General features: G+C 75.1%; 45 protein-coding genes (2 of these 45 only partly in view). 25 read left to right on the top strand and 20 right to left on the bottom strand.

Annotation, left to right across the window (positions count from 1 at the left end; all coding sequences use genetic code 11):
* The 6 genes from AC5K6T_RS14855 to AC5K6T_RS14880 all read left to right on the top strand — a co-directional run.
* Positions 1-1,818, top strand: partial view of a hypothetical protein gene (locus AC5K6T_RS14855; protein ID WP_493209123.1) — the 3' portion only. It extends 642 nt beyond the left edge of the window; only the last 1,818 of its 2,460 coding nucleotides appear in the window; the start codon falls outside the window, past its left edge; the stop codon is at positions 1,816-1,818.
* Position 1,819: 1 nt separating this feature from the next.
* The gene (locus AC5K6T_RS14860; RefSeq protein ID WP_493209124.1) at positions 1,820-2,677 is read left to right on the top strand and encodes a lantibiotic dehydratase C-terminal domain-containing protein; all 858 of its coding nucleotides are present in this window, start codon (positions 1,820-1,822) and stop codon (positions 2,675-2,677) included.
* Between the two features lie 254 nt (positions 2,678-2,931).
* Positions 2,932-3,096: a thiocillin family RiPP gene (locus AC5K6T_RS14865; protein ID WP_493209126.1), complete on the top strand. Its 165-nt coding sequence runs from the start codon at positions 2,932-2,934 to the stop codon at positions 3,094-3,096.
* Between the two features lie 50 nt (positions 3,097-3,146).
* Positions 3,147-3,305 (top strand): thiocillin family RiPP, encoded by a 159-nt coding sequence (locus AC5K6T_RS14870; RefSeq protein WP_388518080.1) that lies wholly within the window; start codon positions 3,147-3,149, stop codon positions 3,303-3,305.
* Between the two features lie 107 nt (positions 3,306-3,412).
* Complete coding sequence (locus AC5K6T_RS14875) at positions 3,413-3,583, top strand: thiocillin family RiPP (RefSeq protein WP_493209129.1); 171 nt, start codon at positions 3,413-3,415, stop codon at positions 3,581-3,583.
* Between the two features lie 125 nt (positions 3,584-3,708).
* Positions 3,709-3,906 carry a thiocillin family RiPP gene (locus AC5K6T_RS14880; RefSeq protein ID WP_493209130.1) on the top strand — a complete coding sequence of 66 codons (198 nt, stop codon included), beginning with the start codon at positions 3,709-3,711 and terminating at the stop codon, positions 3,904-3,906.
* 328 nt (positions 3,907-4,234) lie between these two features.
* Here AC5K6T_RS14880 and AC5K6T_RS14885 read toward each other — a convergent pair whose 3' ends face one another.
* Genes AC5K6T_RS14885 through AC5K6T_RS14900 form a run of 4 tightly spaced genes read right to left on the bottom strand, consistent with a single transcriptional unit; the run spans position 4,235 to position 8,640 of the window.
* The gene (locus tag AC5K6T_RS14885) at positions 4,235-5,254 is read right to left on the bottom strand and encodes a 3-oxoacyl-ACP synthase III family protein (RefSeq protein WP_493209132.1); all 1,020 of its coding nucleotides are present in this window, start codon (positions 5,252-5,254) and stop codon (positions 4,235-4,237) included.
* Complete coding sequence (locus tag AC5K6T_RS14890; RefSeq protein WP_493209134.1) at positions 5,251-5,904, bottom strand: SRPBCC family protein; 654 nt, start codon at positions 5,902-5,904, stop codon at positions 5,251-5,253. The genes AC5K6T_RS14885 and AC5K6T_RS14890 overlap by 4 nt, the downstream gene beginning before the upstream one ends.
* On the bottom strand, positions 5,876-7,627 hold the full coding sequence (locus tag AC5K6T_RS14895; protein WP_493209136.1) for a thiamine pyrophosphate-binding protein: 1,752 nt from the start codon (positions 7,625-7,627) through the stop codon (positions 5,876-5,878). Before AC5K6T_RS14895 ends, AC5K6T_RS14890 begins: the two co-directional genes overlap by 29 nt.
* Positions 7,624-8,640: a GlxA family transcriptional regulator gene (locus AC5K6T_RS14900; protein WP_493209138.1), complete on the bottom strand. Its 1,017-nt coding sequence runs from the start codon at positions 8,638-8,640 to the stop codon at positions 7,624-7,626. The genes AC5K6T_RS14895 and AC5K6T_RS14900 overlap by 4 nt, the downstream gene beginning before the upstream one ends.
* A gap of 922 nt (positions 8,641-9,562) precedes the next feature.
* Between AC5K6T_RS14900 and AC5K6T_RS14905 the strand changes: the two genes are divergently transcribed.
* Positions 9,563-10,483, top strand: a complete 921-nt coding sequence (locus AC5K6T_RS14905) for a universal stress protein (RefSeq protein WP_493209140.1) — start codon at positions 9,563-9,565, stop codon at positions 10,481-10,483.
* A 298-nt stretch (positions 10,484-10,781) separates the two neighbouring features.
* On the opposite strand, the gene AC5K6T_RS14910 is transcribed toward AC5K6T_RS14905, so the two are convergent.
* Positions 10,782-12,257, bottom strand: coding sequence for a bifunctional aminoglycoside phosphotransferase/ATP-binding protein (locus tag AC5K6T_RS14910; RefSeq protein WP_493209367.1), 1,476 nt, complete (start codon positions 12,255-12,257; stop codon positions 10,782-10,784).
* 655 nt (positions 12,258-12,912) lie between these two features.
* Between AC5K6T_RS14910 and AC5K6T_RS14915 the strand changes: the two genes are divergently transcribed.
* A complete protein-coding gene (locus AC5K6T_RS14915) occupies positions 12,913-13,731 on the top strand; it encodes a universal stress protein (RefSeq protein WP_493209142.1) in 819 nt (272 codons plus the stop codon).
* Positions 13,732-14,001: 270 nt separating this feature from the next.
* Entirely contained in the window at positions 14,002-14,313 is a 312-nt protein-coding gene (locus tag AC5K6T_RS14920) for a DUF1876 domain-containing protein (RefSeq protein ID WP_493209143.1), read from the top strand.
* Positions 14,314-14,340: 27 nt separating this feature from the next.
* Here the strand turns inward: AC5K6T_RS14920 and AC5K6T_RS14925 are convergent, their stop codons facing one another.
* Both AC5K6T_RS14925 and AC5K6T_RS14930 read right to left on the bottom strand, forming a co-directional pair.
* Positions 14,341-15,015 carry a CBS domain-containing protein gene (locus AC5K6T_RS14925; RefSeq protein WP_493209145.1) on the bottom strand — a complete coding sequence of 225 codons (675 nt, stop codon included), beginning with the start codon at positions 15,013-15,015 and terminating at the stop codon, positions 14,341-14,343.
* Positions 15,016-15,550: 535 nt separating this feature from the next.
* Positions 15,551-16,234: a CBS domain-containing protein gene (locus AC5K6T_RS14930; RefSeq protein ID WP_493209147.1), complete on the bottom strand. Its 684-nt coding sequence runs from the start codon at positions 16,232-16,234 to the stop codon at positions 15,551-15,553.
* Between the two features lie 681 nt (positions 16,235-16,915).
* Between AC5K6T_RS14930 and AC5K6T_RS14935 the strand changes: the two genes are divergently transcribed.
* From AC5K6T_RS14935 to AC5K6T_RS14960, 6 genes are all read left to right on the top strand, one after another.
* On the top strand, positions 16,916-17,437 hold the full coding sequence (locus AC5K6T_RS14935) for a hydrogenase maturation protease (protein WP_493209149.1): 522 nt from the start codon (positions 16,916-16,918) through the stop codon (positions 17,435-17,437).
* A gap of 203 nt (positions 17,438-17,640) precedes the next feature.
* Positions 17,641-18,810: a 4Fe-4S dicluster domain-containing protein gene (locus AC5K6T_RS14940; RefSeq protein ID WP_493209151.1), complete on the top strand. Its 1,170-nt coding sequence runs from the start codon at positions 17,641-17,643 to the stop codon at positions 18,808-18,810.
* A 71-nt stretch (positions 18,811-18,881) separates the two neighbouring features.
* On the top strand, positions 18,882-19,283 hold the full coding sequence (locus AC5K6T_RS14945) for a cyclic nucleotide-binding domain-containing protein (RefSeq protein WP_493209369.1): 402 nt from the start codon (positions 18,882-18,884) through the stop codon (positions 19,281-19,283).
* The gene (locus AC5K6T_RS14950) at positions 19,280-20,086 is read left to right on the top strand and encodes an FAD/NAD(P)-binding protein (RefSeq protein WP_493209152.1); all 807 of its coding nucleotides are present in this window, start codon (positions 19,280-19,282) and stop codon (positions 20,084-20,086) included. Before AC5K6T_RS14945 ends, AC5K6T_RS14950 begins: the two co-directional genes overlap by 4 nt.
* A 1-nt stretch (position 20,087) precedes the next feature.
* Positions 20,088-20,879: an NADH-quinone oxidoreductase subunit B family protein gene (locus AC5K6T_RS14955; protein ID WP_493209154.1), complete on the top strand. Its 792-nt coding sequence runs from the start codon at positions 20,088-20,090 to the stop codon at positions 20,877-20,879.
* Entirely contained in the window at positions 20,876-22,267 is a 1,392-nt protein-coding gene (locus AC5K6T_RS14960) for a Ni/Fe hydrogenase subunit alpha (protein ID WP_493209156.1), read from the top strand. The genes AC5K6T_RS14955 and AC5K6T_RS14960 overlap by 4 nt, the downstream gene beginning before the upstream one ends.
* A gap of 87 nt (positions 22,268-22,354) precedes the next feature.
* On the opposite strand, the gene AC5K6T_RS14965 is transcribed toward AC5K6T_RS14960, so the two are convergent.
* From AC5K6T_RS14965 to AC5K6T_RS14975, 3 genes are all read right to left on the bottom strand, one after another.
* A complete protein-coding gene (locus AC5K6T_RS14965) occupies positions 22,355-23,659 on the bottom strand; it encodes an RICIN domain-containing protein (RefSeq protein WP_493209158.1) in 1,305 nt (434 codons plus the stop codon).
* A 523-nt stretch (positions 23,660-24,182) separates the two neighbouring features.
* Positions 24,183-26,525: an ATP-binding protein gene (locus tag AC5K6T_RS14970; protein ID WP_493209159.1), complete on the bottom strand. Its 2,343-nt coding sequence runs from the start codon at positions 26,523-26,525 to the stop codon at positions 24,183-24,185.
* A gap of 173 nt (positions 26,526-26,698) precedes the next feature.
* Positions 26,699-30,403, bottom strand: coding sequence for an NACHT domain-containing protein (locus AC5K6T_RS14975; RefSeq protein WP_493209161.1), 3,705 nt, complete (start codon positions 30,401-30,403; stop codon positions 26,699-26,701).
* A gap of 378 nt (positions 30,404-30,781) precedes the next feature.
* On the opposite strand from AC5K6T_RS14975, the gene AC5K6T_RS14980 reads away from it, so the two are divergent.
* From AC5K6T_RS14980 to AC5K6T_RS14995, 4 genes are all read left to right on the top strand, one after another.
* Positions 30,782-31,231, top strand: coding sequence for a hypothetical protein (locus AC5K6T_RS14980; protein ID WP_493209163.1), 450 nt, complete (start codon positions 30,782-30,784; stop codon positions 31,229-31,231).
* Positions 31,232-31,273: 42 nt separating this feature from the next.
* Complete coding sequence (locus tag AC5K6T_RS14985; protein WP_493209165.1) at positions 31,274-32,023, top strand: SDR family oxidoreductase; 750 nt, start codon at positions 31,274-31,276, stop codon at positions 32,021-32,023.
* Positions 32,024-32,078: 55 nt separating this feature from the next.
* Positions 32,079-33,056, top strand: a complete 978-nt coding sequence (sigJ, locus tag AC5K6T_RS14990; RefSeq protein WP_493209166.1) for an RNA polymerase sigma factor SigJ — start codon at positions 32,079-32,081, stop codon at positions 33,054-33,056.
* A gap of 281 nt (positions 33,057-33,337) precedes the next feature.
* Entirely contained in the window at positions 33,338-34,267 is a 930-nt protein-coding gene (locus tag AC5K6T_RS14995; protein ID WP_493209168.1) for an endo-beta-N-acetylglucosaminidase H, read from the top strand.
* Between the two features lie 264 nt (positions 34,268-34,531).
* Here the strand turns inward: AC5K6T_RS14995 and AC5K6T_RS15000 are convergent, their stop codons facing one another.
* From AC5K6T_RS15000 to AC5K6T_RS15025, 6 genes are read right to left on the bottom strand one after another with little or no spacing between them, the layout of a single operon-like run.
* Positions 34,532-35,107 carry a GAF domain-containing protein gene (locus tag AC5K6T_RS15000; protein WP_493209170.1) on the bottom strand — a complete coding sequence of 192 codons (576 nt, stop codon included), beginning with the start codon at positions 35,105-35,107 and terminating at the stop codon, positions 34,532-34,534.
* A 26-nt stretch (positions 35,108-35,133) separates the two neighbouring features.
* Positions 35,134-35,967: a S8 family peptidase gene (locus tag AC5K6T_RS15005; RefSeq protein ID WP_493209172.1), complete on the bottom strand. Its 834-nt coding sequence runs from the start codon at positions 35,965-35,967 to the stop codon at positions 35,134-35,136.
* Entirely contained in the window at positions 35,964-39,101 is a 3,138-nt protein-coding gene (locus tag AC5K6T_RS15010; protein ID WP_493209173.1) for an adenylate/guanylate cyclase domain-containing protein, read from the bottom strand. The genes AC5K6T_RS15005 and AC5K6T_RS15010 overlap by 4 nt, the downstream gene beginning before the upstream one ends.
* Before the next feature lie 32 nt (positions 39,102-39,133).
* Positions 39,134-39,343, bottom strand: a complete 210-nt coding sequence (locus tag AC5K6T_RS15015) for an aroma-sacti cluster domain-containing protein (protein WP_493209175.1) — start codon at positions 39,341-39,343, stop codon at positions 39,134-39,136.
* A gap of 19 nt (positions 39,344-39,362) precedes the next feature.
* On the bottom strand, positions 39,363-40,010 hold the full coding sequence (locus tag AC5K6T_RS15020; protein WP_493209177.1) for a hypothetical protein: 648 nt from the start codon (positions 40,008-40,010) through the stop codon (positions 39,363-39,365).
* Positions 40,007-41,095 (bottom strand): radical SAM protein, encoded by a 1,089-nt coding sequence (locus tag AC5K6T_RS15025; RefSeq protein WP_493209179.1) that lies wholly within the window; start codon positions 41,093-41,095, stop codon positions 40,007-40,009. Before AC5K6T_RS15025 ends, AC5K6T_RS15020 begins: the two co-directional genes overlap by 4 nt.
* A 535-nt stretch (positions 41,096-41,630) precedes the next feature.
* On the opposite strand from AC5K6T_RS15025, the gene AC5K6T_RS15030 reads away from it, so the two are divergent.
* From AC5K6T_RS15030 to AC5K6T_RS15055, 6 genes are read left to right on the top strand one after another with little or no spacing between them, the layout of a single operon-like run.
* Entirely contained in the window at positions 41,631-42,929 is a 1,299-nt protein-coding gene (locus AC5K6T_RS15030; RefSeq protein WP_493209180.1) for a glycosyltransferase, read from the top strand.
* On the top strand, positions 42,901-43,863 hold the full coding sequence (locus tag AC5K6T_RS15035) for a DUF6895 family protein (protein WP_493209182.1): 963 nt from the start codon (positions 42,901-42,903) through the stop codon (positions 43,861-43,863). The genes AC5K6T_RS15030 and AC5K6T_RS15035 overlap by 29 nt, the downstream gene beginning before the upstream one ends.
* Positions 43,860-45,143, top strand: a complete 1,284-nt coding sequence (locus AC5K6T_RS15040) for a radical SAM protein (protein WP_493209184.1) — start codon at positions 43,860-43,862, stop codon at positions 45,141-45,143. Before AC5K6T_RS15035 ends, AC5K6T_RS15040 begins: the two co-directional genes overlap by 4 nt.
* Positions 45,144-45,145: 2 nt before the next feature.
* On the top strand, positions 45,146-46,072 hold the full coding sequence (locus AC5K6T_RS15045) for a DUF6895 family protein (RefSeq protein WP_493209186.1): 927 nt from the start codon (positions 45,146-45,148) through the stop codon (positions 46,070-46,072).
* A complete protein-coding gene (locus AC5K6T_RS15050) occupies positions 46,069-47,616 on the top strand; it encodes an MFS transporter (RefSeq protein ID WP_493209187.1) in 1,548 nt (515 codons plus the stop codon). Before AC5K6T_RS15045 ends, AC5K6T_RS15050 begins: the two co-directional genes overlap by 4 nt.
* Positions 47,617-47,627: 11 nt before the next feature.
* Entirely contained in the window at positions 47,628-49,772 is a 2,145-nt protein-coding gene (locus tag AC5K6T_RS15055; RefSeq protein ID WP_493209189.1) for a prolyl oligopeptidase family serine peptidase, read from the top strand.
* Between the two features lie 21 nt (positions 49,773-49,793).
* On the opposite strand, the gene AC5K6T_RS15060 is transcribed toward AC5K6T_RS15055, so the two are convergent.
* The 4 genes from AC5K6T_RS15060 to AC5K6T_RS15075 all read right to left on the bottom strand — a co-directional run.
* Entirely contained in the window at positions 49,794-51,647 is a 1,854-nt protein-coding gene (locus tag AC5K6T_RS15060) for an AfsR/SARP family transcriptional regulator (protein WP_493209191.1), read from the bottom strand.
* 338 nt (positions 51,648-51,985) lie between these two features.
* A complete protein-coding gene (locus AC5K6T_RS15065) occupies positions 51,986-54,949 on the bottom strand; it encodes an ATP-binding protein (protein WP_493209193.1) in 2,964 nt (987 codons plus the stop codon).
* A 118-nt stretch (positions 54,950-55,067) separates the two neighbouring features.
* Positions 55,068-55,268 (bottom strand): hypothetical protein, encoded by a 201-nt coding sequence (locus tag AC5K6T_RS15070; RefSeq protein ID WP_493209194.1) that lies wholly within the window; start codon positions 55,266-55,268, stop codon positions 55,068-55,070.
* 159 nt (positions 55,269-55,427) lie between these two features.
* A protein-coding gene (locus AC5K6T_RS15075) for a type 2 lanthipeptide synthetase LanM family protein (protein ID WP_493209371.1) crosses the window boundary here: on the bottom strand, positions 55,428-57,214 show its 3' portion. Its footprint extends 1,204 nt past the window's final position; the window shows 1,787 of its 2,991 coding nt (coding positions 1,205-2,991); its start codon lies off the right edge, out of view; it ends in the stop codon at positions 55,428-55,430.

Consider the following 57,214-nt stretch of genomic DNA (forward strand, 5'->3'; position numbering starts at 1 on the left):
GGCCGTGCGCACGGGGACCGGGTCCGGGTCGGTCTGCACCCCCTGGTCCGCCGGGTCCTGCTGCACGCGGCGGCCACCCGCCCGGAGGTGCGCGGCCGGCTGGTGTGGCGGCTCAACGACTCCCTCAGGGGGACGCGGAGCGCCGCCCTGCTGAGCGTGCCGACGCTGTCGGCCGGCGACGGCTGGGCCTGGTGCCACCAGGAGCGGGTGGACGCCCGCCGGCGCCCCGACCTCTGGTCCGTTCTCGGTGATCCCGCGCGCTCCCCGGCACTCGGCCGGCTGCCCGAGGCCCGGCTGGAGCGCCGTCTGGCGAGCGGAATGGTCGATGTCGACGAACCCTGCCCGCCGGACCGTCTGCTGGGCTGGCTCGCCGGCCTGCTGGCGTCCGCGCCGGACGGCCCCGGCCGGACGGCCGCCGAGCGGCTGGCCGAGGCGGCCGGGCACCTCGCACGCATCGCGGACGGCACCCCGTCCGGGCGTCACGAGGCCCTGCGGGGCCTGCGCACCGCCCTTGCCGCCGCCCTGCGGGAGCTGGGCGCCCCCGACGAATGGCCGCTGAACGCCGTCACGCCGGTCTACGAGGACCGTGCCGGAGCGATCACGGCCGCCCCGCCGGACGGCGAGACACGCGAGGCGGTGCTGCGGCACGCCGCGGACGCCTGCGCGTCCCTGAGGATCTCGGACGAGTACCAGGCCGTCACGGACGCCTTCGTCGCCCGCTTCGGTGCCGGGGGCGTGTGCCAGGACGTCTTCGCCTTCTGCGCGGAGCTCGCCGACGCCGGACCGCTGCAGCCCGGACCGCTCCAGCCCGGACCCCCGCAGCCCGGACCGCCGCCGCCCGGGCCGCGGGCCGGTTCGCGGCCGGCCCGGCCGGGCCGGTCGAGCTGCCTGCCCTCCGTGTCGGTCCTCCACCAGTACGCCCGCGGCTCCGACGGCGGCACCCTGGTGGTGGTCAACCAGATCTCCTCGGGCTGCGGAGCCCTGGCCGCCCGGTTCCACCGTCTGATCGACGGGCCGGACGGCACCGGGTTCGCGGACCGGCTGCGGGACTGGACCGCCACGCTGTACCCGCGGGCCGAGTGCCTTGAGTTCGTGCCCGCCAGGGAGGCCAACCCGCTCCAGGCCGACAGCGGCGGACTGCTGCCCGCCCTGTTCTGGCCGGGCACCGCGCGGCCGTACGGGCCCGGAACCCCGGTGACGGAGCTGGAACTCGCGCACGACCCGGACCGGCACGCGCTGGAACTGCGCCGCCGGGGCGCGGGACCGGTCGCCCCCGTCTACCTGGGAACCGTGCCCCGGCACCTGGTGGCCGGCGCGGCACGGGTGCTGCTGACCCTGGCGGATCCCTGGTGGCTGCCCCCGGGGCAGGCCGACGGGTCCCGTAGCGACGACACGGCCGGCCGCGGGGAGGGGGCCTTCCCCCGGCGGAGCGTCGGGCGCGCGGTGGTGCGCCGGGCCCACTGGCGGTACGGGAGCGCCGAGGTCCCCCGCCGTGGTCCGGGCGAGGACTGGCCCGACTTCCTCGAACGCGTGGACGGCTGGCGACGGGCCCGGGGCATGCCCGCGGAGGTCTACGTCCGCTGCGAGAACGGCTCCCCCCGGCGCGACGTGCTGCGCAAGCCGCTGTGGGTCGCCTTCGCGTCCCCGGTCGGGCTGGAGGCGCTGCAGCGGCTGGCCGAACGGCCCGGGGTGCCGGTGGTCTTCACCGAGTGCCTGCCGGACCGCACGGACCCGACCGGACGGACAGGCGGGCGGCACCGTGTGGTGGAGCACTGCCTGCACGTCGCCCGCACCACCCCGACGACGGGCGGGTCCTGAGATGGACACACCGGAATGGCTGTACGCACGCCTGCACCACACCGGACACCAGGACGGGGAACTCCTGCTGGAGACCGTCGTCCCGGAGTGGGTGGCCGCGGCGCGGCGCCTCGGCGCCACCCGCTGGTTCTTCATCCGCTACGCCGACGCCGGCGGACCGCACCTGCGGCTGCGCTTCCAGGGGCCGCCCGCCGCCATGGACGCGTGCTGGACCGCCGGCCGGGAACTGTGGCGCCGGTCCGGCCCGCTTCGGGCCGCCCCGGGCGAGGTGCACCGGCTCCATCCGGCGGCGGAGGACTTCACCGTCCGGCGCGGCCACCGGCGCCTGTCCCTCGGCGTGTACGGCAGGGAGCACCACTACTACGGCTCACCCGCCGCCACAGAGATCGCCGAGGAGGTGTTCCAGGAGAGCAGCCGGGTGTGCCTGGCCACCGTGGCGGCCACCGGCGCCGACCGCACGGCGCGCGCCCTGCTCGCGGTGGAGTTCCTCCGGGCCTGCACCGGTGGCCTCGGCCCGCAGCAGCGTGACCGTGTCTGGCGGCTGCACTGGCAGCACTGGACGGGCGTTCTGGGCGGCGATGCGGCAGCGCTGGAGCGGGCGGGGGAGTCCGCGGCCCGGCTGGGCCGCACCGCTCGCGCCCGGGCCGCCGATCCGGCGGCACCTCTCGTCCGGTCGGCGGGCCGGGTCCTGGACGGGGTCCAGCGCGCCCTGGCCGTGGACCCGGAGGCGGTCGCCTCCCGGCTGCTGCTGATGCACATGCACATGACCCTCAACCGGCTCGGCTTCCTGCCGCTGGAGGAAGCGGTGCTAGGCCGCGCCGCCCGGGACGCCGGCCATGACCTCCCCCTGCGCACCTGACACCGCACCGGACCCCGCACGTGCCCGTGGCCGTGACCGGCGCCCAGCGCCCGGGGCAGCGCCGCCGCACGCCGGCGCGGGACCCGGGCCCCAGACCCGGCGCACACCGTGCGCCGTTCCGGTCGCTGCCGACCGGATCCCGGTGACCGCCGCGGTCCCCGCCGTCACGGCGGCCACGGCGATCACCACCACCCCAACCATCACCACCATCACCACCATCACGACGATCGGAACGATCGGAAAGGACGTGGCACATGAACGACCTGGACCTGCGCCTCGAACAGGAGGCGCCCGAGATCGAGGTGCTGCCGGAGACCCACTCCGCCGGTTCCTCCGCCGGCTGCGTCAGCACCGCCGGATCCTTCTCCTGCCCCGCGGGGTCCGTCGGCAGCGTGGGATCGGCCAGCAGCTCCGGCTGACCGCACACGCAGCCGCCCCCGCTCATCCACCGACGATAAGGAGAACCGTCATGAACGATCTCGATCTGCGCCTGGAGCAGGAACTGCCGGAACTGGAGGTGCTTCCCGAGGAGTACTCCGCCGGCAACGTCTCCTGCGCCGCCACCGTGGGCTCCGGCTCCTGCCCCGCCATGACCTGGGGCACCGCGAGCACGCTGAGCTCGAAGTAGCGGGCCGGCACCGGCCCGGCCCCGGAACCAGCCGCAGAACCAGCCGCGGAACAAGCCGCGGAACAAGCCGCGGACAACAGAACCGGTCACAGAAGAAGGAGAGCCAAGTGCCGCAGACGCACGACCTCGAACTCGTCCTGGAGCAGGAGCTGCCCGAGCTGGAGCCGCTCCCCGCCGCCCAGGCGCCCGGCAGCACTCTGGGCAGCGCCAGCAGCATCAGCTGCGCGTCCTGCCCGGCGGCCTCGCTGAGCAGCGCCGGCACGGCCGGCAGCCACTGACCCCCTGAGGCGGCCCGGGTCCTCCCGGCCCGCCGCACGGGACCGGCCGAGCCGGCCGAGCCGGCTCAGTACGACATCACCCGCCGGTGGGCGACCGCCCACCGGCACCCGTCCAGGAGGCAACCATGCCCGAGATCACCCACGTCGACCGCCCGGCCCCGCCGGCGGGCCTCGACCTGAACCTCGCCCAGGAACGGCCGGAGCTGGAGGTCCTGCCGTCCGAGCACGCACCCGGCAGCACCGCCGGGACCGCGGGCACCGGGAGTTCCATCTCCACCCCGTCGGGCACGTTCAGCAGCGCCGGCACGGCGAGCAGCGCGTGAGTGCGGCCCGGCCGGCGCCGGCCGGGTGACCGCTCCACGGCGTGACCGGACCCGCGACCGGCCTTCGGGCCGTCGCGGGTCCGGACAGCGGCGTACGCGCGTGACGGCCCGGCTTCGCGAAGCCGGGCCGTCAGGAGCCTCGCCGCGTCCGGCTCGCGGTCCGCGCGGGAAGCGGAGACGGGGACCGGGCCGCTGACGCGCGGGGAGGGACGGCGCCGGGACCCGGACCGACGCGGCGGCCGCCGAGGGCGGGCTCCGCGGCCGGCCGGTGTTCCCGGTGCCGTCGCCGGTGTCCGGGCGGACCGCTGCGGCGGGGGACGCCCGCGGGTCAGTCCCGTCCGCCGTGCCAGCGCACGGCGGCGGCACCCGCGAAGTCGCCCGCGTGGGCGAACCCCCCGAGCACCACCAGGTCGCCGTCCGCCACCTGCCGGGAGCCGACCGCGCGGTCCAGGGTGACCGGGATCGCCGCTCCGAACAGGTTCCCGCAGGTGTCGAAGGTGTTGAGGTGCCGTTCGGCCGGCAGCTGCAGCGCCTCGCGCCAGTTCCGCAGGAACGTACGGTTGGGCTGGTTGGTGATGAGGACGTCGAGGTCGGTGCCGGCCACCCCGAGCCGCCGGCACAGGTCCATGACCACCTCGGGGACGAGGCGGTTCCCGCGTGCCAGGACCTTGGCGACGCTTGCGTCGGTGAAGCCGATCCGCAGCTGGGACTCACCCGGCTCCCAGTACTTGCGGCCGTCGTCGACCGCCACGGTCATGTCGCCGGCGTACTCGCCGATGTGCCGGGTCTCCACGCCGAGGACCGGGGACCGGGCCGACGTCGTCACGAACGCCACGCCGCACCCGTCGCCCGGGATCGCGGCCTGGGCGAGTCTGCGCACCTCGGACTGGGTGAACCACTGTCCGGCGGCGCTCTGCGCGTTGCAGATGAGCGCGGTTCTCGCGTCGGTGGAGGTGAGGATCTGCCGGGCCATCTTCAACATGTACACGAAGGACGCGCAGCCCGCGTTGGCCACGTCCACGAGCCACTCCGGGTTCAGCCCCAGTCGGCGCGCCACCTCGGTCCCGGCGCCCACGAAGGGCAGGTCCGGCAACTGGCTGTGCACCAGCAGCACGTCGACGGCCCGGATCTCCGCCGCGCCGTGCCGTTCGATCAGGGGCTGCACGGCGCGTTCGATCATGTCCGCGTTCGTCTCGTCCGGGGCGACGTGGTGCCGGAGCGGCGGGACCTTGAACATGGGGTGGTTGCGGAGCCTGTCCTCGGCTCCGGGGTACTCGGTGTAGAACTCCGCGGGAACCGGCTCGCCGGGAAGATAGCTCGCCACGTCGGTGAGGCTGACCGTGGTCACCGGGCCACCGCCCTGGCCGGGGCCGTGCTGACCGGCAGGCCGTTGCGGTGGCGGTGTTCCAGGATCGCCTTGAGGTTGTTCATCTCCAGGGTGTGCCCCGCGTAGAAGAGGTCCCAGTAGTCGCCGACCCAGGGCCGGTCCGGGCGCGGTGCCTTCTCGGGGTGCGGATTGCTGTCGTAGTAGGGGTGCCGGCAGTTGGTCCAGGTGATCACGGAACCCGGCCTGTCGAGCACGAGCCGGGCGGGGAGGACACGCATCAGGTAGATCATCCACAGCTTCTCGCCCTGGTCCCAGGAACAGTGGTAGTCCACGGTCATGGCCCCGGGGTCGGCGACCACCCTGCAGTAGATCCTGGTGTCGTCCTCCAGCCGGTCGTGACCGGCCCACAGCCCCGGTGTGCCGGTGGGCGCGAAGTCCCGCAGGCTGCAGGTCCACTCCTCCAGGTGGTGGCCCTGGCGCAGGTAGTCGTAGGCCTGTTCCGGCGGACAGTCGACGTACTCGTGGATGGTGCAGTACCGCCCGTAGACCTGGTGGTGGGGGTACACCGCGTGGGTGAGCTCCATGCAGTGGGCGGTGAGTTCCTCCTTGCCGGTGGTCTCGATCCGGACCAGGCCGGGGATGTCAGCCAACGTGGACGACTCCTCGCTCATCTGAACCCTCCTTGTTCGTGGCGGCTTCGGTGAAGGACTGGAAGGGAAGGAACGGGGGGATCTCCCGGGGGTCACAGGCCACCGAGACGAACGCCGGCCCACCGCCCGCGTTGCTGCGCAGCAGCGCCGTGCGCAGGTGCGCCGCGTCCACGGCTCCGGTGGCCGCCAGCGACGGGAAGGCGGCGCCCACTCCGGCGGCGAGGTCGGCCGGGGCGAACAGGTCGTCGCCGCGCACGCCGCCCTGGAGGAACTCCTCGCGCAGCGCGCACATGCCGTGAGCGTTGTTGTTGAAGACCACGAAGGTCACGGGTGCGTCGTACTCCACGGCGGTGTGCACCTCCATCCCGTGCATGAAGAAGGCCCCGTCGCCGGCGAGGACGTAGGTGCGCCGGCCGGTGGCGAGCGCGGCACCGATGCCCGCACCGAAGGTGTAGCCCATGCCTCCCATGCCGACCGCCACCACGAAGCGGCCGTGGCGCGGTGCCGGGAGGAGGTGGACCGCGCCGGCCCCCGCGTTGCCGGCGTCCACGAAGACGTGTGCGTCCTGGGGGAGTGCCGCCTGCACCGCGGCGACCGCCTCGGCCTGCGGGACGATGCGCTCGCGGCCCCTGAGGACGGGACCGGGCAGGGCGGTGGGCAGGGGGCCGGCGTGCGGCGGGCAGGGGCGCGGCCGCGAGGGCAGCCGGAGGGTCACCGCGCGCAGCGTGTCGCGCAGAGGCCCGCCCAGTGCGATGCCTGCCACGAACGGTGGTTCGGGGCCGAGGCTGACGACGTCGGTGGCGGCCAGGGCCTGTTCGAGGCCGCCGCGGGCCAGGAGCGGCAGCCGGGTGCCGGCCAGCAGGCACAGGTCGGCCCGCCGCAGGCAGTCCTCGACGTTGGCGTGGCCCATCACTCCGGCCACGCCGGCGAATCGGGGGTCGTGGTTGTCGAAGACGTCCTTGGCGTCCGGGGTGACCGCCACCCATGCCCCGAGGCACCGGGCCAGTTCGGCCAGATCCTCCCGCGCGTCGTCGGCGGCCACGCCCTCCCCGGCGATGACGAGGACGCGAGAGGCCCCGCCAAGGGCGTCCGACACGGCGCTGACGGCAGCTGCGTCGAGCCGCGCCGGGGGCTCCGCCGTCCGGCCGTCCGGTGCCGGGGCCGTGTCGCGGGCGGGCACCGGGATCCGCGCCTGCTGCACGTCCTTGGGCAGCAGCAGTACGGCCGGTCCGCGTGGACCGGACTGTGCCGCCGCGACTGCCCGGGGCAGCAGCTCCGTGAGCGAGCCCGCGTCATCGACCCGGGCGCAGAACCTGGAGACGGGTGCGAAGACCTCCCGCGCGTCGAAGGAGCCCGCCCTGCCGCTGGAGTCCTGGAACGCCCCGTGGCCCTCCTGCCCGGTCGGCGGCTGACCCACCAGGGCCAGCACGGGTACCCGGGAGGCGTACGCCTCCGCGAGACCCGGTACGAGATTCATCGCCCCGCCGCCCGAGGTGGCGGCGACCACGCCGAGGCGTCCGGTGACTCGCGCGTATCCGTCGGCCATGGTGGCGGCGGAGAACTCGTGCTTGGCGACGACGCCGCGGACGGAGCCGACGCGGTGCACCGCGTCGTACAGGTCCTCGATGTTCGCGCCGCCGACGCCGAACACATGGGTGACGCCGGCCCGGGCGAGTTCCCCGGCGAGATGGTCGGCCACGCGTACCGTTCCTGCCGCGCGTGACTCCCCGGTGGCGCTGGTCATGCGGGGCTCCCCTCCCTCTCGTGGTGCCGGTCGATGAGGCCGGACGGCGCGATGACCTGAAAGCGGTGCCGGTACTCCCTGGGGGTGAGTCCCAGGGTTCGTCCGAAGGAGCGGAAGAACGTCTCGGTGGCGGCGTATCCGCAGCGGCCCGCTATCTGGCTGATCGTCAGGTCCGTGGTCTCCAGCAGTTCCCGCGCGCGGGCGATGCGCGTGCGCTCGACGTACTGGGCCGGTGTCGTGCCCACCTCGCGCCGGAAGACCCGGGCGAAGTTGCGCTGACTCATGTTGGCCTGCCGGGCGATCTCGGCCACGGGCAGCGGGTGGTCCAGGTTGTCCAGGATCCACTCCTGTGCCGCCCGGATGGGCGGATGGTCGGCCAACTGGGCGTCGAGCACGGCGCTGTACTGGGACTGCCCGCCGTGCCGCTTGAGGAACAGCACCAGGAAGCGTGCCGTCTCCAGTGCGAGCGCCGATCCGTGATCCGCCTCCACCAGAGCCAGTGCCATGTCGATGCCCGTCGACACGCCCGCGGAGGTCACGAAGGGGCCGTCCCAGACGAAGATCGACTCGGCGTCCACCGTCACGCCCGGATAGCGGCACGCCATCGCCTCGCCGTACGCCCAGTGGGTGGTGGCCCGTCTGCCGTCGAGGAGGCCCGCCTCGGCCAGCAGGAAGGACCCGCCGCACACCGAGGCGACCCTGCGCGACCGTGCCGCCGCCCGGCCGATCCAGGAGACGAGCCCCTGGTCCCGGAGCGCGTCGCCGATACTCCAGCCGCCGGGTACGAGAAGCGTGTCGATCGGCCCCTGCCCCGCTTCCAGCGGCGAGGCCCCGACCACCACCCCCGAACTCATGCGCACCAGTGGTGCGTCGGCGGAGACGAACTCGGTCCGGTAGGGGGTGCCCGCGGGGCCCAGGAGCCGGTTCGCGGTATCGAACACTTCAATCGGTCCGGTGATGTCCAGGGCCATCGCGCCCGCGTACACCACCACAACAACACGTCGCTCCAGCACGGTCACAGTCTGTGTCGCAAGTCGTACTGGCTGCAATGACAGTTTACTGACGTATCCGGCCAACGAGCGGCGTGGACAGGTGTGAACGCCGTCGCCACGGCGGTTCGCGGGGTTCGGGCGGACGGTGCGGGGTGAGGCGGTTCACAGGACGCCGGTGCGGCCGCCGCCCTCCACCAGAAGGGATCCGCGGCCCGGCGGACCACGCCGGGCGGACCCGGGGGCGCCGACCGTGATGCGGACCCGCACGGCCGTGCAACTCCCCGGCCGCAGGCGGGCGTTGCGCCGCGCGGCGTCGCGTGCACCGCGCGGGACCCCGTGGGGAGGCCGGGCCGCGGACTCCTCCTGTGCCGCCCGGCCCTGACGGGCAGGTCCGGGCGCCGGAGAACGCGGTGGCACCGTCCCGCGCCCGGCTCTCGTCCACGGCGTCCGCCCGCCGGCCGCCGGGCGCGCACCCGGTCCGCGGGAAGAACCGGCGGACCGTCCTGCGGGAGCGGGGCCGTGTCTACCGCCGCGGCACCGTGGCGGTGCGGAAGACACGGTGGACGCTTGGATGTCCGGCGCGGCGGATGACCCGTCGGGCCGCGAGGTTCGACGGCTCCGTGGAGCACCGCGGCGTCAGGCCCCGGGCCCTGGTCGAGACGGTGAGCGTGTGCTGAGCTGAGCCGGGTGCCGATGCGCCGCCCCCGCAGTCCGGTGCCCACGACGAGGCCGAGGTGTGCGCGGCCTGCGGCACGGGGGTCGGTGCGGTGCATCCGTTCCGCGGTGTCACCGACGAAGACGGCCGGCCGGTGGACGGCCCGGTGCCGCGTTGCGGCGTGGCGCACCGGGCCCGCGATCGAGTGACGTGGCGGGGCGGGACGGCAGGGGTCAGGCTGGAAGGACGACGAGCGGACGGGCGGCGCGGAGACCTCCTGGAGGCGTCATGACGGGTGCGGACGGGCGCAGGCCGGTCGTGGTGGGCGTCGACCCCGATCCTGCGAAGCGGCTGGCGCTGGCCTGGGCCGCCGACGAGGCGGACCGGCGTGGCCTGCCGCTCCGGCTCGTCCTCGCCCAGGGCGTACCCACCCGCGGGTACCGGTCGGGTGAGGTGCGGCCGTCCTGGGAGCAGTGGAACCAGGCGCTGCACGCTTCGGGTGACGAGGCGCTCAAGGAGGCGGCCGGCCTGGTCGAGTCCCGGTGGCCCGATGTGGAGGTGTCGACGCTGCTGGCCGAAGGGGAGCCTGCCTGGGTCCTGCGGGAGGAGGCGCGGAGGGCCGTGCTGGTCGTGGTGGGATCCTGGCGCCTCAGCAGACGGCGCGAGTTGTTCTCCTTGGACTCGGTGGCGCTGCCGCTCACCGCTCATGCTTCCTGCCCGGTCGTCGTCGTACCGGAGCCGGAGCCGGAGCCGGAGCGGGAGCGGGAGCGGGAGCCGGAGCCGGAGCGGGAGCCCGCCACCCGGGAGCCCGCGTACCTCGTGGTCGGCGTCGACGGCAGTCCGCACTCGGCTGCCGCGGTGGATGTGGCCTTCGAGGAGGCGGCCCTGCGGGGAGCGGTCCTGAGGGCCCTGTACGTGAGACATCCGCCGCTCCTCGGTGTGCTGGACGAGGACGCCGCGGTGCAGGAGTGCCGCCGTGTGCTGTCGGAGGCGGTCGCGGGTCGAACCGCGACGCACCCGGAGGTGGACCTGCACGAGGAGGTCGTCAGCGGCCACCCGGTGCAGGTGCTCGCGGAGGCTTCGGAACACGCCCTGGGCCTGGTCGTGGGAACCCGGGGGCGTGGAGGGTTCACCGGCATGCTGCTGGGCTCGGTGAGCCAGGGCGTGCTGCATCACGCCGACTGCCCCGTCATCGTTGTTCCGGCGTGAGACGGGGCAGCGGCGCGGGATCCCGTCCCGGACGGCCGCCTCGGCCGGCGGTGGGCTCGGCCCGCGAAGGGACCGGTGTCGCGTCGGGCTCCGTTCCGCGCCCTTCCGGTACGGGGACCCGTCTCCGGCGTCCGGCCCGTCCGGCCCGTCCGGCCCGTCCGGCGCCCGTCGGGCGGCGGCTCACCACGGTGCCACGCGCGGCGCGGCGACCGGTGCTCGCGGCAGCCCGCGGCCGTGCGCCTTCCAGTCCGAGTCCAGCCCGAGTCCAGCCCAGGTCTGGTCCGGGTCCAGTCCGGTTCTAGTCCGGTTCCCGGCGGGAGCGGCGGAAGACCGGGGCCTGGCCGCCGCCCCACGGGCGCACGGCTGCCAGGGCCTGGGTGACCGCGGACTCCAGCGGGCCGCCGGTGTCCACCGCGACGGCCTCGGGCCACGGCGGTTCACGGGCGGCCATGGCGGTGGCGGTGTCCGGCCCGGCGTCGGACGGTCCGGCGCCACGCGTGGACAGGCGGGCCGCTGACACGTCGCCCGGCACATGGCAGTGCAGGGCCACCAGGTCGGCGCTGGTGCGCCGGGCCAGCCGCAGGGCCGCGTCACGCTGTGCCGCGTCGGACCAGGTGGCGTCCAGGACGACGGACTCGCCGCAGGACAGCAGGGCGGCGGCGCGGTCGAGCAGGGTGGCGTAGGTCCTGGCGGTCCACTCGGGTGTGTACAGCCCCTCGCCGTAGCCGGCCGCCGCGGGCTGCTCCGCGGGGATGCCCGCCAGTTCCTTGCGGAGGCGGTCGCTGCTGAGCAGCGTCACTCCCAGCCGGTCGGCCAGGGCTCCGGAGAGAGTGGACTTCCCGCTGCCCGGCAGCCCGCCGACGAGGGTCAGCCCGATGGCGGACGTGCGCAGGTGGCTCAGCGTCGCCGCCAGCAGCCGCCGCGAGGCCGTCTCCGCGCCCGGCGCGCCCTGGCGTGCCTGGATCAGGGAGACCTTGGCGCGGACGAAGGCACGGTAGGCCACATAGTGGTGCCACAGGGAGGAGGGCGCGGGGTCGCCGGAGTACTCGCTGTACCGGGCGAGGAAGTACGCCGCCGCCTGCGGGGCGCCGAGCTGTTCCAGGTCCATGGCGAGGAAGGCGGCGTCGTCGAGACCGTCGACGTAGCGGAGCCGGTCGTCGAACTCCAGGCAGTCCAGCACGCGGGGCCCGTCGTCGAGGCAGAAGACGTCCTCGGCGAGCAGGTCGCCGTGGCCGTCGACCACCCGCCCCTGCTCGATGCGGGCGTCGAACAGCTTCTTGCGGCCGGCGAGGTAGCGGCGCACGAGCCGCTCGGCCTCCGTGACCCCGTCGGGCACGAAGCCGTCCTCGGCCAGCGCGTGGACCTGCGCGAAGCCGGCTTCCCAGCGTGCGGACAGGGCGTCCCGCGTGCCCTGCTCGGCCACGTCCCGGCCGTGGGGCGCGTCCGCGTGCCATGCGGCGAGGTGCCGGGCGACGGTCCGCAGTACCTCGTCGACGGCCGCCCCTTCCCGCACCAGCCGGGAGAGGCGGCGGTCCGCGGGCATGCGGCGCATCACCACCATCGGTTCGGCCTCCGCGGCACCGGGGCTGCGGATCTCTCCCAGGCCCAGGTAGACATCGGGGGCGAAGCGCCGGTTGAGAGCGACTTCGCGCTCGCACGCGGCCCGGCGGGCCGACACGGTGGCGTAGTCCAGGAAGCCCAGATCGACCGGCTTCTTGATCTTGTAGGCGCGGTCACCGGCGAAGAACACGATCGCGGTGTGCGTCTCGCACACCTGCGCACGGGCCGGCGGCGGGTCGTCCCGCCGGGTGCCGGACGGCGGTGCGTACGCCTCGTCCGGCGGCGCCGACCGGGCCGGTGCCCCGCGGAAGTCCTTGTCGGTCATGTCGGACGAGGGCGACGGGCCGGCACGGGTGAGGAGCGCCGGTCTGGGCCACCGGACCCAGGAGCGGCGCCGGACCTGGACGATGCTCGCGTCCGCCGGCGACCGGCGGCCCGCTGTCCTCGGCGGCCCGCATCCGGCGCGGGGGGAGCCTGCGCCGTCCGGCCCGGCCTGCGGGCCCGGCCGGCCGCGGCAACGCTCTCGGGCGAGCCCCCGGGGCCCGGGGTGACGACTGGCTCCATGGCGGCGGGCTCCGTCTCGTAGGAAGCTGGAAGCGACGGTGGACGACTGTGGACGACGGTGGACGACGGCGTACGCGTCCGGTGGCGTGGAGGTCCGGACGGCGTCGGCCTGCCGGGAGGTGCGTTCTCTCATTCGAGGAGTACCCCAGTCCCTCCCTCGGCGCATGTGGACCTGATGCGGAGGGACCACAGGCGCGGAGCGCGGTGCGAGCGGATCCGGTGCGCGCTGAACCCGGCACGAGCGGAACCCGGCACGAGCGGAACCCGGCACGCGCGGAACCCGGCACGGAGAGGAGACGGGAGCGGTGACGATTCCCCTGGTGGTCGGTGTCGACGGGTCTCAGCCGAGCCTGGAGGCGGTGGACTGGGCCGCCGGTGAGGCGGTCCGGCACGGGGTGCCGCTCCGTCTCCTGCACGCGGCGGTCGGGGACCGCGAGGCGTCCGACGTGATCGACGCGGCTTCGGAACGGGCCGGCCGGGGGGCTCCCACCGTTCGGCTGTCGAGCGAGGTGCTCCACGAGGACGCGGCGACCGCCCTGGCCGGCCAGGGGCGTGACGCCTTCGCGCTGGTGCTCGGGTCCCGGGGACTCGGAGACCTCGCCGGGATGCTCCTGGGCTCGGTCAGCCTGGCCGTCGCGGCCCACGCCGCCTGCCCGGTCGTCGTGGTGCGCGGCGGGGTGGAGCACCGCGGCAGCCGGTTCGGGAGCATCGTCGTCGGCGTCGAGGAGGGGGAGGGCAGCGCCTCGGCCGTGGAGTTCGCCTTCCGCGAGGCGCACGTGCGACGCTGCCGGCTGGTGGCGGTGCACGCCTGGAGTGTCCCGGTCGGGAACCCAGGGCCTCCGGGCCTGTCCGGATACGCTCTCCAGGCTCTGCGACGCCCGCCGGCCGAGGTGCTTGCCGAGGCGCTGCGGGACTCCGCGGAGCGGTATCGGGACGTGCCGGTGCGCAGCGAGGCGGTGGAGGGCTCGGCGCGACGGGCGCTCCTGGAAGCGGCGGCCGACGCTGATCTGCTCGTCGTCGGAGCCCGCAGGCGGCATGGCTTCGTCGGTCTGCAGCTGGGTCTGGTCAATCACGCGGTGCTGCATCACGCGCCGTGCCCGGTCGCGCTCGTGCCCCGGACGTGAGCGGGCACTCGTTCCGTGTGAGTGAACATGAGCGGACATGAGCGAGCGTGAGCGGACATGAGCGGATGTGGATGAGCGGACAGGAGAGTGAGGGGCGGATGAGGCGGGGTGGGGGCCGGCGGTGACCGGCGGAGGCCCACCCTTCCTCCGCCCCCGGTCCGGCGACACGGGGGCGGAGCAGCGGGGCCCCGGACACCGGCCGGCGAACCCCCGAGCCGAGCACATCCGGTCCGGACCACCCCGCTCCGCACCGGGACGAGGAGGAACGCCATGTCGCGCACCGTCGAATGGAAGGTCCGCCTCCATCTCTTCGGGGAGGAGAACACGACCAGGGCGCGTGTGGTGCTGGACACCGGCACCACGAAGCTCACCGGGCACGGCGCCGCACACCGCAACCCCGCCGACACGGACGTGCCGGAGATCGGTGACGAACTGGCGGCGGGCAGGGCGATGCACGACCTCGGCCGGCAGCTGGTGGACGTCGCGGAGCGCGACATCCGGGGCGGGGCCGCGCCCCCGGCCGGGCGGGGCACCCGATGGGAGACCGGCTGGCCGCTGCCGGATCAGACACCAGGAGGATAAGCGGAGGACGTGCCCGAGAGGCGGGGCTCAGGCGCCGTCGCGGGACACGCCGGAGCCGTCGGCCGGGGACGCGACGCGCCCGGAGACCGAGACCACGCCGTCCACACTCCGGCACAGCCGCTCGATCACCGGGATCAGGGCCCCGCTGTCGACCGATCCGCCCAGGACCACCCGCCCCTCGCGCACCTCGGCCGTCACCGCCGAGGCGGCAGGCCCGAGCGTTCCGCGCAGTACGTCGCCGGTGATCTCGTCGCGGATGGCGTCGTCCCGGCGCAGGAAGATCCTCAACAGGTCCCCGCGGCTCACGATGCCGCGCAGCCGGTCCGCCTCGTCCACCACGGGCAGTCGCTTGACGTGGTGGTCCGCCATGAGGCGAGCCACCTCGATCACGGTCCATTCGGGGCGCGCGCACACGGCGGGAGCCGACATCAGCTCCTCCGCCCTCGCGCCCTCGGCCTTGGCACGTTCCCATTCCTCCAGGTGGGGGACCGGTGTCAGGCCGGACGGGTCGGCCTGGGCGGAGGACTTGCGCAGCAGGTCCGCCTCGGACACCACGCCCAGGGGACGGTCGAGTTCGTCGACCACGGGCACGGCGGTGACGCCGTTCTCCGCGAGCAGCCTGACGATCTCCTTGAACGGCATGTCGCGCCGCGCCCGCACGACGTCCCGGGTCATGAGGTCTGCGACCGTACGGTGCTGCATGTCGCCTCTCCGTTCCTGGTGGACACCCGGTCGTGCAGGTGCTGGACCCGCCTTCGAGCCGCGGTCCGGCGGTCCGGCCGGCCGGGTGCTGTCGGGCCGGCCCGGATCACCGGATGCCTCATCTCGCGCGTGGCCACCTCGTGCGTGGCACGCCGGGCTACAGCAGCATTCTCGGGAAACGCCGGCGATCATGCGAGCCCGACTCGGCGACCGACGCGTCGGTCGAAGGCCCTTCCCCGGGTGCCACCAGGCGCGACGGCGAGATCGTGGGACTCCGCCATGCGGACGGCACGCCGCCCTGAGACGTGTGCCGGCCGGACCGGGACGACGTGGCGCCCGTCCGCCGGGGCCCGCACACAGCCGCCCCCCTCGCCGGAGCACGGCTCCGGCGCGCACCCGGTCTCCCCGGCCGCCCGGGGGCCGACCGGGTGGGCCGGGGCCGCGTACCCCCGCGGCCCGGGAGCGCGCAGCCGCCGTGTGCCCCGCGTCCACCGCCGCGGGGCGGACCCTCCCCGTCCGGGCCCGGCCCTTCGGCCTACCGGCGTGAGGGCTTCCCCGGTCCGGCTGCGGCGGCGGTCTCGCCGGTGAGGCGGGGCTCGACGGCCACGACCCCCTCCACGGCACGCACGAGGCGCACGGCGACGGGGACGAGCGAGGTGTCGCGGATGTGCCCGCGCAGGGTGACGACTCCCTCGTGCACGCGGACGTGGAGGGCGTGGCTGGACTCCGGGAAGAGGTAGGACACCACGGTGCGCCGGACCTCCTCCTCGATGTCCTCGTCCGGCCGCAGGAAGACCTTGAGCAGATCGGCGCGGCTGACGATGCCCTGGAGCATGCCCTCGCCGTCGACCACCGGCAGCCGCTTGACGTGCCGGACGGCCATGGTCCTGGCCGCCCGGGCCAGGGTGACGTCGGGGGGGACGGTGACGGCGGGGGTGCTCATCAGTTCCGCCGCCGTCACGGCGGCGGCCTTGGCGACGTCGGAGAGCCGTCGCCGCTCCGCGTGGAGGTCCGGGCCGCTGTCGCGGAACTCCTCCTTGGGCAGCAGGTCGGCTTCGGAGACGACGCCGATGACGCGCCCCTCGCCCTCCAGGACCGGCACGGCACCGACTCCCCGTCGCTCCATGGTCCGGACGATCTCCTTGAAGGGCGTGTCGCGTGCCACGGCCACGACCGTCCGGGTCATCACATCGCTGACGATGTGCGGGGTGATGGGCATGTCCTGCCACCTCGTCCTGTCTCGTCGGGGCGCCTCGCCCGCGCCGCGGGGCGGGTACGGGCCGGGCGGGCGCACCCGGGCCGACGGGCGGTCACGCCGGTGGCACCGGTGCACGGCTCGCCGTCCGGCGCCGGTCCCCGGCCCACCTGTTCCGGTCCGCCGCCGCATCGCACCCGCGGGCGCGCGGCCGGCGGCCTCGGCCGGCGAGAGAGCTCCTCGGCGCCGTGTTCCCCGGGCCGTGTTCCCCGGGCCGTGTTCCCCGGGCCGTGGTTCCACGATCGCCGCAAACGGGTGCGGTGCAACCGGGACGCAGGCCCGCTCCCGGAGCCGGTCCGCTCCCGCCGCCTTCCCGTGCGGCCGCCGCGAGACGCCCTTCGCGGTGCCGCCGGCCCGCGCGGGACCGCGGGTCGGCGCTCCTCCTCCCACGGGCGGAACCCCGCAGACCGGCGCGCGCCCGTACACCGCCCGCCACGGCCGCGGCCGCGACCCCGGGCGTGGTGCTCCGGCGTCGTGCCGGACGGGAACCCGGGCGCCCCACGGCGCGGTCCTTCCCGCCTCCCGGCGGGCCCGCGCGTCGTCGCCCGCCGGCCTTCGGGGCGGCGGGCACCCTGGTCCCTGACAGCGCACCCGAACGCGACCCGCGCGCCGGTGCGCCGGTGCGCCGGAGTGAGGAGCAGGCGGATGAGGCCGTTCGGCGGTGCGGTGGTCATCGGGATGGGAAACGAGTTCCGGCGGGACGACGGGGTCGGGTGGGCCGTGGTCGCGCTGCTGAGGGAGCGGGCCGCCCGGCGTCCGCAGACTCCGGATACCGTGTTCGCGCAGTGCGACGGGGACCCCGGCCGGCTGATCGCACTCTGGGAGAACGCCGGCCTCGCAGTCGTCGTCGACGCCTGCTTCCCTCCCGCGGCACACCCGGGGCGAACGCACCGGTGGTGTGCGGCCCCGGACGGCGTCCTGCGGGCCACCGCGCCGGCGAGACACAGTACGCACGGGTTCGGTCTCGGTGAGGCGCTGCGCCTCGCCGACAGCCTGGGGCGCCGCCCAGAGCGGCTCGTCGTCCACGCGGTCGAAGGGGCGGACCGCTCGCCGGGGACGGGGCTCACCGCGGCGGTGGCATGCGCGGTGCCGCGCCTGGCCCGGCGGGTGGAGGCGGACGTCGAGCGGCACCGCGGGGCATCGGGACGCGGCCCGCGCTCCGGGTGAGAGCCGGCGGGCGGCCGCCGCGGCAGCCGCGTCCGGACCGGTGCACCTGACGGGACACGCCGACCCGGCTTCGTCCCTGGTGGCCGTGCACCTGACACCCTGTCCGGGACCGAGTGCACACTGGACGGCCCCGTACGAGGACTGTGGCTCAAGCCCCTGCCCGTCGTCCCGGGGCCGGGCGGCGGGAAGGCCGAGGGCAGCGGATGACCGATACTTCAGACGCCGAGGCGGTCTCCCACGACGGAGTCGAGGCGGTGCTGGACCGGGACGGTCTGGACGCGCTGGTGAGTGTCCTGAAGCGCCGGGGCCGTACGGTGATCGGCCCCACCGTGCGCGACGGCGCGATCGTGCTCGACGAGCTCGAATCCGCGCAGGCGCTGCCGTACGGCTGGGGGGTCGAGCTGGAGGCGGGGCGCTACCGGGTCCGCCGGCGTGCGGACGGGGCCGCGTTCGCGCACAGTGCGGGGCCGCAGTCGTGGAAGTCGTTCCTCCACCCCGAACGCGTCCGTCAGTGGACCGCGGACCGTCATCCCGGCGGCGCACTGACCGTGCGCGAGGAGAACCCCCGGCGCGTCTCGTACGCGTTCCTCGGCGTGCGGCCCTGCGACCTGCGGGCCATCCAGATCCTGGACCGCGTGATGAGCGGCGGCCGGTACCGGGATCCGGCCTACCTCTCCCGGCGGACGGGTGCCTTCCTGATCGCGGTGGAGTGCACCGAGCCGGGTGCCACCTGCTTCTGCGTGTCGATGGGGACGGGGCCGGCCGCCGACGCCGGGTACGACCTCGCCCTCACCGAGGTGACCGACACCGCCGGCCACCGCTTCTGGTGCCGCAGCGGGAGCGAGGAGGGCGTCGCGGTGCTCGCGGAACTTCCGCACCGCCGCGCCGACGAGCCCACCCGGACGGCGGCGGTCACCGCCGTCGGCGGGGCCGCGGAACGCATGGGCCGGTCCATGCCGCCGGTGGACCTGCGCGGGCTCATGCGGGACACCCTGGAGGCGGAACGCTGGGACGATGTCACCTCCCGGTGCCTGAGCTGCGGCAACTGCACCATGGTGTGCCCCACGTGCTTCTGCACGACCACCGAGGACGTGACCGACCTGACCGGTGACCACGCCGAACGCTGGCGCCGCTGGGACTCCTGCTACGACCTGGACTTCTCGCTCCTGCACGGCGGTCCGGTCCGGGCCACCCCGCGCAGCCGCTACCGCCAGTGGCTCACCCACAAGATCGGCACCTGGCACGACCAGTTCGACAGCTCCGGCTGCGTCGGCTGCGGCCGGTGCATCGTCTGGTGCCCCACCGGCATCGACCTCACCGAGGAGGCCCACGCCCTGCACCGGGAGGCGCGGCAGGACCGGGCCGCCCCGTGAGCCGGGGGACGGACGGGCCCGAGCGGGGGGACCTGCTCGCCGCACTCCCCGCGGAACACCGCGCACGGCTGATGTCCCTCGCCCGGGACGCGGCCTTCCCCGGTGCCGCACGCATCTTCGAGGAGGGCGGGAACGCCGACCGCTTCTGGATCATCCGCACCGGAACGGTCGCGCTCGACGTGCAGGTGCCCGGCCGCGGGCCCGCCGTCGTGGAGACGGTCGGCCCGGGCGGCCTGCTCGGCTGGTCGTGGCTGTGCCCGCCCAGGCAGTGGCATCTCGGCGCCGGGACCCGCGACCCCGTGCGCGCCTGGGAGTTCGACGCGGCCGCGGTACGCGACCTGTGCGCCGAACACCCCGCACTGGGCCTGGCTCTGGTCACCGCCGTCGCCGGGACCATCGGAGAGCGGTTGAGAGCGACCCGGACCCGGCTGCTCGACCTGTACGGGCCGAAGGAGAGCGGACCGACGCCATGACCCTCACTCCGCTTCCCCACCGCGTCGTGCACCGCCGGCAGGAGACCCGCGACACGGTCACCCTCACACTGGAGCCGGTCGGGGAGCCGCCGGCCCCCTTCGCGCCCGGGCAGTTCGCGATGGTGTACGCCTTCGGCGTCGGCGAGATCCCCGTGTCCGTCTCCCGGCTCCCCGGCGGCCGGCGCCTGGAGCACACGGTGCGCGCCGTCGGGGCCGTCTCGCGCGCCCTGTGCGAGGTCGAGACGGGTGCCTCGGTGGGGGTGCGCGGCCCCTTCGGCAACGGCTGGGACACGGCCGCCGCCCACGGCCACGACCTGCTCGTCCTCGCCGGAGGCATCGGACTCGCCCCGCTGCGTCCGCTCATCGAGGCCGTCCTCGCCGAGCCGCAGGCGTACGGGCGGCTGAACGTCCTCGCCGGTGCCCGGACCCCCGGGGATCTCCTCTACCAGGACGAGTTCCCCGCCTGGCGGCGCCCGTTCGGCGCCGCCACGGTCGACCGGCCCTCCGCCGGGTGGACCGGCCGGGTCGGAGTCGTCACCACGCTGCTCGGCGAAGCCGCGTTCATCCCGGCGGACACCACCGCCTTCGTCTGCGGCCCCGAGGTGATGATCCGCGCGGCCGCCCGTGCCCTGATCCACCGAGGGGTGCGCCCCGACCGCATCCAGCTCTCCCTCGAACGCAACATGCGCTGCGCCACCGGCCACTGCGGGCACTGCCAGCTGGGGCCCCTGCTGCTCTGCCGCGACGGCCCGGTCGTCGGCCACGACCTGGCCGAGCCCCTGCTCACCGTACGGGAACTGTGAGATGACCACCCCCGCCACACCTCGAACGCCCTCCCGCCCCCGGCTCGGCGTGTTCAAGTTCGCCTCGTGCGACGGCTGCCAGCTCACCCTTCTCGACTGCGAGGACGAACTGCTCGGCATCGCCCACGAACTGGAGATCGCCCACTTCCCGGAGGCGTCCAGTACGATCGCGCCCGGCCCGTACGACCTCGCGCTCGTCGAGGGGTCGGTGAGCACCCCCGAGCACCTGGAACGCATCCGGCGCGTCCGCGCCGACTCCCGCCACCTCGTCACCATCGGCGCCTGCGCGACGGCCGGGGGCGTCCAGGCGCTGCGCAACTACGCCGACGTCGAGGGGTACCTGGCCACGGTCTACGCCCGCCCCGACTACATCGAGACCCTCGCGACCTCCACCCCGATCTCCGCCCACGTACCCGTCGACTTCGAGCTGCGCGGCTGCCCCGTCGACCGCGGCCAGCTCATCGAGGTCATCACCGCCTTCCTCGCCGGACGGAAACCCGGCATCCCGAACCACGCCGTCTGCTTCGCCTGCAAGCAGCGCGGCAACGTCTGCGTCACCGTCGCCCACGGCACACCGTGCCTGGGCCCGGTGACCCACGCGGGCTGCGGAGCCCTGTGCCCGACCTACGGGCGCGGGTGCTACGGCTGCTTCGGACCGGCCGGTACGACGAACCTCCCCGCGCTGGTGCCGCTGCTGCACCGCGACGGGATGAGCGACGAGGACGTCGGCAGGTTCCTGCACACCTTCAACGTGACCGCCTTCACCGCCGTCGAGGAGGAAGGACCCGGATGAGCGAGCCCGCGACCCGGTCCCGGGTCCTGCGCATCCCCGCCCTCACCCGCGTGGAGGGCGAGACCGCGCTGCACCTGCGGATCCACGACGGCACCGTCACCGAGGCCCGGCTCGGCATCTACGAACCCCCGCGGTTCTTCGAGGCGTTCCTCAGGGGCCGCGCCCACACCGAGCCCCCCGACCTCACCTCCCGCATCTGCGGGATCTGCCCGGTCGCCTACCAGCTGAGCGCCTGCCGGGCCGTCGAGGACGCGTGCGGCGTCACCGTCGACGGCCAGCTCGCCGCCCTGCGCCGCCTGCTGTACTGCGGCGAGTGGATCGAGAGCCAGACGCTGCACATCCACCTGCTGCACGCCCCGGACTTCCTCGGCCACGACGACGTGGTGGGCCTCTCCCGCTCCCACCGTGCGCACGTCGAGCGCGGACTGCGGCTGAAACAGACCGGCAACGCCGTGATCGAACTGCTCGGCGGACGCGCGATCCACCCCGTCAACGTGCGCCTCGGCGGCTTCCACCGCACCCCGACCCGCGCCGGACTCCGCCCGCTGGCGGAGCGTCTGCGCACCGCCCTGGACGACGCCTGGGACACCGTGCGGTGGGTCGCGGGCTTCGACTTCCCCGACGCCGAGTGCGCCGTCGACCTGCTGGCCCTCGCCGAGCCCGGCACCTACGCCATCGAGTCCGGCGTACCGGCCGTGCTCCCGTACGACCCGGCACTCGCGCCGGGCGGCTTCCCCCTCCGGGACTTCTCCCGCCGCGTCACCGAGGAGCAGGTGCCGCACTCCACCGCCCTGCACTCCCGCCTCGACGGCCGACGGCATCTCACCGGGTCCCTCGCCCGCTACGCCCTCAGCGGGCACCTGCTCTCCCCGACGGCCCGGGAAGCGGCCCGGGAGGCCGGACTGGGCGATCCCCCGCTGAGCCCGCGGGAAGCGGGCGCCGGACGGGGCGAGGTCTGCAGAAACCCCTACCGCAGCATCCTCGTCCGCGCCGTGGAGGTCCTGTACGCCGTGGAGGAGGCACTGAGGATCATCGCCGCCTACGAGCGTCCGCCCCGTCCTCACGTGGACGTGCCCGCCCGGGCCGGCGTCGGGCACGGTGCCACGGAGGCGCCTCGCGGCCTGCTCTACCATCGCTACGCACTCGACGCGGAGGGCCGCGTCACCGACGCCCGCCTCGTCCCCCCGACGGCACAGAACCAGGGCGCCATCGAGGACGACCTGCGCCGTCTGGTCCAGGCCGGGCTCGACCGCGGAGAGGACTCCGAGGCCGAGCTCACCCTGCTGTGCGAGCGGGCGATCCGCAACCACGACCCGTGCATCTCGTGCTCGGCCCACTTCCTGGAGCTCGACGTCGAGCGGACCGCGTCACCCTCCCGGGATCCGTGACGGAAGGCCCCGGCAGGGCCGGCCGGCGTCCACGGGGCGCCGGACCGGCGAGGAGGCACGCCCCGTGATCGGCCTGCGGACGGCGATTCAGGTCATGCCGAGGGTCGGTCCGTCGCTGGTGCAGGCCGGCCGGGGGTGCCAGCGTCCGGTGCCGGGGTCGAACCGGTCCGGTGTGACGCCGGAGTCGTACATCATGGTGCCGCCGGATCCCGCGGGGTAGGTGACCGTGATCTCCGCGTCGGTGTCGTAGGTCCACTCGTCCCAGCTGCCCTTGGCGAAGACGAACCTGCCCGTGTACGTCTTGGTGACGGGGTACGCCTTCACCCAGGTCGTGGAGTGGGCGGGCGCTGCCGGCACCACCGCGCGGTAGGTCTTCTCCTCGGTGTGCGTCGTGCCCGTCTGGACCGAGTGGGTGATGAGCTGTGACACCTCGGCGGTCAGGTCGATGTGGAAGAAGTCGGTGGAGGAACCGAGCTTGACCGCCACGGTCTCCTTGGTCCCGTTGGCGATGGAGTCGGTCGTGATGGTCGAGGTGCTGGTGGTCACCTTGTAGTCGACCGTGGTGGAGGGGATGTCCGCACCGGTGTGCTGGGCCACCAGGCACAGGGCGACCTCGGCGTCGTTCCCGGTCACCGCGGCCTGGGTCTGGCGGTAGCTGCAGTAGGGGTTCGCCGCGTGTGCGGCCACGTCGGCGTCGCACCTCGTCAGCGCGTACTCGGCCGCCCAGTCGGTGGTGAAGCCGGCGCCGCCGCCGGAGAAGCGGCTGCCCCACAGCTGGTTGTCGCCGCCGTGGCAGGGCCACATGTTCAGCCATCGGGCGGTGAGTGCGCGCCAGGCCACGTCCACGCACTGGCCGTCGGCCGCGTTACGGATCATGAACGAGGGGCTCGCGTCCTTGGCCGGGCCCGGCTCGAAGTACCAGTACTGCCACTTCTCGGAGCCGTCGCAGCGCTGCTGCTCCACGGGGCGCAGCCGCCACGTCGCGTCCCACCAGCCGGGCATCAGGCACAGGCCGCGGGAGGTCCTGATCTGGAAGCTTCCGTCGCCCTTGGGGCGCAGCGAGAACGTCTGGTTGGAGCCGTTGTTGAGGGGATAGGCGTTGAGCCAGGAGCCGGTCCGGTCGCTGTCCTCGAGCACGTCCATCACCAGGCCGGTGGTGTCGCGGTCGGTGGCCGCCGTGAAGACGCAGTCGTGCGCCGTGCCGGTGGCGTCGAGCTCGCACCGGTGTGAGGTCCAGCCGGCCCAGCCCGACCGCGCCTGCGCGGGTGACGTACCGGCCGTCAGGACCGAGACGATCACGGTGAGGATGATCGACAGTACAGTGAGGTGCCGGGTCCGTGCCGTGCGCCGCCTTCGGTCCGGAAGGACCCCCAGGGCTGTGATGGTGTGCATGTGTGTCTTCCTTTGCGGCCTGCCGTGGGTGCCGTACCGGGCACTGCCGTGGCCGGGCTGCCCGCGTCCTGCGACGCCGGGCGCGCGGACCACCGCTTGCGGGGACGGCGATCGCTGTTCAGTCGGTTTCGCGGCCGCCCCTCGGGCTCCCGGTCGGTTCCCGGGTGCCTGGAGGAGCGCGTCGGCGAAGCATCTCCGGGCGGCGGGGGAGCGGCACAGGGGAGAAGTACCTGCGGGGGTACCTGCGTTGCCCGGCGGCAACGCGGGTGCCCGGATGCGGCGGCCGGGCCCCGGCGTCCGGGGAGCGCGCCGCGGGCGGGACGGTCCGGGGCGGCGGGGCGATGTGGGCTTCGCGCGGGTTCGTCGCCGCCCGGCCGCCACAGCGGCCCCGCCGGGCGGTTGCCGTACCCGATCGCGTCGGCGGCCGGGCGCGCCGGAGGCGGACACCGGCCGTGGCCGGTACGTCGGGCGTCTGCCGGCGGCTGCCGCCCGGACCGGTGGACGTGTCCCGGCTCCGGCCGGCCTACGGGCGCGGCGGATCCGCCGCCGGGGTGCGGGCCCACGCGGCGGCCTGGGCGCGGGAGGTGAAGCCGAGCTTGCGCAGGATCCGCTGTACGTGTCCCTGCGCCGTGCGCACCGACACCACCAGACGGGCGGCGATCTGCCGGTCGGTCAGACCCTCGGCGAGCAGGACGGCGACCTGCTGCTCGCGGGGCGTGAGGGAGGTCGCCGGCGTGCCGGGCGTGCGGTCGGACGCCGCCGACCGGTCTGCGCCCTGCGGCACCGCTCCAGAGGTGTCGTGGAGGGCCCGGGCCAGGGCCTGCTCGGCGCTCAGCGCGCTTCCCGACTGCTGAAGTGCGGCGAACCGCTTCTGGCCGAGGTGCTCCGCCAGCACCTGCTCGCACGCGGTGCGGTGGTGCAGCAGACGGCCGATGCCGGGGAGGCTGGCCCCCACCCGTTCCCAGGCGCCGTGCGCGGCGCCCAGGAGTTCGGCGGCCTCGGCGTGGTGGCCCTCACGGGCTCTGGCCCAGGCGAGTACTTCCAGGCACTGCGCCAGGGCCAGCCGGTTGTGGGCCGGCACGGTGGCACGCAGCCCTTCGCGAAGCAGCCGGACCGCTTCACCGGTGTCCTTGCGCAGCCAGTGGTGGAGACCGAGGACCCACAGCGCGTAGGGCCGCGACCACCGGGCCTCGTGGGTGTCGCACATGGTCAGGCACTCCTGGGCCAGCCGCTCTGCGCACGGCTCCTGGCCCAGGCACGACACCAGGCTCACCAGGAAGAGAGTGGTCCACTGACCGGCGAGATCGCCGCAGGCGCGGTATCCGCTCAGAGCCTTGTCCAGGAGGGGCCGCGCGCGGGTGAAGTCGTCCTCGAAGAGCGCTGCCAGACCGGTGAGCTGGTCGGCGTGGGCCAGGAAGGCCTGATCGCCCAGGCGCTCGGCGAGGACCCGGCACTCGGCGACCCGGGCGTGGGCGGTGGCCGGGTCACCGCACAGCAGGGCGAGCCAGCCGTCCGCCCAGACGGCCTTGGCCCTGGCCATGGTCGGGACCTCGGCCGACTCCAGGGCCTGTGACAGCCAGCGGCGCTCCTCGGCCAGACCCCCGGCGCCCAGGCGGTGGCTCCACAGGGCCGCTGCCATCTCCAGGCCGGCAGAGGTCTGCGCCGCCTCGTCGAGGCAGAACCGCATGGCTGTGCGGAGGTTGGGGCGTTCACCGTGCAGGCGGGCCGACCACAAGGCCTGGTCGGCGCTGAACCACGCGTCATCGGCCTGCAGGGCGAGCGCGTGGTAGTGGTCGCGGTGCCGACGGCGGACGGTCTGCTCCTCCTCGGCGGCCCGTGTCCGAAGCCTCCCGTAGTGCCGCAGGGTGTCGAGCATGCGGTAGCGCACCCGGTGCGGAAGCTGTTCGCGGGACAGGACCGACTTGTCCGCCAGCCCCGCCACCAGGTCCAGAACCTCCTCGCGGGCGACGGGCGGGAACGCGCACACCGCCTCCACCGCCTCAAGGTCGAAACTTCCGGGAAACACGGACAGCCGAGCCCACAGCAACTGCTCCTCGGGCGTGCACAGGTCGAAGCTCCACTCCAGCGTGGCCCGCAGGGTCCGCTGACGCGGCAGGGCACCCCGGCAGCCGCCGGTGAGCAGGCGGAACCGGTCCTCCAGGCGTTCCAGGACCTGCTCGCAGCTGAGCACGCGCAGGCGCGCGGCGGCCATCTCCACGGCCAGGGGGATCCCGTCGAGGCGATGGCAGATCATCGCCGCGGCGGTGGCCTCGGCGGGGCTCGGGGCGAACTCGCCGAGCACGGCGGCGGCCCGTTCGGCGAACAACTGCAGCGCCCCGCCCTGCAGGACCGTGTGGGTTCCGGCGGGTCCGGGCCGGGGCGCTGCGAGCGGCGGCACGGGCAGCACGCACTCCCCGCTCACTCCGAGCGCCTGTCTGCTGGTCGCGATGATCTGCAGCCCGGGCGCGGCCCGCAGGAGCGTACGAACGAGCGCCGCGCACCCGGCCAGCAGATGCTCGCAGTTGTCCAGCACGAGCAGGGCCCGCCGCCGGCCGAGACGGCCGGCCAACGCCTCCGCCGCCGGGCCTCCGGCGTCCTCCCACCCGAAGGCCGCCAGGACGGTGTGGGCGAGACCCTCCTCGTCGTCCGCGGCCGCGAGGTCGGCCAGCCGGACCGCGTCGGGAAAGGCACGGCGCACCCGGTCCGCAAGACGCAGGGCGAGCCGCGTCTTGCCGATGCCCCCGGGGCCGGTCAGGGTCAGCAGCCGGGTCCGTGACAGCATCCCGCGGGCCTGCTCGATCTCATGGCGACGCCCGACGAAGCTCGTCGACTCCGCCGGGAGACCGACACCGTGCTCGTGGCGCATGACCGCGGCCCCTCCCCTCCCGCAACCGGACCGTGTGACAGGCAGGGTAGCCCCGGCGGCGACGCCGTGCCGCAGCGCCGCCGCACGACCTCCCGTCAGGCGGCCGATCTGGCACCCGCGGCGGCGTCCGCGCCCAACTGCTGGACGGCACCGCCTAGTCGGAGCCTGACAGGTCACATGGGGACGCGTCGGCGCGTGGAGTCCGCGCCGTCGGGTCTTGCGTCCCGTGCCCGGTCGGCCATCTGGTCCCAGAACCGGCGCATACCGGCGACCGGCACCTTCCGCTGCCACCGGGCTTCCCGCCGGAACCGCAGGTAGATCCATGCCCGGGGCTGCCATCCCCGCAGCAGGTCGCGCTGGTGCAGGCAGAAGACCTCGCTGAACTCCGCCCTCAGGTACTCCACCTTGGCCGGGTAGGGGCACAACCTGAGCCGGCACTCGTCCGTGCAGTTGGACCCGGGCTGCAAGGTGTGCTCCGCCCCCCGTACGGGGTCCAGCCGGGTGCGGTCCCTCTTCATACAGGACGGGATCTGCGTCCGCTCCCGGGAACAGTGGTCCAGGATGCGGAACAGGTCCTTCGGCCGGTATCCCCGCTCACCGAGCACCATCAGCAGGAGTACGTCCGCCAGCAACTGCTGGGCCATGGGATCCAGGGTGCTCCACCCGGTCGACGGCGGGATCCAGAGGTTGTGGGCCCGCTGCTCCCCGGGAAGGCCGACCTCGGTGCCGACCGCGGAGGCCACGCCGGCCTCGTCGATCCACAGGAACCGCTCGGGGCGCCGGGACTGCAGCGCGCGGACCGCCAGCCGGCCGGCCGCCGTCACCAGCGGATGCTCACTCTCCCCGTCGTCCAGCGCGAGCCACTCCTCGACCTGGCCCTTGGGATCCGCCCCGTGCCCGCGGATCGGCTGGTCTGCGTTGACGTCGTCGGGGAGGGCCCAGAGGGTCAGGGCATGCAGCAGCGTCAGACGGGTGTACCAGAAGGTGCTGCGCTTGAGGAGCTCCTCGGCCTGCTTGGCCAGGAACTCCCGGGCCTGCCTGTCGGACTGCGGGCCGAGCCGCCGGTTGGCCGCGTACTTGAAGCCCTGGGCCAGCGCCACGCCCAGGCCGCTGGAGGCGCCGGCCGGGTCGTCGTTCATCGGGGAGCCGGGCCCGGCCTCGTGGGTCGCGACATGGACCCACGTCTCCAGATCGTCGCGCGGGCTGCCGAGGTGACGCGACATCATGGCGGAGTCGACGAGCAGGGGGAGGAGCCAGGCGCCCATCGTGTTGCAGTGCCAGTTCTGCTTCTCCAGCAGGGCCTCCTCCTCGGCCGCCCGCTGCTCGGCTCGCTTCCTCCTCCGCAGTTCCTCCTCGGCTCCGTCCGCATCGGCCTGCTCCGGCTCACCATCGCCGCACGGACGTTCGGGGGCGACCACGGAGCGGGGTCTGCCGAGGCAGGCGCACAGCGCCCGGTACGCGGGCTCGCCGCCGGCGCCCACCTCCTTCACCATCGCGGCGCGCACCCGGTAGTCCGGTTCGCAGGGGCAGATCTCGGCCAGGTACCGGTAGGCCTGCGGGATGCGGGCACGACCGGGAAGGGCGGCCACACGACGTGCCGTCGCTCCGCACTGGCCCACGAAGGTGAGTTTCGCCTCGCGGAGCCGTGCCGGATCCTCGCCCCGTCCGAGGCGTTTCCAGTTGTCCTTGACCGTCTTGAGGAGAGCGTGCTGCTCGGGATCGGTTTCGACGCTGTCGATCTCCACGGCGGTGCCGTAGATCTCCAGCGCCCGCAGGCGGGGACTGCCCCGGTCGTCGGGGACCTCGGGGGCGGAGCCGCGTGCACCCCATCGGCTGCTCGCCTTCTCCGTGTCGTCCGCTGCGTCCAGCAGCGCCGCGGCCTCCTCCTCCAACAGCTTGCGCATGGTGAAGACCGGACACGTCCCGGGCGCCTCCACACGATCGTGACCGCCGTCGCAGAGCTCCTGCTGCCCGATCTTCGAGCGCGAGTACAGCGTGAGGGCGATGAGGAGTTCCCGTCCGCCGTTGTGCAGCGCTGTGGTGAGCCGGTGCTCCGGCTGGTCCGGCCGCCCGTCCGCGGCCCGCCCTGCACCGTGCCGGCCCGAACGGCCCGCCGACTGCTCGCTCACCTCGTCGAGCACCTCCGGCAGGAACCGGGAGCCGAGGTAGGCCTGCATGATGCTGTGCTGGAAGCGGACCTTCTCCCCGTCCTGCTCCACCAGCCCCATCCGCTTGCCCCAGGTCGCGGCGAGCCGCACGTCGATCCGGGGGCCCTCCCGGTGTCCGTTCCCGCCACCGCTGTGCCCGCCCCCCGAAGGCGGAGAGCCGCCGGGACCGTCCCGCCTGCCGCAGTCCGGCTCCGGCAGCCGGGGCGTCCACTGCAGCTCGCCCATCTGTTTGTCGAGATTCCCCGCGACCCGTCTGTTCCATTCCTCGTTCGAGGCGGGCCGTGCCTCGCTGCCGCCGTTGCCTGGCCCGTCGTTACGGCCCGCGGCCGCGGAGGGGGCGAGTTCCAGCAGCTCCACGTCGGCGCGGTCCGAGGTCAGGCCGATGCAGGCCAGCGCGGAGACGTACTCCACCACCGCCTGCCTCGTGTCACGGTCGATCGGCAGTTCGGGGTGGACGTCCCCGTCGACCAGCGCGTAGACCCAGTGCTTCAGCAGATCCGCGCGCAACGCCCAGCTGTCGTGCAGCATGGGCTCCACCCCGTCCCCCGTCCACAGCGGCTCCAGCAGATCCCTGCTGTGCAGGTCCTTGGCGATCTGCAGGTACAGAGGGGACTCCGCCATGTTGGCGACCTCCACGACCCGGTCGAGCAGCGTCGGGTCGGAGCGCCAGGTGCCGCCGCGGGCGATGTACTGCAGCGCCGCCTCGACGCTCAGCGGCTCGAGCTCCGAGATGGCGGACTGCATCCCGCGCAGCGGGTCGTGGGGCCGGGAGGCGATGACCACCGGCAGTCCGTCCTCGTCCGCCCTGCGGATCGCCTCACGGATCAGGTTGTCGCGCTGGCCCCGCACACCGGGGTGGTTGAGGGCCTCCTCCAAGCCGTCCGCGAGGACCACGATCTTGTCCGCCCGCTGCCGGAGCCACTGCCAGATCCGGTCCGCCTCGGCCCCGGACCGGACCTTCGGCCGCACGATGTCGCCGAAGCGCCGGTACGCCAGGTCGTGGAAGTCCAGCACGTCCTGGGCGTCGCGCAGCCGTACCGGGACCGGCACGGCCCCCTTGGCGGCCAGCTTCTCGGTGAGACGGACCAGGAGCGCCGTCTTGCCCGTCCCGACGTTGCCGACGACGACGTGGGGACGCCGGGCCCTTCTGTCCCGCAGGTTGTTCATGATCGCGTTGCAGAGCTGGTCGCGACCGACCACCTCGTCCATGAGACTGCCCGCGGTCTGCACGAAGCGGCTGGGCTCCGTCCTCGCCCGACGCGTGGCGAACCGGCGGATCCGCCACAGCCGCCAGGCCAGGAACCCCAACGTCGAGGTCCCCAGCAGGAGCACCGGCATCACCACACCGGTGACGGCTCCGCACGAGGTGCCGACACGGCTGCACGCTGCGTCCGGGTCGAACCCCCAGGGCGCAAGCCATCCGGGAGGGGGCGGTTCGTTGAAGAAGAACGCGATGAGCACACCCCTGACCGTCCACGCCGCGAGCGCCAGAGCGAGAGCCCAGAAGAGGAGGATCAGCATGGTGTGCCAGAAGGGGTTCCACCACCGTCTGGCGTGGGTGACGCCCCGGTGGACCAGCCACCAGGTGCGCAGACGCCACCGGAGGGCGGCGAACGGCCGCCGCACCCGTGCCCGCGCCTCCCGGAGAAAGCCGGCCTCCGGCGGACCTGTGACGATCTTGACTTTGGGCGGGTGAAGAACCTGCGGCATGACCACCACTCCGTACATTCACAGCCGGAGATGGGCGTTTGCTGGCGCGGGAAGGGGGAACCGATCAGCCTTCCAGGCCGTGCACGGCCGTACCGACTCCTCCGGGTGCGCGATGTTCAGGTGGAGGTGTCCCCTCCTTCCACAGCTACCAGCCCTCGACCGGCCCCGCCACCGGGCAGGGCACGACGTCGCACACCGTCCGGCGGGGGCGGGCGGACCGCGGGTGCGTCCCGGCACCGGCGCCCGGACGGTTCGCGGCTCCGCCGCCGCGCCGGGCGGGAGGCCCGGCCGACGGCCGGCGCGCCGCGCACCCGGCGTACCCGCCGTGATCTGCGTCACCGCACCTCACACGGATGAGCGCCGCGTCGTCAGGAAGGCATGAAGGTGAAATCGCTGAGGCAGGCCGCCCTCGTCGCACTCGTCGGGACGGGTCTGTACGTGGGCGTCTGGGCCTACTTCTTCCCCGAGCAGTGGTACGAGGCCTTCCCCGGCCTCGGCCGCAGGTGGCTGCCCCCACTGGGCCCGTACAACGAGCACCTCGCCAAGGACACGGGCGCCCTCTACCTGGCGCTGGCCGCCCTGACCGCCTCCGCTCTGCGTGCCGTGGACAGCAACCGCCTGGTGCAGACGACCGGGTTGGCGTGGCTCGTCTTCAACACCCTGCACCTCACCTACCACATGCTGCACCTGCACGTGTACGGCACCACGGACAAGATCCTCAACGTGGTCGGCCTCGGGGCCCTGATGCTGGTCTCGGCAGCTCTGCTGATCCCGGCAGCGTCCGCACCGGTACCCGCGCCGCGGAGGCCCACGCGCACCGGCGGCTGAACCACACCGCAGAACCATCGCTCGGACCAAGGAACGGACATCATGCGCATCGCAATCGCCGGCGGAACCGGACTTGTCGGACGTCACGTGGTCGACGCCGTCGCAGCCGCCGGACACGAACCGGTCACCATCGCGCGGAGCCGCGGCGTGGACCTCCTCACGGGCAGCGGGCTGGACGCGGCCCTCGCCGGCGTGGATTCGGTCATCGACGTGACCAACGTGACGAGTATGAGGGAGAAGACCGCCACCGCGTTCTTCGACACCGCCGGCCGCCGGCTGCTGGCCGCCGGGGAGAAGGCCGGCGTCCGGCACCATGTGACGCTGTCCATCGTGGGCGTCGACCGAGTCCCCGGCTACGGCTACTACCGCGCCAAACTCCACCAGGAACAGCTCGTCCGGGACAGCCGGATCCCCTGGACCGTGCTGCGCGCCACCCAGTTCCACGAGTTCGCCGGGCAGGTGCTCGGCCAGGTACCCGGCCCCCTCGCCTTCGTGCCCCGGATGCGCTGCCGGCCCGTCGCCGCCCGCGAAGTCGCCCGTCGGCTCGTCGAGGTGGCGACCGGTCCCGCGCGACAGGAGGCGCCGGAGCTCGCCGGGCCGCGGGAGGAACAGCTCGTCGACATGGCGCGCCGTCTGCGGCGCGCCCGGGCACGGCATCGGCTGCTCATCCCGGTCAGGCTCCCCGGCGCCGCCGGAGCGGCCATGACCGGCGGCGCCCTGCTCCCCGCCGGGGCCGGGCCCCGCGGCACGCAGACCTTCGACCAGTGGCTCGACGACACTGCCCCGGAGTGACACGATGCCCGATGATCAGGTCCGGACCCCTGCCCGCCCCTTCTCCAGGAACGCCATGACCTCACCCGACGCCCCGGCGCCCGGCGGCCCCGACGGGACCGTCACCCTGCGGTCCCTCTTCGCCGAACGGCACACGCTGATCAGCCTCTGCTACCGGATGCTCGGCACCGTGCAGGACGCGGAGGACGCCGTCCAGGAGACGTACTCCCGCTGGTACGCGCTGCCCGAGCACGAGCAGAAGGCCGTGAGATCGCCGCTCGCCTGGCTGACCCGGGTGGCCGGGCGGATCTGCCTGGACCAGCTCACCTCGGCCCGGGCCCGCCGCGAGCGCTACGTCGGCGAGTGGCTGCCCGAGCCGGTACGGGACAGCCCGCGGTGGAGCAGCGCCGGCGGAGGCCGCGGCGGCTCGCAGGATCCGGCGGACCGGGTGACGCTGGACGAGTCGATCAGCGTGGGCATGCTCGTCGTACTGGAGACGATGACCCCCGCCGAGCGGGTCGCGTTCGTCCTGCACGACGTGTTCGGGGTGCCCTTCGACGACATCGCCGGCACGGTCGGACGCACCCCGGCCGCGTGCCGGCAGCTCGCCTCCTCGGCCCGGCGCCGCCTGCACGCAGCACGCCCGCGCAACGACCCGCCCGCCCGGCACCGCCGTGTCGTCTCCGCCTTCCGCGAGGCGTGTGAGACCGGCGACTTCGACACACTCGTCACACTGCTCGATCCCGCGGTGCAGTCGCACTCCGACGGCGGCGGCAAGGTGCGCGCGTCCCTGCGCCCGGTCGTGGGCAGCGACAAGGTGGCCCGGCTGGTGTCGGGGCTGCTCCGCAAGGACCCCGGCGTGGAGCTGGCCGAGACGACGGTCAACGGCCTGCCGGGCCTCGCGGTCCGCACCGACGGCGGTACGACCGTCGCCGTCGTCGCGATCGACGTGACGGACGGCCTGATCACGCGTCTGTGGATGATGGTGAACCCCGACAAGCTGTACACCTGGAACGAGGACCGCGGGCCCGAGCCGTCGACGGCCCGGAACTGAGCACCGGCGACACGCTGCCGCACAGCCCGCCCGGCACCGTGGCGCACCGGCACCCGGTGCGCCACGGCGCCGGGGCGGCCGCGGCCCCGGCTCCTCGCCGCTCCTGTCGCTCCGGGCAACTCACCTGTGTGAAAAGGAGGTTGTGGTGAGTCCCGCGGGGAAGTGGTGAAGAGTCCGCTCACGGTTCACGGCGCCCGGTCGCAGCGGTCAAGGCTCGCGGAGCCCGCTCGGCACGCGCGAACGAACCGGGCGCCGGCCACACGATGGGAGATCGACCGACGATGTTCATTCTGGTACGGAACAGAGCGCGGGCGGCCGTGCTCGCGCTCTCGGCCGTCACGGCTCTCGCCTTCGGCGCGACCGGGGCGACAGCAGCCCCCACGCCCGCCGAGCCGGCCCCCACGCCCGCCGAGCCGGGGCCGACCTCGGTGGCCTACGTCGAGGTGAACAGCAACAGCATCCTCAACGTCGGCAAGTACACGCTCGCCGAGGGCGGTGGCAACGCCTTCGACATCGCCGTGATCTTCGCGGCGAACATCAACTACGACACGAGCACGAAGTCGGCGTACCTGTACTTCAACGAGAACGTGCAGCGCGTCCTCGACGACGCGGCCACGCAGATACGGCCGTTGCAGCAGCAGGGCATCAAGGTGGTGCTCTCGGTGCTCGGCAACCATCAGGGTGCAGGGTTCGCCAACTTCACGTCCCAGCAGGCGGCTTCGGCGTTCGCGCGGGAGATGTCGGACGCCGTGGCCCGGTACGGTCTCGACGGCGTCGACTTCGACGACGAGTACGCCGAGTACGGCAACAACGGCACGGCCCAGCCCAACGACAGCTCGTTCGTGCACCTGGTGACGGCGCTGCGGGCGAACATGCCGGACAAGATCATCAGCCTCTACAACATCGGCCCGGCCGCCTCGCGCCTGTCCTACGACGGCGTCGACATCTCCTCCGCGTTCGACTACGCCTGGAACCCGTACTACGGCACCTGGCAGGTTCCCGGCGTCGCACTGCCCAAGGCGCAGCTGTCTCCGGCGGCCGTCGAGATCGGCCGCACCTCACGGAACACGTCCGCCTACCTCGCCCGCCGCACCGTCGCCGAGGGATACGGCGTCTATCTGACGTACAACCTCGACGGTTCCGACCGCAGTGCCGACGTCTCGGCGTTCACCAGGGAGTTGTACGGCAGTGACGCCGTCTACACGCCGTAGGGCACCCGCGCGTCGCCGCACGCCCTGCTCCCCCCGGCGGGCCCGCCTCGCGCGGTAGCGCGCCGCACCCTCGCAGAGCACGCTCCGACAACGATGTCAGAGAGGCGGGCGGCACGCCTGCCCGCTGTCCCGCAAGGGGCGGCGGGCAGGTCCCGGCCGGCCGCCTCGCGTGCGGCGTCCGCCGCCCGGCCCGGTGGGGGGACGGTCCGCCGGTCCGCCGGCGCCGGCCGCGCCCGCCCCGGCGCCCGGCGCTCTGCCGGCCCCTCACTCCTCCAGCAGGCGCCGGGCCTTCGAGAGGAGGTGCAGCAGCTCGTCGCGGGAGGGGTCGGCCGGGGCCGCCGCCTGCGCGGTGCGGGTGGTCAGGACGTGCAGGGCGACGGCGGCCTGGCGGGCGAACAGACACAGCAGGTCCAGCTCGGGAAGGCCGGACCGGGCCTGCGGGGACGGGTCGAGCACCTCCAGGACGCCGAGGACCCGGTGGCCGCGTACGAGAGGGGCGGCCATCAGGGCGTCGGGGACGTAGCCGGTGGACTCGGCGATGTCCCGGTCGAAGGCGGTGCTGCGGTGGAGGTCGTCCACCACCATCGGCTCTCCCGCGGCGGCGACCCACCCGGCGATGCCGCGGCCCGCCGCGAACCGCCGGCCCACCAGGAACTCCTGCCCCTGCCCGGAGACGGCCTCGAAGACCAGCTCGTCCGCGGCGGCGTCCAGCAGCAGGATGGAGCTGGCCTGCGCGCCGAAGAGGGCACGTGCGGTGTCCACCACCGACTGCAGCAGCTCCGCCAGGGCCGGGTCCGGCCGGGAGGTCGGTGAGGCGACGGAGGTGATCGTCTGGGCCATGTGGGGTTCCCTTCCGGCGCCGGTCGTCACCGGCGTCCATGGACATGGACGTTGGCTGCGGACAGGTACAGGGCGTTCTTCAGCTGAAAGGGCGTCAGAAGCGGGCGGCTGGACAGGATCCGTGCGCACAGCCCGGCGATGAACGGCGTGGCGAAGCTGTTGCCGGAGCTGCGGATCGACGTGCCGCCGAGCCAGGCCACCTCGACGCGCTGCCCGGGAGCGAAGAACTCCACCGGCGGCTCGGGGTTGTAGAGGTGGAGGTCCGGGTCGTTCTCCTGGTGGCTGCCGACCGAGATCACCGAGGAGAACCGCCACGGAAAGCTCTCCACGTGCGTGTTGTGCGCCGCGGCGACGATCACCGTGCGCTGGAAGTACGCCTCGTCGGCCAGCCGGCGCAGCTCCGTGGCGAACCGCTCATGGCTGGTGGACAGGCTGAGGTTCACCACGTCGAACCGCTGCCGCACCGCCCACCGGATCCCTTCGAGCAGGACGTCCCCGCTGCCGGAGAAGCGCTCGCCGAGCACCCGTACGCTGGTCAGTTCGCAGTCCGGCGCGGTACGGCGGACGATGCCGGCGCAGGCGGTGCCGTGGCCGCAGGCGTCACCCTCGTCCGTCTCCTCGACGCGGATCCCCTCGTCGTCCTTGACGACCCGCCACGAGCCGGCCAGCGGGCCGATCATCGGATGGTCCTGTTCGACGCCCGAGTCGACCACGCAGACGCGCACGCCCCGGCCGGTGCCGCCGACGAGACGTCCCTCGGGCGGATCCGGGGGGCCGTCGGCCTCCACGGGCACGTCCGCGAGGCCCCGGCCCCTGAGACCCCAGGTGAGGGCGGGCGCGGGTGGTCGCGCGGTGGTCATCGTGGTGCCTCCTGTCCGGCTCCGGTGGACTGTACGGCGGCGGGGCGGGGCTCCGGGGACCGGCCGCGGCAGCGGGCGGCCACGGCCTCGGCCCGGCGTACGGCGGGCAGATGCCCCTTGGCGTCGAAGCACCGTCGGGCCCGCGCCGCGGCCTCGGCCGCCTCGGCCGGCCGCTCCAGGTCGAGGGCCGCGCGGGCGTGGTCGAGGGCGGCGAGGCCTTGCACGATCGGCGAGTCGGTGCCGGCCGCGGTGGCGCGCGCCCGGGCGGAGAGCCGTCCGGCGGTCGCGGCGTCACCGCGGCCGGCGGCCAGCCGGGCGCGCAGACCGTCCAGATCGGCCGCCTCCGCGTGCGGCCGGGCCGGCCCCGCGCGCAGACCGTCCAGTTCGGCGAGCGCGGTGAGCGCGGCGCCCGGCTCGCCCAGGTCCAGCCGGAGCCGGGCCGTGTCGAGCAGCGCGCTGCGCAGCAGGGCCGCGGCGCCCAGGCCGCGGGCGGCGCCGGCGGCCCGCTCCAGGCCGGCCAGCGCGTCCTCCCGGCGGCCCGCCAGCTCCGCCACGGTCGCCGCGAAGATCGGCAGGAAGGCCTCGGCCTCCGCGTAGCCGAGCCGCTTGGCGAGGTGCTCGGCCTCCGCGAGACAGGCCTGGGCCCCCGCCGGGTCGTCGTGCAGGGCCAGCAGCACCGCGAGGGGGCAGTTGAGCGTCAGCCGGACCGCCCTGCGGTCGGGTCCCTGGCCGTCGAGGAGCGTCCGGCAGCGGATGAGGGCGTCCGCGACCGGCTGCGGGCCGCGCCACAGGGAGACGCCCAGCGCGCCGAGGGCCGCGGCCCGCTCCGGCTCGGCGCCGGCGCGCACCGCGTGGTCCGTGGCCCGGGCCAGCAGCTGTTCGGCCGCCCCGTGCCGGCCCTGCTCCTGGGCCCGCTGCGCCAGCCGCAGACAGGCCCTGGCCTGGCCGAGTTCGTCGCCCGCCGCCTCGAAGACGGGCAGGGCGGCACCTGCGGTGTCCGCGGGTGACCCGGTCTCTCCCGCGGGCCCGCCCGCGAAGGCCAGGGCGAGGCGCGCATGGGCCTCCTCGACCGGGTCCGCGCCCTCGGCCAGCACCTCCACCAGCAGCGTCCGGCCCTCCGGGCCGCGCCCGAGGTCCAGCAGCGTCTGCCCGAGCCGCCGCCGGGTCGCCGTGCTGCCGGGCTCGCCGGGGCCGTACCGGTCGGCGGCCCTGGAGAGCAGGTCGGCGGCCCACACGGGGTCGGCGTGGGCGAGGGCCAGCCGGCCGGCCTCGGCGAGGGCGTCCGCGGCGCGCAGCCGCAGCCCGTCGGTGTGCGCGTCCTGGGCGCCCAGCTCGGCCCGGTAGCGGTACGCCTGATCCAGGTGGGCGCCGACCGCGGCCCTGCCGCGCGCCCGTACCGACGGCAGGCGCACCGCCCGTTCGTGCCGGTCGGCCCGGTCCTGCTTGGACTGGCTGGCGTAGACGACCTCCTGGATCAGGCCTCCGGCGAAGCGGAAGGCCCCGCCGTCCGGGCGGATCAGACGGTGCCGGACCAGACGGTGCAGGGTGGAGCGGAGCCCGGACCCGGTCCACAGCTGCTCGGCGGGTCCGGCCAGGGCGGTCAGTTCCCCGGCGGTGAACTCGCCGCCGAGGACGGACGCCAGGCCGAGGGCGCGGTGTTCGGGCGGGTCGAGCGCGTCGATCCGGGCGCCGATCAGAGCCTGGAGCGGGAGCGGCACGCTGTCGGCGTCGACGGGCCCGCCGGCGAGGAGCAGTTGCTCCAGGTGCAGGGGGTTCCCGCCGACCCGGGCCAGGACCGCGGGAGCCAGTGGCTCGTCCGGTTCGCCGTCGCCCGTGCCTCCGGTCAGCCTGGCCGCGAGCCGCTGTGCCTCGGCGTCGGACAGACCGCCGAGCAGGACGGCGCCGGGCGCCGACTCGGGCCGTACGTCGAACAGCTGGGGGCGGGTGAGCAGAACAATCAGCACGGGCGCGTCGGTCAGCGTGCGCTGCAACCGGTCGAGCGCGTCGAACAGGGGCTGCGCCGCCCAGTGGCAGTCGTCGAGCACGAGCACGACGGGCCCGCTGCCGCCCAGGTCGGCGAGGACCCTGGCGAGCGCGGCGCAGGTGTCGGCCGGCGACGGGGTGGGGGTGCCGTCCAGGAGCAGGCCCTTGCGGAGCAGCTCCAGTTCGGGGGAGTGCGGGACGGGGCCGGCGCCGAGCAGGCCGGTCACCGCGTCGGCGAGCGGTCCGAGGCTGGGCTGTTCGCCGCGGGCGCGGCAGCGCCCGACGCCGTGGCGGAGGCCGCCGGCGCCTGCGGCCGTGCGGTGCAGCCATTCGCGGACGAGCCGGGTCTTGCCCTGTCCGGCCTCGCCGGCCACCAGCACACGGGCGGTCCGCCGGGCACGGGTGGCGCCGTCCAGGGCCGCGTCGAGGAGCCCCAGTTCGCGGGTGCGTCCGACGAAGGCGAGGTCGAAGCGGCGCAGCGCCTCGGGGCCGTCCTCCTCGTCGAGGCCGAGCAGGCGGTGGGCGGTGACCCGGTCGCGCTTGCCCTTGAGCAGCAGCGGGCCGGTCGGTGCGGTGCGGAGCCCGGGACCGGCGGCCGCGAGGGTGCCGGGGCCGAGGAGGATCTCGCCCGCGGCGGCGTTCTGTTCCAGCCGCGCGGCGATGTTGACGGCCTCGCCGGAGACCATGGCCTGCCGTTCGCTGGCCGAACCCGTCACCACCTGGCCGGTGTTGATACCGATGCGCATCTCCAGCCGGACGCCGACGGCGCCTTCCAGCCGGGCGTTGAACCCGTCGAGGGCCTCCCGCATGGCGAGGGCGGCGGCGACCGCGCGGCGGGCGTCGTCCTCGTGCACGGTCGGCACGCCGAACACGGCCATCACGGCGTCCCCGATGAACTTCTCCACCGTTCCGCCCTGCTCCTCGATCCGCTGCCGCATCAGATGGAACCAGCGCAGCGTCACCGAACGCAGGGTCTCGGCGTCCAGGGCTCCGGACAGCGCCGTGGACCCCACCAGGTCGCTGAAGAGGAGGGTCACCACCTTGCGGCCGGTCGGCCTGGCCGTGACCGGGCCGGGGGCGCAGGGGCTGCCGCAGGAGGGGCAGAACCGGGCGCCGGGCGGGGTGGCGCTCCGGCACGAGGAGCAGGACATGGGTTCCTCCGGGTCGGACGGGGCGGCGGGGGTCAGAAGAGGGCGCCGCCCGCCACCTCGGCGTGGGCCTGCACCTCGGGGGCCGCCGCGTCGAGCCGGCCCCTGATGTCCACGAGCAGGGCGAGTTCCTCGGGGGTCAGCGCCGCCACCACCTCCAGCTGCTCCTCGCTGAGGGCGTCGACGTCGAATCCCGCGGCGGTGAGGGCCTCCAGGGTGGGCCGGGGCGCGGCATGGTCGGTCACGGGTGTCGGTGTCCTTTCGTCAGTCGGCGGCGAGGGCGAGGAAGAGACGGGCGAGCAGACCCGCGGTGTGCAGCGCGCTGACGCAGACGGCGGTCTGGCGGTGCGCGGGCAGCGCCAGGGCGTCGAGCTCCCGGTGCAGGTCGTCGACGTGTCCGCCGTCCAGCTCGGCGTGTTCCCGGACGGTGCGGAACGCGGCGGGCGGCCATCCGGTGGTCTCGGCGAGACGGTCCGCGAGCCGGGGACCCGGCGCGTTGCCCTCCAGGACCGCGATGTAGCCGAGCAGGGCGACGGGGTGCTCGTGCTCGATCCGGTAGTACTGCGCCCCGGCGAGTTCGACGACGACCGGGTGGGGCACGGCGGCGGGGCCGGCGCCGACGGCGGCGAGGTCCTCCAGCAGCCAGGCGTCGTGGTCGCGCTCCTCCTCGGCGTGCCGGGCGCAGTAGGCGGCCAGGCGCCGTGAGGCCGGGTCGTCCCGTTCGGCGGACCGCTCCGCGGCGCGTTCCAGCAGCGGTACCGAGGCCCGTACCAGCGCGTGCATGGCGGCCAGATAGCGGGGGTAGCGGCGGCGCAGTCCGTCCGGTCGCCACAGGGCCGCCGTCGCGGCCCGCAGCACCGGGTCCGCGGGCGCGAGCTTGGTGCTCAGCGCGAGGGACGCGGCGGCGGTCACCGGCCGGCCGCCTGCTGCGCGGCCGGTGCTTCGACCAGGTGCGCGTAGGGGGCGCAGCCCATGCGGCGCACCAGGGCGGCGGGTCCGGCGGCGAGCTGCTGCCGGGCGCTGAGCCGGTCGAGGAGTTCCCCGACGCGGCCGCCGGCGTCCCGGGCCGCGTCGGCGAGCAGGTCCGGCCGGTCGGCGAGCGCGTGGCAGGCGCGGCAGTAGCCCGCCGGGGCGGCGCTGCCGGAGCGCTCGTGCAGCCGCAGCGGTCCCGCGGCGCGCAGCACGCGCAGCACCGGGGAGGAGAGGGAGCGCGCGCGGACGGTCTGCCAGTCGTCGTCGGCGATGTGCCCGAGGCGCAGGTGCGGGGGCACGGGCCGCCGGTCCACCGTCCACTGGTTGCAGCAGGCGGTGACGGTCCCGTCGAAGGTGATCACCGGCCAGGCGGCGAGGGTGCACGGCGCCGGTCCGGAGCCCCCGGCACCGGACGGCGCGCTCCGCACGAGACCCGCGGCGGCCGCGCGGCCCAGCGGCCGTATCTCGTTGACCAGCAGCGGGACCCGGCCGCCGAAGGCGCGGCGGACGTCCGCGACGACGTCCGCCGTGTACGGGTCGTCGGGGCCGTTGCCGGTGAGGTGGACGCTGACCGGTGTCCCGGCGTCGAGCACGGCGCGCAGGGCGCTCAGCACGTGCGGGCGCGGGACCTCGCGTTCGTGGTGGACGTCCATGCTCGCCGAGAAGTGGTCGAGGGCGCTGATCGCCCGCATGATCCGGTCCGGGACGCGTCCGTCGCGGGCGAAGAACATCCCGCTGAGCAGGGCGACGCGGGCGCCCTTCGCCCGGGCGAGGCCGGCCAGCCGGGCGGCGAGTCCGGGCAGCAGCAGCGGTTCGCCTCCGGTGAGCATGACCGCTTCGGGGCGGTCGGTGGTGCCGAACGAGTCGACGAAGCGCAGCAGTTGCTCCGCATCGGGCCGTTCGGCGGCGGACGGCGAGGATCCGGTGGAGCAGTGCGCGCAGCTCATGGGGCAGCGGCGGGTCAGCGCCACCAGGAGACCGCCGCACGGCACGGGGCGCAGTCCGATGAGCTCCGCCAGCTCCATGGCGCCTCCTTGGGGTCGGCCGCCGCGTGCTCGTGCCGCGCGCGGGGCATGGCCCGGAGCATGCCCGGGCGCGGCACGCTTCCGGTTCACGAACGCCTGGGGATCGGTTGAACACCAGGCCGGCGCCACCGGAAGGCCGTGGCGGGACGGTGCGGGCGGAGGGCCGGCGGGGGCGATCCGGCCGGCGGCGTCGGTGTATACCGGCGCCCAGCCGGCGGCCAGGCGTTCCCATACCGCGGGTCCGTAGGTTCCTGCTCAGCCGGCGCAGCGACGCCGTCGACCAAGGAGGAGCACATGCCCGAGAACACGAACCCCGAGCCGACGGAGAACGAGGACATCGAGGTCGTCGCCCACAGCGAGGACGAAGAGGCCGAGGCCGGCTGCGTCGTCAACCACTCCAGCGAGCTCAACTGACACCTCGTCATCGAGCCCTGAGCACCGCGCGGGCCCCCCGGTTCCCGGCACATCCCGCCCGGGACCGGGGGCCCGCGGCCACCAGGGCGACGGACCCCAGGAAGCCGAGGGAGCGCACGTCGTGAAGATCCTCCTCTGCCCGCTCAGCGACGGCGGCTACCTCTACCCGGCGATCGCGGCCGGGCGGGAACTGCGCCGCCGGGGCCACGACGTGGACGTACTGGGCCGGTCCACGGCGGCAACCGTCGCCGCCGACGCCGGCCTGCCGTTCGCGGCGGCGGAGGACTTCGGCGGCCGCCGGGCGTTCTCCGCCACCTGGTGGGGACCCTCCGGTCCGGCGCAGTACCGGGCGACGCTCCGCGCGGCCCGTCAGACGGGTGCCGACGCGCTGGTCACCTCCGTACTGTGCACCGGGGCCCTGCTCGCCGCCGAGACCCTGGACATCCCCGTGGTGGTGGTCGGGCTCTCGGTCCACCTGTGGGACTACCGCGCGGGCGGCGAGGACGAGCCGCAGCTGGGCCGGACCCGGGCCAGCCGGACCCGCGACTGCCTGCGCTTCTACACCGACCTGCGGGAGCAGACCGGCCTGGCGGGGCGCGCCTGTCGGTGGGGGGACGAGCCGCTGCTCGGCGACGCCTTGCTGCTGCGCGGCGACCCGGAGCTGGAGTTTCCGGGGGCGCGTCTGCCCCGGCGGGTACGGCACGTGGGGCCGCTGTCCTGGGAGCCGAGGCCCGAACCGGCGGAGGTCGAGGCCGTCGAGGAACACCTGGCACGGTCCGGCAAGCCCGTCGTCTATGTCCACCTGGGCCGGTTCTTCGAGGGCAAGAGCCTGTGGCCCCGGCTCAACGAGGCGTTCACCGGCGGCCGGTTCCAGGCCGTGGTCGAGCAGGGCCGGTCCACCGACCCGCGGCCCGCCCCGGACGCCGACATCCTGCTGGTCCGCAAGCGGTGGATGGCGCCGCTCGTCGACCGCGCCGGGCTGGTGCTGAGCAACGGCACCTCAGCCCCGGTGCTCGCCGCCCTGCTGCGCGGGCTGCCTCTCGCGCTGTCGCCCAACGGCTCCGAACAGCCCCTGCTCACCGGCGCCTGCCTGCGGGCCGGAGTGGCCGTGCACTTCCCCAGGAGCCCGTCCGTTGCGGCTTCGGCGCTGCTGGAGTCCGCGTGGCGCAGCGACGCTCTGCGCGACCGCGCCCGGGCGCTCGGCGGCAGGCTGGCCGCGGCCGACGGCGCGGCGGGCGCGGCCGACGCCGTCGAACAGGTGGCCGGGGCCGCCGCCCTCTCTCCGGCCGGGACGGCCGCCGCGCCGCCTGCCGGGGCCGCCGCGACCCCGTCACCCGCCGGGGCCTCAGCCTCGTCCCCTGCCGGAGCCGCCGCTTCCTCGAAGGAGAAGTATGAGTACGCGACCAGCAGGCCTCGATGAGGCCGTGACCAGCCTGTCGGCGGGCGCGCGGCGGTGGATCGGGCTGCACGCCGCCTACCTCGACACCCCGGCCGCGCACGCCGAACTGCCGGCGACACCGCGGGTGAAGGCGCTCCTCCAGCTGGCGATGCTGCGCCGCTACTGGGAGAGGTGCGCGCCCGCGGACCCCGCCCTGTCCGCGGTGACCGCGGTGGTCGAACAGGTCTGGCGACGCCCCGACTTCCCCCAGCTGCTGACTCTGGAGCGCAGGTACACACGGCAGTTCGAGCTGATGTACGCGGCGCTGGCACCGGCGGGCACCGCCACCGGGGCGCCCGGGGCCGTGCTGGCCCGGCTGACGGGCGGCAGCTATCTGACCCCGGGCCGCAAGCCGCCGTTCCTCCAGCTGGAGGCGCGGTTCTACGCCGACATGGCCGGTGCCGGACACCGGTTCGCGTCGTACGGGGAACTGTACGAGGCGAGCCCGCTGCCCCGGGCCGGCACCCTGCCGGCGGCCGACCTGGACGGCTGCCTGGTCGCCCACACGCTCTTCTACCTCAGCGACTTCGGCTTCCGCGATCCCGGTCTCACCGGGGAGGACCGGGATCGTGCGCTGCGCGTGGTGGAACGGCTGACCGACCGCTGCGTGGCGGTCGGCGACTGGGACGTCGTCGCGAAGCTGCTGCTCGCCCAGCACTGCCTGGGCGCCGATCCGCGGCGGACCCCGTCGGGCGCGGCCGGGCTGCGGATGCTCGCCGGGGCGCAGGCTCCCGACGGGGCGGTCCCCGGCCGGTGCGCCGCCGAGCGGCCCCCGGCCGGGGCGACGTCCGTGGAGTACTTCCGCACGTCCTACAAGGTGACCCTCGTGGTGGCGCTGATGACGCTCATCGTCGACGGCGGCCGTGCGAGGACACCTTCCCTGACCGGCGCGGCACCCCTGCGGGAGGCACGATGAGCATCGACCGAGCGGTGGGCACCGGCGCGGCGGCGGGGACCGGCGGGGTCCTGGACATCGGCCGGACCGTGCGCGCCCGGCCGGGGGCGGACCGTGAGGGCGCCGCGGCGCTCCCCTCCGGGGCGCGTCTGCTCAAGGGCGCGCGGAACTGGTGGTTCCTCGGTCCGGGCGGGGTGGCCCGCCTGAGCGGGCGGCACGTCACCGCCGAGGGGGCCCTGCGTCCCGGGGCGGAGCAGCGGCTGCGTGAGAGCGGCATGCTCACCGCGCCCGGCATCCGCGCGTACGCGCTGACCGTGCTCACCAGCACCCACTGCAACCTGGGCTGCGGCTACTGCTTCCAGAACACGGCCCAGGACGAGGGGGGCGGAAGCCGGCCGCCGCGGATCGGGCGCAGCCGCCTCACCTCGGAGACGATCACCTCGATCCTCGGCTTCACCGAGCGGCGGATGGCGGCCGCGGGCCTGGACAGCCTCAGGATCCTGCTGTTCGGCGGCGAGCCCCTGCTCAATCCGCGCGGCTGCGTGGAACTGCTGGAGCGGGCCGCGCGGCTGGCCCCGACCTCGGCCTGGATGATCTCCAACGCGACCCTGCTCACCCCGTCCCTGGCCCGCCGGCTCGCCGGTCTGGGACTGACGTCCGTCCAGGTCACCTTCGACGGGGACCGTGACGACCACGACCGGATCCGGATCGGCCGGGCGGACGGCGGCGCCACCTTCGACAAGATCGTCCGCAATCTGGTGCGGGCGACCGAGGAGACGCCGATCCGGTGGACCCTGCGGGTGAACGTCTCCCAGGAGACCTTCCACGGCGTGGACGCGCTGATCGACCGGCTCGCCGCCGCGCTCGACCCCGCCCGGTGCACGCTGTACTTCGCCCGCATCGGCGACGTGGGGGTCGGCTACGCCAACAGCCTGCTGCACACGGGCGAGTTGGCGGACTCGTTCGTGCGGTGGCAGCGCCGGGCGCTCGACCTCGGGTTCACGGTGAGCCGGCCCGGCGCCCGCAAGACGTGTGTCACCTGCGGCCACACCGACGGCCGCTACGGCGCGGTGGTGAGCGCGGACGGCACCCTGGCGAGCTGCTGGGAGACCGCGGGCAAGCCCGACTGGGAGGTCGGCACCGTCACCGACGGCTATCTTCCCGAAGCGGTGACCGGTGACCGCTGGATCGCCTGCCAGGACCTCTACCGCTTCGACGAGGACGCGGCGACGCTCGCGAGGTTCCGGGACTCCGTCGACACGGCCCTGCTCGACCATCTGCACGAGACGGGGCGCCTGTAGACATGTCCTCATCCCTGGAGCGGCTCTCGGCCGGTGCGCTGCGCTGGCTGGACGGGAACCTGGAGTTCTTCGACCCGTTCTCGGCGAGCGCCCGGTCGGCGACCCACGCGAAGGCGAAGGCCGCGCTGGAACTGGCGCTGCTCTGCCACTGCGCCTCCCGCCTCCCGGACCCGCCGGCCGCGCTCGGCGGGGCGACGGACCTGGTCCGCAGGCTCTGGCAGGACCCCGGCCTCCCGCGGCTGTTCGAGGAGGTCCCCCGGCACGCGTCCACGTACCGGCTGATCCACGCCGCGCTGGCGCCCGACGGGATCGACGGCACCCAGGTCCGGGCCTCGCTCGGCCGGCTGGACCCCGGGTTCCTCACGCCGCGGGACAAGTCCCCGTACCAGCGCGTCGAGGTCCGCTACTACGCGGACAAGGCCCGGGTCCGCCACAGCGTCGAGCCGCTGGCCGAACTGCTTCCGCACAGTCCGCTCGTCGCGTTCCGCGCCGCCGGGCCGGGGGAGGGGGGCGCGGACGGGGCCCCGCTCACCGTTCCGCAGGCGTACGCCCTCACCCACACCGGCTTCTACGCGGGCGACTTCGGGCGGACCGCGCCCGGTCTCGGCGCGGGAGCGCTGGCGCACGCGCGGGACCTGGTGCGCCGGATGCTGCTCCACTGCGTCGCGCACGACCAGTGGGACCTGGCCGCGGAGCTGGTCCTCACCCAGTTCGTCCTGGGCGGCGATCCGCTGGGCACGCCCGAGGGCGCCGCCGCCGTGGAGTGCCTGACCCGGGCCCAGCGGTCCGACGGGGCCATCCCGGGGAGGTCCGCGGCACTGGCGGCGCCCGCGTCGGCGACGGCCGGCGAGTTCTTCCGCACGGCGTACCACACGACCCTGGTCACCGCCATGACGGCACTGATCGTCTCCTCGCCGAGGCCGTCATGAGCCGGCTGCCGACACTGATCAACCGCGACTACACCCGGCTCTGGTTCGGCCAGGCCGTCTCCTCCGTCGGCGACGCGGTCTTCAGCACGACGCTGGTGCTGTGGGTGGCGACCGTGCTGGCGAAGGACGAGCCGTGGGCGCCGATGGCGGTCAGCGGCATCCTGATGGCGTCGAGCGTGGCCGTGCTGGTCGTCGGACCGCTCGCGGGCGTGTTCGTGGACCGGTGGGACAAGCGCGCCACGATGCTGCGCACCGAGGTGGTGCGCGGGGCGGTGGTGGCCGTGCTGACGGCCGTCGCCTTCCTGCCGGCCGGGGCGCTCGCGGACGGGGTCTGGCTGGCCCTGGTGTACGCGACCGTCCTGCTGCTGCACTCGGCCGGCCAGTTCTTCGCCCCGGCGCGCTTCGCGGTCCTCGCGGACCTGGTGACCGGGGAGGCGGACCGCGCCCGCGCGGCGGGCATCGCGCAGGCGACCGGTGAGACGGCCTGGATCGTCGGACCTCCCCTCGCCGCCCCGCTGCTGTTCACCGCCGGCCTCCAGTGGGCCCTGCTCTTCAACGGCCTGACGTACGCGGTGTCGTACGTCGCGATCCGCGCCATCCGGACACCGGCGGCGCAGAACGCGGCGGGGGCACCCGCCGGGCGGTACCGGCCCGGTCTGCGCCGGGAGTTCATGGAGGGGCTGAGGTTCTTCGCGGGCAGCAGGTTCCTGGTGGCGCTGCTGGTGCTGGCCGTGATCGGCCAGTTCGGGGTCGGCGCCCTGAGCACCCTCAACGTCTTCTTCACCACGGACAACCTGCATGCGGACGCCCACCTCTACGGGTATCTCGGCATGGCGATGGGGGCGGGCGGGATCGCCGGCGCGCTCGGCGGCGGCCGGGTGGTGCAGTGGCTCGGGGCACGCCGGACCACCTGGCTCGGCCTGCTGGTGAGCGGGGTGCTGCTGATGGCGTACTCCCGGCAGACCGGCTTCCTCGGGGGTGTCGCCCTGCTCTTCGTCTTCACCGTTCCGCTCACCGTGCTGAACACCGCGATGTCGCCGCTGCTGCTCGCGGCGGCGCCGCCGGACTACCGGGGCCGGGTGATGGCGGTGTTCTACCCGGTGACGAAGCTGGCCTCCATGCTGTCCGCGGTCCTGTCCGGCTGGCTCGCCGGGTCGGTGCTGCGGGACGTCGACGGCTCGCTGGGCGGCCTCCGCTTCGGCCCCGTCGACACCGTCTTCGCCGTGTCGGGGCTGGTCGTCGTGGCGGCCGGCGTCTTCGCCTGGGCCGCCCTGCCCGCCACGGAGGGCGCCGCGGGCGCGCAGGCCCCCGCCGCCTCCGGTACCCGTGCGTCCGTCCGCGCCGCTCTCACCCGCGCCGCTCTCACCCGCGTCCGGTCCGTCGGACGCCGCCGCCCCAGGAGGACGACCATGCCCGAGCACCCCCGTCCCGCCGCCGGCCCCGAACCGGCCGGGAACGACCACGACGGCATCGAGGTCGTCGCCCACAGCGAGGACGAGGAGGAACTCTCCGCCTGCGTCGTCAACCGCTCCGACGAACTCTGACCCGTCGACGGATGAGGGAGGATCCCGTGACCACGCAGGCCCGCCGCCACCCGGACGCCCCGCGGCAGGAGGTCGTCGAGGACGTGCACGGGCTGCGCGTCCCGGACCCCTACCGGTGGCTGGAGGACGCGACGTCCGCCGCGACGCTCCGCTGGGGCGCCGAGCAGGACGCGCTCTACGCGGCGCAACGCGCGTCCTGGCAGGACCTGGGGCGGTGGGAGGCCCAGGTCGCGGCGATCGACGCCGTCGACCGCACCAGATCCCCCGAGGTCCGCGGCGACCGGATGTTCTGGCTGCGGCAGCGGGCCGGCCAGGAGCACCCCGTGCTGGTGGTGGCGGAGGCCGGCGGCGAGGAGCGGGTGCTGCTCGACCCCGCGGCCCTCGACCCCTCGGGACGCACCGTGCTCGACGCCTGGGAACCCTCCGTGGAGGGCGCCCTGCTGGCCTTCCAGGTGTCCCGGGACGGCACGGAGGACTCCCTGCTCCAGGTGCTCGACGTGGCCACCGGGGAGGTTGTCGACGGGCCCGTGGACCGGGTGCGCAGGTCGTCGGTCGCCTGGCTGCCCGGCGGTGAGGCGTTCTACTACGTCAGGAACCTCGGCCCCCGCGCCCGCCCCGGGGAGGCGCGCTACCACCGCCGGGTCTACCTGCACCGGCGCGGCACGGACCCGGCGACGGACGCCCTCGTCTTCGGCGAAGGGCGGGACCGGACCCAGTTCTACAGCGTCTCGGTCACCCCCGACGGCCGCTGGCTGGGCGTCACGGCCACCCTGGGCACCGGACGCGGCACCGACCTCTACCTGGCGGACCTGCACGCCGGCCCGCCGGAGGACCCCCGGTGGCTGCCGGTCCAGGAGGGCAGGACGGCCGCCACCCGCCTCAGGGCGGTGCCCGGCAGCGGTCCGCGGGATCCCGTATGGCTGCGGACCGACCGGGGCGCCCCCCGCGGGCGGGTCGTCGCCTGCCGGCCGGCCGAACTCCCGCTCGGCCCCGGCGCCTGGCGCGAGGTGGTGCCCGAGCGGCCCGACGCGGTGCTGACGCATGTCGTCGTGCTGTCCGGCCCGGAGCTGAAGCACCCGCTCGGCCTGGTCGCCTGGACCCGGGACACGGTGGCCGAGGTGACCGTGCACGACCTGGTGGAGGGCCGCCGGATCGCCACCCTCCCGCTGCCCGGCACCGGCGCCGTCGGCGACTTCTCGGCCGTCCCCGGCGGCCACGAGGCCTACTTCGCCTACACGGACTTCGTGACACCGCCGCGGGTGCTCCGCTTCGACGCGCGCACGGGTGCGGTCACGCGCTGGGAGCGCGACGCCTCCGACGCGCCGGGCGCCGGCGGCGCGGTCACCCGCCAGGTCGCCTTCCCCTCCCGCGACGGCACGACCGTGCGGATGTTCGTCATCTCCCCGGCCGGCCGCCCGGACGTGCCGCGCCCGGCGCTGCTCACCGGGTACGGCGGCTTCGGCCGGACCATGTCGCCCCGCTACCGGGCCCTGGTCCTGGCCTGGGTCAGGGCCGGAGGGGTCTTCGCCTGGGCGGGGCTGCGCGGCGGGGGAGAGGAGGGCGAGGCCTGGCACCGGGCCGGCAGCGGGCGGAACAAGCAGAACACCTTCGACGACTTCGCCGCCGCCGGCGACCGGCTGATCGAGGAGGGCTGGACCGAGCCGGGCCGCCTCGCCGTCATGGGCGGTTCCAACGGCGGGCTGCTGGTCGGCGCGGCCCTGACCCAGCAGCCGGAGAAGTACGCGGCCGTGGTGTGCAGTTCGCCGCTGCTGGACATGGTCCGCTACGAGCTGTCCGGACTCGGCCCCAGCTGGACGCCCGAGTACGGCAGCGCGCAGGATCCGCAGATGCTGCCGACGCTGTACGGCTACTCCCCCTATCACCGCGTCACCCCCGGGACCGCCTACCCGGCGGTGCTGCTGACCGCCGCGGACGGCGACACCAGGACCGACCCGCTGCACGCCCGCAAGATGTGCGCCGCCCTCCAGCACGCCTCGACCGGCGCCGGGCCGGTTCTGCTGCGGCTGGAGCGCGGCGTGGGCCACGGCGACCGGTCCGCGTCCCGCTCGGCGGCCCTGCAGGCCGAGTGCCTCGCCTTCCTGGCCCGGCACGTGGGCCTGCCGGCCCCGGCGGATCCCGGCCCGGCAGCCCGCTGAGGCGGACTCCGCCGGGGCCGGTCAGCCCCGGACCTCGGGGTCCGCGGCAGGCCGGACGCCGTGCACGTACAGCCGTATCAGATGCGGCAGTTCGTACTGGACGGCGTGCGCGGTGACCTCCTGACAGGGCGAGGTCACCAGGCCGGCCTCGATCAGCCCCTCCACCACCCGCACGGCGTGCCGCTCGTCGCAGCCGAGGGCCTCGGCCGCCTCGGTCAGCCCGAACGGGCCGTCCCCGGTGCCCAGGGCGAGCCGGCCCGCGTCCCGGCCGCAGCCCTCGGGCAGTGCCGCCCAGCCGCGGGCGAGCCACCGCCGCACCGAGACGTCCCCGGAGGTCAGTTCGTCCAGCGCTGCGGCGGGGTCGGCGAGCCGGTCGGCGAACTCCCGCAGCGGCACATGGCGCAGGACCGCCAGGCGCATCCCGCTCACCCGGACCGCCAGCGGCGACCCGCCGCAGGCCCGCACGATCCGCAGCGCCGCCTCCCGGTCGGCCCGCACCCGGCCCGGGCCGATGAGCCCGGACAGCAGCTGCAGGGCCTCCGCGGTGCCGAGCGGAGGGAGCGGCAGCCGGTGCACGGGGGCCAGCCCGCCGAGCTGGCCGCGCGCGGTGAGCAGCACCCTGCCCCGTCCGCCGTACGGCAGCAGCGGGCGTACGGCGCTCTCGTCCGGCACGTCGTCGAGGATCACCAGCACGTTCCGCCGGGCCACCCACGCCCGCCACGCCTCGGGCGCCGGCGGCGCGGACCGGCCGGTGAGGGCGCCGGCCTCGGCGAGCACGGCGGACAGCGGCCGGGGCCGTCCGTCCGCGTCCCGCAGGGAGAGACAGAACCGCCCGTCGGGGAAGCGGTCGTCGAGCAGATGCGCGGCACGCACGGCCAGCGCGGTCTTCCCGGACCCGACCGGCCCGGACAGCAGCACGACACCGCCGCCGACGTCGTCCGCCAGCAGGTCGAGGACGTCGTGCAGTTCACCGCCGTGGCCGGTCAGGTCGGCGACGTCCGGCGGCAGCGCGGCCGCGGCCGCACCCCGGCCCGGGCCGTGCGGAGCCCGCGCCGGACCGGTGTCCGGGTCCGCCCCCGGTTCCTCCCCGCCCGCGAGGACCGCCCGGTAGCGCGCCGCCATGGCGGCGCTCGGCTCCAGGCCCAGTTCCCGGGCGAGCAGCTGCCGGTAGTCGTCGTACACCGCGAGCGCCTCGGCCTGCCGGCCGGACGCGCTCAGCGCGCACATCCACGCGGACCGCAGCCGCTCCCGCAGCGGATGCCGCTCCACCAGGTCGCGCAGCTCCTCGGCCACCGCCGGCGCGCCGCCCAGCCGCAGCCGGGCCTCCGCCCAGCTCTCGTACGCCGTGAGATGACGCAGCTCCAGCCGCTCGGCCTCCTCGGCCAGCCGGGGCGAGCGCCGCAGGTCCCCGCCCAGCGGCGGCCCCTGCCACAGGTCGAGGGCCTGCCGCAGCAGCGGGGCTGCGGCCCGCGCATCCCGCCCCTCGGCGCTCCGCACCAGGGCGCGGAACCGCAGCAGGTCGAGCTCGTCCTCGGTGGCGCGCAGCACATAGCCGGCGCCCGTGTGGGAGAGCCGGGGGCGGTCCCGGTCGTCGTCCGCGAGCAGGGCGCGCAGCGCGCTGACGTACACCTGGAGGTTCTTCCGGGCGGTACGAGGGGGCTCCTCGGGCCACACCGCGTCGGTCAGGGCGTCCACGGAGACCGGGCTGTTGGCGGAGCCGAGCAGCGCGGCCAGCACGACGCGCTGCTTGAGCGGGCCGAGGGGCAGCGGGCGGCCGTCCCCGTGCACCGCGAGCGGGCCGAGGACGGAGAACCGCAGGGCACCGGGTGGCGCCGCGGGCGGTGACACGGCGGGCTGCGCGGACGGACGCGGCATCGGGCGGACCTCCGTGGGGGCGAAGGGAGTCGGCCGTTCGATGGTCCGCCGGATCGTCCCGCCACACATCGGTACCGGGCCCGCAGACTCCCTCCGCCCGTGGGGGCGGGGTGGGGGAACGACCCCCCATGTCCGGGGGCGGGTCCCCCATACCGGGGCCGGCGGCCCCCACCCACGGCGGCCGCGACGCGCCCCTTCCGCCGGTCGCGGCACCCGGCGCACCGGGCGCGTCCCCCGCGGTACGGCGGCGCCCCGCAGGGGCGGCGGGCGACCGCGCGAGCGGCCACGACGGCGCTGCGGCCGACCGGCGTCCTGCCGCAGGACTCCCGGCGGAGCGCTCAGCGGGGCGTGGGCGCCTTGCTGGTCTGCGGCTCCTGGTCCTGCGCCCGCTGCGCGGACAGCGCGCACAGCGCGGAGCGGTCCGCGCTGCCGGTCTTGGCCATCAGGCTCGCCATGTGCTTCTCCACCGTCCGGGGGGAGATGCACAGCCGGCTTGCGATCTGCTGGTTGCCGGGCCGCTCGGCGAGCAGCACGAACACCTCGTACTCGCGCGGGGTGACGCCGGCCGCACGCAGCTCCGCGGGGATCCGCTCGCGGCCTCCGCGGTGCTGGGGGACGCTGACGCCCGCCTGCCGCAGCAGGGCCCGGCAGGCCCCCGCGACCGGCTGCACGCCCGCCCCGTGGAAGTACTCCTCGGCGGTCCGCAGCCAGGCGACCGGCTCGCCCCACGCGTCGTCGAGAGCCCCCTCGGCGGTCAGGCGCAGGGCGAGATGCCAGGCCTGCGGGAACGCCTCCGCCGCGCGTGCGGCCTCCCGCACGCTGCGCCGGGCGCCCGCCTCGTCGCCGTCCCGGCCCCGCAGCAGCGCCTGCGCCATGCCGAGGAACATCCGGTTCCAGGCCAGTTGCCCGCCCGGTGAGGCCAGCGCCGCGCCGAGGGCCCGGGGGCCGCCCTCGTCGCGGGCGAGGACCCGCAGCAGGGGGCGCAGCCCGTGGCTGCCGCTGAGGTAGAAGAAGCTGGGGTGTTCGCGCTCCCAGGCCGCGACCGCGTCGAGTTCGGCGGCCGCCCGTGCGCGGTCCTCGGCCATCAGCGCACCCACGGCCTGGCACAGTCCGCGCTGGAGGGGCACCAGCATCGACTCCTCGCCGCCGGCCCGGCGGAACCGCGCCAGGGCCCGCTCCTGCTGGCGGGTCCGCCCCCGGTGGGCGGCGAGGGTGGCGTCGACGAGAAGCAGGTAGCGGTGGGCCGACAGGTTCTGGAGGCGGGCGCTGGCCTCCACGGACCGCTCGACGATGTCCCCGGCCCGGTCCCAGTGGCCGGCCAGGACGCTCTGCATGGCGAGCAGCCCGTCGGTGGTCTGGAGCAGGGCCAGCGAGCCGAGTTCGTGCGCCGCCTGCCGGGCGGACTCCAGCCGGGCGGCCTCGCCGGTCCGCATGAAGGCGTTGGTGCCGAGCCGTACCAGTGCCTCGGCCCGGCACACCGCCAGCCGGTGCCGGTCGGCGACGGCCAGCATCCGCACCAGACAGGCGTCGGCCTCGTCGAATCCCCGCTCGCGGGACAGCAGAGCCAGCAACTGCCAGGCGCGGCAGGCCACCACGGGCCGGCCGCGTTCCTCCGCGGTGAGCGCGGCACGCCGGGCGGAACGTTCCGCCTCCTCGAGCCGCCCGTGTCCGTGCGGGCCGTCCCGCTCCGGCAGCAGCAGAAGGTGCCCCTCGACCACCACCAGCGCCGCCTCCTGCTCGGGCCGCGGCGGTGTCCCGAGCAGGGAGCGGGCCGCCCGGATCCGCCGGCGTGCCTGTCCGGGCCGCTCCGCCATGGTGGCGACCCAGGCGACCTGGGTGTGCGCCTGCGCCCGCTCCTCCGCCGCGCGGGATCCGGCGGGGGCCGGCGGCAGGTCGTCGAGCAGCGCGCAGGCGGCGTCCAGCCGGCCGGCCTCGGCCTCGGCGATCGCCAGGTGCACGGTCACCTCGTCGCGCTCCTCGTCGGGGGCGAGGCCGCGGGCGCGCTCCAGCAGTACGGCCGCCGAGCCCGACGCGCCCGCGTCCAGCATCTGCCGTCCGACCTGGGCGAACTGGCGGGAGGCGGTCGTCGTGTCGCCCGCGGCCAGCCGGAGTGCCGCGACCAGCTGACGCTGTTCGCCCGACAGTTCGACGGCCGACTGCTCGATGGCCGTGGCCGCGCGGCGGGCCAGCGCGGCCTGTTCCGCGGGGGGCAGTGAGGTCCGAAGCGCGTCCGCCGTCAGGACGTGGCGGAAGGTGTAGCGGTCGTGCGCCGCCCCGTCCGGGGCGATGATCCCGGCCTCCGAGGCCGACCGCAGGTGGGCGAAGAGCGCGCGGTCGTCGAAGCCGGTCACGGCGCCGACCGCCTCGACGGAGAACCGGCCGCCGAGCGTGGCCGCGACGAGGAGCAGCTCCCGCACGGGTTCGTCGAGCCGGTCCAGCCGGCGGGCCCAGCTGCGCACCGCGCCGCTCGGCACCGGCGCCTCGTCCTGCTCGGCCAGGACCCATCCGCCGCCGGACCGGCTCAGGCGCCCCGTGTCCAGCAGGTCGGCCAGCAGCACCTCCACCAGGTAGGGGTTGCCGCCCGCCCGACGGGCCAGGTGCCGGTGCGCGGCCGGGGGCACCTCACCCGGTGAGGCGCCCAGGCACGCGTCCACCATGTCCCGTACGGCGTCCTCGGTGAGGGCTCCGAGCTCCCGCAGCTCGGCGGTGTTGCGCAGCTCCGCGGCGAGCGCGAGGTCCAGCGCGGGGCCGGGGTCGGGCCGGAGCGTGCCGACCAGCAGGACGGGCACGTCGGCCACGTTGTCGACGAGGTACTCCATGACCGCGATCGTCTCGGTGTCGGAGTCGTGCAGGTCCTCCAGGAGGATGACGCAGCCCCGCTCGCGGCCGAGCACGGCCAGCAGCCTGAGCAGCGCCTCGGCGAGCTCGACCAGCGAGATCGCGTAGCCGGACGCCGCCGCGGCGGACCGCCACTCCGGCACGAGTCCGGCCAGCGCGGGCCGGTAGGGGGCCAGTTCGGGGTCGTCCGGGGCGCCGGCCGCCCTGAACCGTGAGGACAGCGCCTCGACCAGGGGCCGGAAGGGCACGACCAGCCCGGTGGACGTGGCACGGCCGCGCAGCACCGCCATGTCGTGGGCATAGGCGTGCAGGGCGCATTCACCGACCAGCCGGGACTTGCCGATCCCCGCCTCGCCGAGCAGGAACACCGCCCGTCCGGTGCCCCCGGCGGCGCTGTCGAGGGCCCTGTCCAGCAGCCCGACCTCCGCGTCCCGCCCCATGATGACCGACGACATCGCACGCATGTGCGCAGGCTAGTTGATCCTTCTGCCACACGGCAGAGGGCCGGGGAGCGCCCCGGCCTCCGCCTCCCGCGTCCGGCCGCCGTCCCCGGCACCTCGCCGGGGGCGGGTGCGCACTCCCTCAGGCCAGCGTGATGGTGCCGGTGGTGAAGGGCATGTCCACCGCGTCGGCCGTGTCGGGTTCCACCGACCTCAGCAGCCGGCTGCGCCGCCCCAGAGCGCCGCCCGCGCCGAGGGTGACTTCTCCGACCGGATGCTCCTGGCCCGCGGCCTCCGCACCCGCTCCGCCGTCGACGTACCTCACCGAGTCAGTGATCTGCATGGTCGCTCGCCTCTCATCCTTCGTGTGGGCGGAAGTGGTGGTCGTGCCGGGCCGTGCGTGGTGCGGTGGTGCGGTGGTGCGGCAGGGATGGGCGCCCGGCGGTGCGGCCGGCGGCCGGGTCGTCCCGGTCCCGGCCCGCGCGCCGTGCCGAGCCGGGCGTCAGGGCCCGGCCGCCCGCAGGAGGAGCAGCGACGGCACGCGCTCCGGGAAGCCCGCGCGCAGCAGGCCGTGTCCGATCCCGGCCAGGCCGGTCAGCATGCCGGGATGCGGGACTCCGCCGGGGGCGCCGCTGCGCGGGCCGGCCTGTTCGACGGACGCGAGCAGGGCTCCGGCCCGGCGGACCCAGGGACGGCGTGCCTCCGGCAGTGCGTGGTGTGCCAGCAGTTCGCACAGCCCGGCCTCGCCGTGACAGAGGCTGTCGTCCGGAGCCGTGCGGTCCCGGCCGAGTTCCCCGGCGCTCCTGCGGGCCCAGTCCGCGAGGCGCGGGTCGTCCAGGGCGCCCGGCGCGTCCAGCACCGCGAGCGCGATCCCGGCACGCCCGCGGCACCAGGCGGACGCCCGGGCCCCGCCGTCGTCCCGGGCGTCCCCGGCCACCGCCGCCCGCAGTGCGGCCAGCCCCGCCCTCCGGTGGTGCTCGACGGCGCCGGTGCCCCCCGCGCCGATGGCGGGCCAGGTGTCGGCGAAGCGCAGCAGGGCCCATCCGACCCCGGCCGTCCCGCCGGTGAAGGACCGTCCGAGGGATGTGAGGTCGGCGGCGGCCAGCCGGTCGGCGCAGGCCCGTGCGGCGGCCCGCAGGGTCTCCCGCTCGGCGCCCCCGCCGCCGGCCCCGTGGGCGGCCAGCAGCGCGGCCAGCCCGCCCGCGGCACCCGTGGCCAGGCCGAGACCGCTCTCCGTGCGGGTCGCCTCGGCCGCCAGGCGCAGCGCGGCGGAGGCCGATGCCCGCAGGTCCGGGTCGTCCAGCAGGCGGGCCGCCTCGCCGAGGGCGTATGCGATGCCGCCGAGGCCCGAGAAGGCCCCGGAGCCCACCGCGCCGAGGTCGTCGGGCCGGGCCGCGAGCGCTTCGAGCAGCGCGGGTACCGGCGCCAGCGCCGTACGGGCCGCCTGTGCGTAGTGCCCCGCTCCGGTCAGGGCTGCCAGCTGGGACAGGAACAGGGCCGGTCCGCTGTAGCCGTCGGCCAGGTCGGCGGCCATGGGGCCGATCCGCCAGTAGCGGTCGTCCAGGAGCTCCAGGCCGATCCAGTTGCTGCGGGGGCCTTCCCGGTAGGCGAGGGAGACCAGGCGGTCACCGAGCGACCGGGCCGCCGACAGCAGCCGCTCCGGTTCCGGGGCGAGCGGCGCGGTCGGGGGGCGGCGCCGTCCGGCGGGCCGGTGCGCGGGCTCGGAGCAGGCCGTCGCCATCGCGGCCCGCACGATCCACTCCTGGTCCTGCCGGTCCACGGCGTCCAGGGCCGCCAGCTTCGCCGTGACCCGGGCGATCCCGGGCAGGCCGGTCCCGCCGGCCGGCAGGCCGCCCGCGCCGAGGAGCTGCGAGCCGCCCGGCCGGGCGGTGAACAACGGCACGTCCCCGGCCCAGAGCTGGATGATCTCCTCCTCCACCGGGCCGGGCCCGGGGAGCGCGCCGAACCGGCCGGTGCGCAGGGTCGCGAGGACCCGCTGCCGCTCGTCCGCGTCCTTGAGCAGCCCGGGATGGGTCGTCTCGTCGAGAAGCATGCTGTACACCCAGGTGGGACGCAGCACCACCCGCACCTCGTCGTCGGCGAAGGCGGCCAGCGGGCCCGGCGCGGCGAGCAGTTCGTCCCGCGCACCGCTGATCGCCGTGTACGCGGCGGAGAACCCCGCGCACAGCGCCTCGACGTGGGCCCCGGGCTCGACGGGCGTACCGTCCGCGAGCCGTGGCCGGTTGGCGGACTCGCCGAGCCGCCCGGTCCTGCGCACCAGGCGCATCC

The sequence above is a fragment of the Streptomyces sp. B8-7 genome, from assembly GCF_058833805.1.

Coding starts and splice junctions, on each gene's coding strand:
- AC5K6T_RS14860 (WP_493209124.1), top strand. CDS start 1,820: ATGGACACACCGGAATGGCTGTACGCACGCCTGCACCACACCGGACAC.
- AC5K6T_RS14865 (WP_493209126.1), top strand. CDS start 2,932: ATGAACGACCTGGACCTGCGCCTCGAACAGGAGGCGCCCGAGATCGAG.
- AC5K6T_RS14870 (WP_388518080.1), top strand. CDS start 3,147: ATGAACGATCTCGATCTGCGCCTGGAGCAGGAACTGCCGGAACTGGAG.
- AC5K6T_RS14880 (WP_493209130.1), top strand. CDS start 3,709: ATGCCCGAGATCACCCACGTCGACCGCCCGGCCCCGCCGGCGGGCCTC.
- AC5K6T_RS14890 (WP_493209134.1), bottom strand. CDS start 5,904: ATGAGCGAGGAGTCGTCCACGTTGGCTGACATCCCCGGCCTGGTCCGG.
- AC5K6T_RS14895 (WP_493209136.1), bottom strand. CDS start 7,627: ATGACCAGCGCCACCGGGGAGTCACGCGCGGCAGGAACGGTACGCGTG.
- AC5K6T_RS14905 (WP_493209140.1), top strand. CDS start 9,563: ATGACGGGTGCGGACGGGCGCAGGCCGGTCGTGGTGGGCGTCGACCCC.
- AC5K6T_RS14920 (WP_493209143.1), top strand. CDS start 14,002: ATGTCGCGCACCGTCGAATGGAAGGTCCGCCTCCATCTCTTCGGGGAG.
- AC5K6T_RS14925 (WP_493209145.1), bottom strand. CDS start 15,015: ATGCAGCACCGTACGGTCGCAGACCTCATGACCCGGGACGTCGTGCGG.
- AC5K6T_RS14930 (WP_493209147.1), bottom strand. CDS start 16,234: ATGCCCATCACCCCGCACATCGTCAGCGATGTGATGACCCGGACGGTC.
- AC5K6T_RS14935 (WP_493209149.1), top strand. CDS start 16,916: ATGAGGCCGTTCGGCGGTGCGGTGGTCATCGGGATGGGAAACGAGTTC.
- AC5K6T_RS14940 (WP_493209151.1), top strand. CDS start 17,641: ATGACCGATACTTCAGACGCCGAGGCGGTCTCCCACGACGGAGTCGAG.
- AC5K6T_RS14945 (WP_493209369.1), top strand. CDS start 18,882: ATGTCCCTCGCCCGGGACGCGGCCTTCCCCGGTGCCGCACGCATCTTC.
- AC5K6T_RS14950 (WP_493209152.1), top strand. CDS start 19,280: ATGACCCTCACTCCGCTTCCCCACCGCGTCGTGCACCGCCGGCAGGAG.
- AC5K6T_RS14955 (WP_493209154.1), top strand. CDS start 20,088: ATGACCACCCCCGCCACACCTCGAACGCCCTCCCGCCCCCGGCTCGGC.
- AC5K6T_RS14960 (WP_493209156.1), top strand. CDS start 20,876: ATGAGCGAGCCCGCGACCCGGTCCCGGGTCCTGCGCATCCCCGCCCTC.
- AC5K6T_RS14965 (WP_493209158.1), bottom strand. CDS start 23,659: ATGCACACCATCACAGCCCTGGGGGTCCTTCCGGACCGAAGGCGGCGC.
- AC5K6T_RS14970 (WP_493209159.1), bottom strand. CDS start 26,525: ATGCGCCACGAGCACGGTGTCGGTCTCCCGGCGGAGTCGACGAGCTTC.
- AC5K6T_RS14975 (WP_493209161.1), bottom strand. CDS start 30,403: ATGCCGCAGGTTCTTCACCCGCCCAAAGTCAAGATCGTCACAGGTCCG.
- AC5K6T_RS14980 (WP_493209163.1), top strand. CDS start 30,782: ATGAAGGTGAAATCGCTGAGGCAGGCCGCCCTCGTCGCACTCGTCGGG.
- AC5K6T_RS14985 (WP_493209165.1), top strand. CDS start 31,274: ATGCGCATCGCAATCGCCGGCGGAACCGGACTTGTCGGACGTCACGTG.
- sigJ (WP_493209166.1), top strand. CDS start 32,079: ATGACCTCACCCGACGCCCCGGCGCCCGGCGGCCCCGACGGGACCGTC.
- AC5K6T_RS14995 (WP_493209168.1), top strand. CDS start 33,338: ATGTTCATTCTGGTACGGAACAGAGCGCGGGCGGCCGTGCTCGCGCTC.
- AC5K6T_RS15000 (WP_493209170.1), bottom strand. CDS start 35,107: ATGGCCCAGACGATCACCTCCGTCGCCTCACCGACCTCCCGGCCGGAC.
- AC5K6T_RS15005 (WP_493209172.1), bottom strand. CDS start 35,967: ATGACCACCGCGCGACCACCCGCGCCCGCCCTCACCTGGGGTCTCAGG.
- AC5K6T_RS15010 (WP_493209173.1), bottom strand. CDS start 39,101: ATGTCCTGCTCCTCGTGCCGGAGCGCCACCCCGCCCGGCGCCCGGTTC.
- AC5K6T_RS15025 (WP_493209179.1), bottom strand. CDS start 41,095: ATGGAGCTGGCGGAGCTCATCGGACTGCGCCCCGTGCCGTGCGGCGGT.
- AC5K6T_RS15035 (WP_493209182.1), top strand. CDS start 42,901: ATGAGTACGCGACCAGCAGGCCTCGATGAGGCCGTGACCAGCCTGTCG.
- AC5K6T_RS15040 (WP_493209184.1), top strand. CDS start 43,860: ATGAGCATCGACCGAGCGGTGGGCACCGGCGCGGCGGCGGGGACCGGC.
- AC5K6T_RS15045 (WP_493209186.1), top strand. CDS start 45,146: ATGTCCTCATCCCTGGAGCGGCTCTCGGCCGGTGCGCTGCGCTGGCTG.
- AC5K6T_RS15050 (WP_493209187.1), top strand. CDS start 46,069: ATGAGCCGGCTGCCGACACTGATCAACCGCGACTACACCCGGCTCTGG.
- AC5K6T_RS15055 (WP_493209189.1), top strand. CDS start 47,628: ATGAGGGAGGATCCCGTGACCACGCAGGCCCGCCGCCACCCGGACGCC.
- AC5K6T_RS15060 (WP_493209191.1), bottom strand. CDS start 51,647: ATGCCGCGTCCGTCCGCGCAGCCCGCCGTGTCACCGCCCGCGGCGCCA.
- AC5K6T_RS15065 (WP_493209193.1), bottom strand. CDS start 54,949: ATGCGTGCGATGTCGTCGGTCATCATGGGGCGGGACGCGGAGGTCGGG.
- AC5K6T_RS15070 (WP_493209194.1), bottom strand. CDS start 55,268: ATGCAGATCACTGACTCGGTGAGGTACGTCGACGGCGGAGCGGGTGCG.